This is a genomic window from Paenibacillus solani, assembly GCF_050475945.1.
GTDB lineage: Bacteria > Bacillota > Bacilli > Paenibacillales > Paenibacillaceae > Paenibacillus_AQ > Paenibacillus_AQ solani_A.
In genome coordinates this window covers 1-57,671 of sequence record NZ_JBCMXJ010000006.1, presented here as the reverse complement: position 1 = coordinate 57,671, position 57,671 = coordinate 1, and the positions used below count along the sequence as shown (strand labels likewise).

Sequence of the window (57,671 nt, the reverse complement as noted above, 5' to 3'; positions counted from 1 at the left end):
ACGTAGTAGCACACCGTAACGGCCACCAACGGCATCCAGGCGAACACGGTCGCGATGCTTGAAGAGATCGGTGCCATAGCGGACCACGACAGTCCTTCCATGAGCCGTTCAAAAGCCATCGTCAGCAGCACCGAAGCCATCAGCGTAGTGATGAAGAAGACGACAATGCTTGGCTTCCAGCCCCGCTTGAGCCGCTTCAGCTTCTCGCCGTAACGGCGGTAAGCCGCATAACCGATGGCGAGCAGAATCAGTGCAACCGTGATCTCCTGCATAAGGATAAAGCCGGCGTGCCCCGGAATCGGCAGGCTGTGGCCCGACAGACCCTTCCAGATGATATCCAGCGCACCGAACTGCAAAATGATAAATCCATAAAAAACAATAAAGTGCATGATGCCGCTCTTGCGGTCCTTAAACAGCTTGCTCTGCCCGAACACCTGGATGGCAAATTGGCTCAGTCGTTCTTTGAGATCCTTCTTCAGATTGGCCGGCTTACCCAAACGGACATATAGATACCGGCGATACACCACGGTGGCGAACATATATACCGCCCATCCGGTGATCAAAACAAAGAGCAGCGCATTCATTAACGATAGAACCATCCCTCTCAGCCCCTTGCGTTTATAATCCTTCGTCCGCCCTTCCATTTATCTGATGCAGCAATTAATTCTTAAGCACGGTCACTCCTTCCAGATCCGTTTCGTCATTGTATTGGCAGTAAGAACTAAATATGAAGCGCTTTCATGGCGGATGCAAAAATAGACCTCCACATCATGCTCTTCCGACTACTATAAACCGATACTTCATCGTTCCTGGCTGCATTTCGATCTGTACAACGTACAACATAATGTACTTGCCTGCTAAGCCTTGCGATATCGTTACTTCCGGTTAACTGCGGTCGATTGCTCTGATACGAACGTCTTATTCTGCTGCTATACTTATGTCTGCTTCATACAATCCACGCCTCTTCAACCTTAGCGTTGACAATGACTTGAACGTATTTTATGATGGATACAACAAAACTGAATGAGTATTCATTCATAATTTTAACTGTATTCTAACACCGGGGTGATCATATGACAAGTAAAAAAAATGATAAATACCATCTCATTCTCCAGGGCGCCCTAAAAGTGTTCGCCGAGAACGGCTATCACCGGTCGCAGGTGTCCAAGATCGCCAAGGCCGCAGGCGTAGCCGATGGCACCATCTATTTGTATTTCAAGAGAAAGGAGGATATCCTGATTCGTTTGTTCCAGGAGAAGCTGGGCGAGCTCGTCGGCAAATTCCACGAAAGCGTCAAGGGCACCACGGACGCGGTGGAAGCGCTGCGGACCGTGTGCAGCATCCACTTCTCGGAGCTGGAGAGCAATCCTGAGCTTGCATATGTCACGCAGATTGAACTGCGACAGAGCGATTTGGAGCTGCGCAAGGAAATCGGCAATGCTTTGAAGCCATATATTGTGCTGATCGAGAATATTCTGGAACAGGGCATCCAGGAACAGAAATTCCGTTCCGATCTGAACGTCAAGCTGGTGCGCAGCCTCATCTTTGGCGCTATGGACGAAGCGGTCACCTCCTGGCTTATATCCGGACGCAAATACTCGCTGTCCGATCAGACAGACGATACGCTAAGCTTTTTCCTGAATGGTGTTTCCGGCGGAAACTAAGCTTTCGCTGATATTCATATTTGAAGGGAGCGTTTAATCGATGAAGATTGTTGTATTGCTTAAACAGACCTTTGACACAGAGGAAAAAATTACGATTGAGAACGGATCGATTGCTGAAGATGGAGTGAAATTTGTGATCAATCCGTACGACGAATATGCCGTGGAGGAAGCCGTGAAGCTTCGAGATGAACACGATGGCAGCGTGACGCTCCTGTCGGTCGGTCCGGATCGTACCGCGGAAGCCTTGCGGACTGCGCTCGCCATGGGTGCAGATGATGCCGTACTGATCTCCGACGAGCGGATTTCTGATGATGAATTTGCGGTATCGAAGGTGCTGCATGCGTATTTGTCCAAGGAAAATCCGGACTTGATCCTCGGCGGCAACTTCTCCGTGGATCGCGGTTCAGGCCAAGTAGCGGTTCGCCTGGCAAGTCTTCTCGGCATTTCACATGCCGGTTCCATTACCAAGCTCACGCTGAATGGAACCACAGCAGAAGTGCATCGCGATGCCGAAGGCGATCTTGAAGTACTAGAGGTTCAACTGCCAGCTATCTTTACAGCTCAGCAGGGATTGAACGAACCCCGCTATCCGTCGCTGCCAGGCATCATGAAGGCTAAGAAGAAGCCATTCCAGACCCTATCCCTGGACGATCTCGGATTATCCGAAGCCGACATTCAGCCGGCAACGAAGCAACTCGAGCTGTCCTTGCCCCCGGCTCGAGCTGCTGGTCGCATCCTGAAGGGCGAACCTGCAGAAGTCGCGCATGAGCTGGTCAACTTGCTGCGCACCCAATCGAAAGTGATCTAATGAAATTGAACCTTAATGAGGATCTGCTCGAAAGTGGATCTAATGAAATGAGGTTTTAATAAGGGATCTGTTCGATTGCCATTATTGTATACGGTTACATGAAGGAAACATAGTGATAGCACTTTGCCCTATCCTTATCTATTACGATTGTATGGTTCAGGGGATGTCCCTCATGCACGCTATTCACAGGATCGCTTTAGTAACTAGGCATAAGTCATTTTAGAAGAGGCAACCGCCTATCGCTTGGAAGGTTGCCACAACGGTTCACACATGGTCGCCCATCGGAAAGCAAAGGTTTAAATCGTTATTGGGTTCGCATGGTTCACATGGTCCGCGTGTGTCTTATGCTGTCATATGGGTTGCATAGGTCATATATTTCACATGGTTCACTTGTTCATATTGTTCGAATTAAACACATGAGTTGTATGGTTGTATGGTTGCATAGTCGCATGTTTCGCGTAGGTTCATGTTTTGCATGGTTCACATGGATCGCACACAGTTCTTACAAGTTTCGTACTGGTCTATATCGTCAAACTCTTTACCCATCAAATCTCAAATGGATCTTAGGAGGTTATGATATGAGCAAAACGATCTTAGTGTATGCCGAGAACCGGGATGGAAAGCTGCGTCAGATCGCTCTCGAGACGCTCGGCGCAGCTCGTTTGATTGCAGGTGACGGCGACAGCATCCGCGTTCTGGTTGCGGGGTCGAATATTACGGAAGCTGTATCAGCTTTGAACGACTATGGAGTTGATACGATTTATACTATCGAGCATGATGATCTGGAGAACTATAATCCTGAGGCTTATATGGCAGCCATTGGTGCCGTTATCGACCGGGCGCAGCCGGATGCCGTCATCTTCGGGCATACCGCCATTGGCCGCGATTTAGCCCCGCTCGTCGCGGCTTCCCTGAATGCGGGACAGATTTCCGATGTGACTGCGATTGAAACTGAAGACGGAGAGGCAGTGTTCACCCGTCCGCTTTACGCAGGTAAAGCTTTCGAGAAGCGCACCTTTCAGAGTGGTCCTTGGGTGGTCACGGTGCGACCGAACAATATTCCCGCTGCGGAAACCATTGAAGGCGTGAACGTCAGTATAGAGGATATTGCTTACCCGGCTCCTTCTCTTCGTTCCGTGGTAAAGGACGTTGTCCGCAAAACCACGGGAAAAATCGACCTTTCGGAAGCCAAAATCGTGGTCTCCGGCGGACGCGGTGTGAAGAGCGCGGAAGGCTTCCAGCCGCTGGAGGAGCTTGCGGACCTGCTCGGCGGCGCTGTGGGTGCATCGCGCGGTGCCTGTGATGCCGGCTACTGCGATTACGCGCTCCAGATCGGACAGACCGGTAAAGTGGTCACGCCAGAGATCTATATTGCCTGCGGCATTAGCGGCGCCATTCAGCATCTGGCCGGCATGAGCCAATCCCGGGTCATTATCGCCATCAACAAGGATCCGGAGGCACCGATCTTTAAAGTCGCCGATTACGGCATCGTTGGTGATCTGTTTGACATCGTCCCGCTGCTGACACAGGAATTCCGCAAGGTGTTGGTATCCTAGCACTTATTAACGATCCTACGATAACAAACTCAGATAAAAAGGCTGTTCCAGAGGTCCGAGGGACCTGGAGCAGCCTTTTACTTCGTAAATTTTGTACCTGCACACCCTTTCGACTTATGGATCATTCCTCTGGCCGACCAGCCATCCAAGCATGCCCCGAACCACGCATCGTGCGCACGATATATGGACAGCCACAACTACTGGATGCGACACAGGCACTCGTCTACCACCTTTAAGATTCAAATCGTTTCAACAGCTTCTGTTGATGGGCCACAAAGGCTTCTTCCAATGAGATATCGTACAGATCCGCCAGCAGCGAAATATTGCCGAGCACGTCGCCGATCTCTTCCACGAGATCCTGCTTCAGCCGTTCCCTGGACTGAACCTCTTCATCAGGGCGATCCCTGCCAATCTCATAAGCTCGGACGGCACGGGCCGTCTCCCCTGTCTCCTCCATTAAAAACCCCATTCGGATAAAGGGACCATATTCGGTCCAGCCCCTTTCACCGTAAAACTGTTTGATCCATTGCTGTGCTTCATTCATGTCCATTACCGTACTACCTCCGTGATTCCTTGGTATGGGGCCAAAACCCTTTTTTACACAATTCGAGATCAAATCCATGATAAAAAGAACATTCATGCCATAGAATAAGTAGATGCTATGAAAACGTTGGAATGAAAGATAGCCCAACGATGCCATGACATAAATCACTATATATAGTATAATTACTCAAATAAAATATCAACATCTGGTTAAGGAGTGTGTATTTTTGAAATCTATATGTGTATTTGCAGGGTCGAACCTGGGTGAGCATCCAGACTATAAGGCAAAGGCGGCTGAGCTTGGCAGGCATATTGCCCACAATCAATACAAGCTCGTGTACGGCGGCTCCAATATCGGATTGATGGGTGAAGTAGCGAATGCCGTCCTGCAGCATGGCGGCGAGGTGATCGGCGTGATGCCCAAAGGGCTGTTCAAAGGAGAGATCGTACATACCGAGCTGACCCAGCTTATTGAAGTAGTCGATATGCACGAACGCAAAGCCACGATGGGCAAGCTGGCTGACGGGTTTATTGCTCTGCCGGGCGGTTTTGGAACCTATGAGGAGTTATTCGAGGTATTGTGCTGGTCCCAAATCGGTATTCATCAGAAGCCAATCGGGCTGCTGAGTATCCAGGATTATTATGAACCGTTCATGAAGCTGATTCAGCACAGCATTACCGAGGGCTTCTCTAATTCATCCCACTTGAACCTGATCAACATATCAGAGGACCCGCTTAAGCTGCTTGAGCTCATGGACAGCTACACGCCTCCGACACTGGAGATGAAGTGGAAGGACCTGGATTAGAGAGAATCGCAGCGGTCGATAAATGCTGGCAACCGTCCAGCCAGAGCAACCTAAACCAGTAGATTGCATCACTCCTCTGAGAAAAAGAAAGAGAGCCAGCTAAAATGCCGGCTCTCTTCATAACTTGTAAGTTCTATATTTTGCTGATCTTTAACAGCGAATTGCCGTTCTTCATAAACTCATATGGCACGTTGACTTCCGTCACCCGTAAGCCTTCTGCCTCCAGCTCGTGGATCAAGCGATCCAGGTGGGCATAACGGCTCCCTGTTAAATCAGTCAATGGGAATATGCGCACCTCCTCCGAGGCAACTCGCAGCAGTTCCCGAACCGTTTGAATATGAAAGTCATAATCCAATCGGTCACTGTACATAAACAGAAAATGAGCCGACAACACCAGGTGAAACTGCTCATCGTCAAAAGGCAGCTCCGGGAGGACCGCAGCGACATATCGATCCGGAAATTCTCTCATATCCCGAACGCAGTCACGGAGTGCTTGCTGGCGAAACTCGCACAGTCCCGGCACATCTCCATAATAATCCCACACATAATTGCTCTTCGCCCGCTCCATCGTTTCCATCGCATGCTCGATATCCTGTTGTCCCTTGGCCTCCAGGTCATCCAGCCTGTGATCATAGGCAATATCGCTGGCCGTAACATCAAGCCCCAGCTTCCGTCCATGAGCGGTAAACGAACACGCACCGGAAGGGCAATCCAATATCCTTTTGCCGGCTAGCTCTGGTAATTGCAAATCAAACATATGCGTGTATTCTTCGAACGTGCGTCCGATGAACACCACCCGATCCAATTCCTGCTTGGTCTTGCCTTGACTCTGCTCAACTCTACTCATCTCTACTCACCTCAGCTATGATTTGGTGCGGATGCGGCAGCTCCTGCACACTCCGCAAGTATATATTACCATAATATGGAGTTAGAGATAAGAATATTATGATTCCTGGTTGTACTTTTTAAGAAGATTAATTACCTCATTCAGATCATCTGTTTTCAAGACGATTTCTTTATCATTCATCAATACAACCATCGGAAATCTCGTAAGTCCTAAGGCATCAGCCTTCTGCCTGTCGGTCTCATCGTCCCTTACATTATGTAATATGGTAGCCTGTAAAGCCTTTCTATCAGCATCGGACATATGGACCTCTTCACTCCACCATACAACATGAGTCTTCTCATTCGGTCCATCTGCGGCATTCGCATCTTCATAGAAATAATGAATTCGTAATTCATCTTGCCCTTCAGCGAGCAGTTCCTCAGGTATTTCTATCTTGTTCAAACCGGAACATCCAATCACCATCGCCAAGACGAGCCCGGTTAAAAGACTCTTGAACTTCAAAATCTTCAAAATCCCGTCACCCCATTACACATGTTCTATTTATACTATAATATAGCTAACTAACTTTCTTCGGAGGAGATTTTCATATGCTGTCTTATCCTGCGGCTACGACCAGGGAAGAGAAAATGAACATCATTCATCACATCAAAGACCGGCTGCTTCAATTGCACGGTGATGACATTCTTGCCATTGGTCTGTACGGTTCGATTGCCCAAGGAATTGATGGCCCCTACTCGGATATTGAGCTTCGGGTTGTTACGCAGGACGGAGTCTCCCTGCCAGGGCATGAATTCATATATCCCCCTTTCAAAATCGAGATCGGCATGAAACAAAAACGAGACATCCTCAAGGCAGCCGCGTCTGTGGATGACTCTTGGGCTATTAAAGCCGGCGCCTATGTACATCTGCAGGAAATCTACGATCCGGGGAATCTGCTGGCTGAGATTCGGAAATTGCCCCTAGAGATTTCAGATGAGGCTATTAAAGAAACGATGCGGGAATTCATGATTTGGGAGCCCTACGAAACAATGGGCAAAATCCGAAACAACTTCCAGTCCGAGAACCATAGCTATCTACCGCTTGGCGCCAAGGACCTGACCTGGCAGACAGCCAAGCTGATTGGACTTGCCAACCGAACCTTCTACCATACAAGAGCCCGAACGTTGGAGGAATCCCTGTCCCTCCCATCCCGGCCCTCCGGTTATGATGAGCTAACGCAGTTGGTCATGCGCGGACAGCTTTCCGAAACCGATCATGTCTACGAGCTGTGCGAACAGCTCTGGACCGGACTAAACGCATGGTATGAACAAATGAATATCGAATATAAATTAAAAGAGCTTCCATTCTGATGGAGGCTCTTTTGTTAGGGTGGATACCCATCGATCTCAATCTTATATTGACGCATGTCATATTTTGGAACTACGCTGGTAAGGGGCTAATTATTACATACGATGAAAGATCATACCGCGAGAGACCCTGAATGATCATATAAGGAAGTGAATATGTACCATGCAAATTCAATTAAGCAGACCGCCGGACCACAGACCTCCCTATTGGCTGCCGCTCACCATCATCCTCAGCGTCATCCTCTTCATATCCATCTTGCTGTGGTTCGAGAAACCGCCAGAACCCAGAGGCATCGATGCACCCGCAACTGAATTCTCGGCTGAGCGTGCGATGGCCCATGTAGAACAGATCGCACAGCAGCCTCATCCGATGGGTACGCCTGCCAATGCCGAAGTCAGGGCTTACCTAGTAGAGCAGATGGAACAGCTCGGCTTGAATCCGGATGTTCAAGAGTTTAATGACCGACTGAAAACCAAGTACGTCGACGCCGATATCCAGCTTACGAATATTTTGGGTGTCATCAAGGGAACGAAGCCAGGCAAGCCGCTCCTGCTCATGTCCCACTATGACACGGTCCCGATGGCCCCTGGAGCAAACGATGCTTCCGTAAGCGTAGCTTCACTGCTCGAGACAGCGAGAGCCATTCAAGCCGGCCCGCCGCCGCAAAATGACATCTGGATTCTGCTCACAGACGGGGAGGAAAGAGGGCTGCTAGGGGCTGAAGTATTCTTCCGTGACCCCAAGCATCAAGACATAGGTATGATTGCGAACTTTGAAGCTCGGGGATCGAAAGGTTCGTCCTTTATGTTCCAGACCAGCGAGGGTAATGATCGAATCATCGAAGAATTTGCCCGTGCCGTACCTAACCCGGTGAGCAACTCGCTGCTGGTAGACCTCTACAAGCAGCTGCCGAATGATACCGATTTAACAGTTGCGATTGAGCATGGTCTCCCAGGACTGAACTTTGCCTATGGTGATGGATGGGTAGCCTATCATACGCCTATGGACAATGTGGAGAATGTTTCTTTGGAGACCATGCAGCACCAGGGCGAGAATGCGCTCGCCGTTGCCAAGCATTTCGGCAATCTCGACCTGGATGGCTTGTCTTCCACAAGCGACCGAATTTACTTCAATATGTTTGGCCTGCTGGTTCATTACCCTGCGCAGTGGGCCTTGCCGATTACCATCTTGTTTGCTTTAATCTGGCTGGCGTTTGCGGTATTGTACACCCGTATTTCGAGATTTACCCTTAAGGGAAGCCTGATCGGTGTGCTGGTTCCGCTCCTGAGCGCAGTACTCTCTACGGCAGTGAGCTATGGTTTATGGATACTGATTTACAAGTTATGGGCAGGAAAAATGACACAGTACTCAGGCGCAGGCGCAACCTATGACTCGTTCCTGTATAGTGTCAGCTTCATACTCATCACGCTTATCATTCACGTAGCGTCTATCCGCTGGATTCTTCGAAAAGTTAATGAATTGGAGATGCTGCTGAGCGGGGCTTTCTTGTTCCTGCTGCTGCTCATTGGCTCAACCTGGTTCCTGCCGGGCGCAAGCTATCTGTTTGCGATTCCGCTGCTGGCCCATTTCATAGTTTTAACATGGGCGATATTCACCCGGGATCCACTGGAATCTTTAAATCATCCGGTTGTCGTGCTGGGTACAGCGCTGGTTCCTGTACTCATGTTCGCTTCTGTGTTCCATATTTTATTTATTTTGCTGCAACCTGGGATACATCTGTTCAGCGTTGTACTCGTCGCGTTGATCCTTGCCTTGATGTCCCCGGCTGTTCGAATACTGGCGCATTCCTGGAAATGGGTACTTCCGGCTGCCTTCTTAGCCATCATCGTGCTGCTCGGCATCGGATGGAGTCAGGCTGAACCAGGACCGGATCGTCCGGTTTACGAGAGAAGATAGCAGTCTATGAAACCGGATCGGGGCGTGTGATACGAGATATAGATTAATCAGGTTCCATACGATATGATAGGTGGAAAGAACCGGTAACAAAACGGCTATTCCTCCCTCATTACATTCATTTATGACTTGCTGAATCAACAGAGAGGAAATAGAACAACCATGAAAAAAAGGATTATGATCATGTCTGCAACAATCATCGGAGTGCTAGCTGTCATTATTGTCGCAGCCAGCTTCTATTTCTATAACGTCGCTATTGCCCGTGCCGACAAGGACTTTCTGAACGGGAACCCGGACCTGGAAGCCAATGCGAACATCGACAATCCCTTTGCGGACAGCAAGGATTGGTGGGCCAGGCAGAGCTTCGAGGAATGGAGTCTGGCTTCAGACGACGGTTTGAAGCTGCATGCTTACTATTTACCTGCTGAAACGGCTACGGATAAAACGGCCATTATCGCGCATGGATATTCTGGCCATTCGGAGCAGATGAGCGCCTTCGCCCAAATGTACCATGAGAACATGGGTTATAACGTCCTTATCCCTGATGCGCGCGGTCATGGAAAGAGCGAAGGTGATTACATCGGCTTCGGCTGGCCGGAACGTAAGGATTATGTAAAATGGATCGACCTTGTCATCCAACATACGGAGAAGGAAGAAGACGCTCAAATCGTTCTTCATGGCGTGTCCATGGGTGCCGCAACCGTCATGATGACCAGTGGCGAGGCGCTTCCTACGCAGGTCAAGGCCATTATCGAGGACTGCGGGTATACCTCGGTCACGGATGAGCTGAGGTATCAGCTGAAGCGCATGTATAAACTTCCGTCCTTCCCGTTGCTTCAATCCACGAGCCTGTTGACCAAGATCCGCGCCGGATACTCCTTTGGCGAAGCCTCCGCGCTGGAGCAGGTGAAGAAATCCACAACACCGATGCTGTTCATTCACGGAAGCGGTGACTTGTTCGTACCTGCCGAAATGGTGTATGAACTGTACGACAACGGTCCGGAGCATAAGAAGCTGTTCATCGTTCCCGGTGCAGGCCATGGCATGGCGCGCCAGTTTGATCCCGAAGGGTACGACCGCGAAGTGACGGAGTTTATCGGCACGTATGTACAGTAAGAGAATGAAACGAGCAATACGTTCATTGGTGAACAACACGACCAATTAGAGGAAATAGAAAGAGCAGTCCTAATGGGCTGCTCTTTCCTTAGATTAACTCAAGCATCTGCTGGAGGAAGACCACTATCAGATTTACTATGCTCGCTATAGTAGAGTATAAGAGATCTGCGATACGGCTCTTTTATGCGACCATACATACAATTACATTTTGAAAATCTGCACATTATTCATTTTACCCATTATCGAGTAAGGCGGTTTTATCATGAATGCATCCAGAAATCTATATATCTCCATGCTCATCGCTATCGTTGGTATCGTCCTGTATGTCTTATATGCTAACTTCATTTATGATCCTCAGGCAGAGCAATTCCTAAGCCGGAAGGAGGGGCTAAAGCGCGAAGTAGCGGTTACTGCCTGGCTGAACGCCATGTATGTGCATGTTATTTTTGCCTGTGCAGCCATGGTTAGCGGTGCCTCCAACTTCTCAAATAAAATGCTGCGTCGATATCCAACCTTTCACCGGACGAATGGCTACATCTATGCTGCTTCGGTTTTGGTTGTGGTGTTGACCTCCGGCTATATGGCTCCTTATGCTACTGGCGGCAAGCTAACGAGCATCCCGTTTAATCTGCTTAATATCATCTGGCCTGGCTTAACTCTTCTTGCGATTATTCAAATCAAAAAAAAGCAGATACATAAACATCGCCAATGGATGGTTCGGAGCTATGCCTTCTGCTTCACCAATCTATTCATTCATTTCTTTGAGGCTATTTTCGATAACGGATTCGGCTTCGATTACAAAACGAGTTACGCCCTCGGCGTGTACTGCTCAATTGGCGTACTCTTCCTGCTGGGCGAGTTAGTGATACGGACCGTGTATCGTACTCCTCCGACAATCACGATGCAGCCTCGGGCAACAAATCCATGATACCGGACTAGGTCACGAAATTTGATGTATACATACGACGATCAATCATGGAGCAGTCACGTACTATAAGCCAGTAGCGGTGGACGTTCTGAACATGATCCGCGAGCTGAGCTGCCTATACAGTGAAGAAGCCGCATAACAGCATGCGGCTTCTTCCTTCAACTCTCCTACTTATACTTCGTAGCCTCGTATTCCCGGTCTCTTCCCCTCAGTCAGCATGCCGTTAATGCGCTCAATTAACTGCGGCAGCTCCCGCATGGTCCGAATAGTAAAATCGGCCCCATGCCAGATGAATGTCTGTTCAACTTTTGTAATGGCGGCTTCGCGCTCTGATTCCGACATGTCTTGGAACTCATCCATGCTCAGCCCCATTTCCGAGCTGCCAATCACTACGCCAACCGACCATACACCTGCATTCACGCCCTCCTTGACGTCGGAGACGGTATCTCCTACCTTCACAACTTTCCATGAAGCGGACAATTGGAGGGCCTCCATATTCCGATAGATCATATATGGATAAGGTCTTCCCTTAGAGTGGGTGTTATCCGGCGTAAAATAGATGTCGGGGCTGTAGCCTTTTTGCCGTGCATTCGCAACCACAACTTCCATCATGCTGCTCGTATAACCCGTTGTGGAGCCAATCTTCAGTCCCTGAGCCTTCAAGGCCGCAACTGTCTCGATGACACCCGGAATCGGGTCCGTATACTCGGATAACGAAGTCATCAAGGCTGGCTCAAATTCCGCATACAACCGCTCTACATCCTGTTCATCAAAAGCTCTGCCATACTTCGCTTCCCATAGTGCGGACACTCTCGGCATGGACAGCATGGCACGAATATGATCGATCTTCAGCATGCCCATCGGCGCTCTCGCTTCCTCCATCGTCACTTCAATGCCAGCGTTCTTGAAAATATCAACAAACACGTTCACAGGCGCAAAGCAACCATAATCTACAGCCGTTCCGGCCCAGTCCAAAATGACGCCTTCGATTCGGTTCATTGTGCCGTCACCCCCATATATTCTTCGATGATATGACATAATTGCTCGATATCCTGTTCGTAAATCTCCCCGATATTCCCGATGCGGAAGGTGTCCACGTCGGTCAGCTTGCCCGGGTATATCACATAGCCTCTTTCTTTAATATAAGCGTAAAAGTGCTCAAAGCTAAACCCTTCGCTCGGGAATAGGAACGTGGTGATGATCGGGGATTGCTTGTCATCGGTAATATAAGCCTGGATACCGATCTGTGCCAATCTCTCCCGCAGCAGACGGTTGTTTTTCTGGTATCTGCTGAACCGGGCAGGGACGCCGCCTTCTTCATACAGCTCATCCAGCGCTCTGGAGAAAGCCGCCACGACATGGGTCGGCGAGGTGTAACGCCATTTGCCGTCCTGGTCCATCCCCTTCCATTGATCGTACAGGTCGAGCGCCAAGCTGCGCGCAATTCCTTCGCAGGCCGCAAGCTTCTCGAGCTTGGCGATGACAAAGCCGAATCCCGGAACACCTTGAATACATTTATTCGCACTGCTGATCAGGTAATCGATCCCGAGACCTTGAACATCAATTTCCATGCCGCCAAAGCTGCTCATTGCATCGATGATGAGGGTTTTTCCATATTCTCTGGACAGACTTGAGATCAATTCCAATGGGTTCAGAATGCCGGTCGTCGTCTCACAGTGAACCATCGCGATATGCGTAATCCGCGAATCCTGTTGAAGTCTGGCCCGCAGCTCCTCCTCGCCTGGATGCTCATCGTAATTCAACTTGTATTCCGTGTAGTTCAGTCCGATATACTCCGCCATCTTCACGATCCGCTCGCCGTAAGCGCCATTCGTTACGATCAGCACCTTATCGTCATTTGAAATGGTGGACGTCATGACGGCTTCGACAGCAAACGTGCCGCTTCCCTGCATTAGTACGGCAGTATATTGTGCTGGATCAGCCCCGGCCAGTGCCAGGAGCTGTGATCTGATTTTTTGCGTAATCATTTTATATTCATTGTCCCAGGTGCAGCGGTCCACGAGCATTTCTTCTTTTACCGCCTTGGTTGTCGTCAAAGGTCCCGGTGTCAACAGCTTGTAGATATTCATGATCGTATCACTCCTAAGTTGGCTTATTGTTTGGATCCATTGAAGAATTGCTGATGCTCTTCCAGCAGCTCTACGGTCAGCGGCTTCTCGAAGGTCATCGAGTATGCAGGTTTATTGACTTCATCGACGCTCTCCCCTTTGTACAGAGCCACCGGATAGTTCATGATCAGGTCTTTTCTGGCATCCTTCACGATGATCTCGGCCATTCTCATGGCTGTGTCTGTTGTTGCATTCTTCTTGTCCACTACCGCAACCGACTCCGTCAGCGAGAAGTTTCCTTCGATTGGATCCACATAATCAATCGGTGCACCGTCAGCTTTGGCTGCTACCGCCTGATGCCGAAGTCCGAATCCGGCCGCCACTTCACCCGCCTTCACCTTCTTGATTGGACCGGAGCCGGAGCTCTCCAGATGCGGCCCAACATTGGCAATCAGATCTTGAAGCACCTGGCGTCCGGTTTCCTGGCCGAATTGACTGATGATCGCCTGAACCAGCAGCCAGCCAGTGGAGGAATCCATAATATTCGGAATCGATACGAGCCCGCTGAATTCCGGTTTGGTCAGGTCGATGATGGAGGTTGGCATCGGCAATCCTTTGTCCTTCAGTACTTCTGTGTTCACGAAAATGGAGCCGGTATTCGCCAGAATTGGCGTGTAATATGCCGGATAGGCATCAACGGCGCCTGTATCAAAATCCAAATCCTTAAACATCGCATGCTTATTCTGCGAGCTTTCGATAAAATAGGAGCTCATCGTGATGAGATCGGCCTCGATTTTGTCCCCCTCCGCCATCAGCTTGCCGCCGAGTTCAGACGTGCCCAGGGACTGCACCAGATACTTTCCTTCATACCCGGCATTTTTCAATGAGGTTTCCATGGCAGCGACAGCCTCTTCATCTCCGTTGGTATAGATGACTACTTTCTTCGCTTCCCCCGAACTTCCACTGCTGCAGCCCGCCAGGGCAAACACCATACTGATTGCGATTAATGACAGCAGCATTCCTTTAAGCGTCTTCATCATGATTAACTCCACTCCTTATATTTTTTATATTTGAAAATGAGGTGAAAAGATGAGTTAGCCAGTTTATCCAATTGTCAGAATGGCAGATGATGATTCCGACACAGCGCTTTCTGTTCCATCTGTGCTAATACCCAGCGGAGAGGACGGAATCGTATTGGAGAAGCGTATGCGTTCGCCTTTGTCGGCCGATTTCTACTTTGAAGTCAACTTAATCCGAGAAATCTGCAGACAACAGCGATCGGAAATACGATCCGGCATCGCAGCGGACTTGGACGCAATGGCCACTCACCGCTGCATCGTTCTCCTCTGCCATGCGTCACATACCAGCTTGATAATCAGATTCGTGAAGAAGATCAGCATCGACAGCACGAAGATCTCGTTAAACTTGGCGAAATGCTGCAGCTCTTTGATCTTGCTGGCGACGAGCGACGTCTGGGCGGATACGAGAAAAATGATGCCGCTGATCGTGACCATGGCGTTGATGAAATAGTAGCTGAACATCTCAATGACGGTAGATGCCGAGTTCGGCATGATCACCCGATGTACGGTCTTGAACCAGCTGTCACCGAGTAGCTCCCCCGTTGTTTCCCAAGAGGGATTCATCTTGGACAGGGAGTTTTTGGCCATCAGATATGGCGTTGTAAAAAAGTGAACGATATTACACAGGACGATTATGATGAAGGTGCCCTTCAGGCTGCTCCCATTAAAGAAGAGCAGATAGGATATTCCCAGCACCATGCCAGGCACCGTATTAGTGATCATAGACACCATGTCTACCGCAGAGCGGGCTTTTAAGGACGTACGCACATTCAAAAGTGCTGATCCATACGCCACCAAGGTACCGAGCACCGCCGTCAAGAAGGCGACCCAGAGGGAGTTGCGGTATACCCCTGTCAAATCACTTGATTGGAACACGTCCCGTACATGTTTGAATGTAAAGGTCATGTCATACGGGTAACTGCTCAGCCATGGCGCAATGAACATCACAACAAATACGGATAGCATGCCAAACACAATAACCGATGATAGTATACCGAAGGCGATATCCCGAACTCGCTGCCGCGGCAGCTCGATATCCGACAGCTTGTCATAGTGGAAGTTCCATTTTTCCAAATAGTTCAGCAGCCAGATGCCGAACACGGCCGGGAGCAGCATGATCACCGCAATGGCAGCACCTTGGTCGAAGTCCGGAATGGAGCCCAGCATCACCTGATACAGCTGCGTTGCCACAACCGGATAGGTACCGCCAACCGAAGCCGGAATCCCAAAATCCGTAAAACTCAAAATAAAGGACAGGACGAAGGCTCCGCCAAGCGCTCCCGCGAGGGGGCGCATAATCGTATTCAGGAAACTTCTCATCGTTCTGTCACCCATTAACTTGGAGACAATGATGAATTTTTTATCGATATACTTGAACGCATTATGGATCAGCAAGAATACTGGGGGCAGGGTGTAGATGATATAGCCTATCAGCAGACCGTTCCATCCGTAGATCTCAAACCAATTGCGCCCGGTAAGCCGGGTAATCAAGCCCTGGTTGCCGAACGAGTACATGATGGCAAACCCATATGTAATCGTTGGGAGCAGCATCGGGACCATGATGACGGTTCTAAGCAGGCCTTTGACAGGCCGGTATATTTTGGTGCAATGAATGGAATACGCCAGGATGAACCCCAGAACAGTTGTGATCGCTGCTGTTACTCCCGAAATCTTCACACTGTTACCGATCGCCGTCAGGAATTCCCGATTCGACCCCATAGAGACATAATGCTCAAACGTAAATCCTTGATCGGAACCAAAGGAGCGGACCAGCAATACAAGCAGCGGCAGGAACAGAAACACGGCGAACAATAACAGGATGACGGTATAGATGATCCGCATTTCCGGCTTCACGTTACACATACTGCTCACCGAGCAGATTGTAGATGTTCTGCCTTTTGATGTGCAGCTGCTGGATAATGAACTGCTTCACAAAATCGTTGCTCGGATGATGGACGATCTCCTGAGGTGTGCCGAATTGGGCAATCTGCCCCTGATCGATAATGAGGATTTTGTCCGAGAGCGTCAGTGCCTCCTCCGGGTCATGCGTCACAATGATCGTGGTCAGCTTGAACTCCCTGGCGATCGACTGAATCCGCTGCTTGATCGATTCTTTGATTACCCCGTCCAGCGCGCTGAGCGGCTCATCGAGCAGCAGAATTCTCGGTTTCGTGACCAGCGTTCTGGCCAGGGCTACCCGCTGTTTCTGCCCTCCTGACAGTTCACCGATCCGCTTGTTCAAGTGCGGCTGAAGCTCCAGGAAATCGATATATTCCTGCACCTCCTGCTGACTTACGCTCCCCTTCTTGTTACGCAGACCGTATACAATATTGTCGTAGGCATTCAGATTGGGGAATAAGGCATAATCCTGAAAAACGATATTGAATCCCCGTTTCTTCATCGGCATATTGCTCAGATCTTGACCCTGGAATATGATCCTTCCCTGATCCATCCGGGTGAGTCCCAAGATAATATTCAGTAATGTGGTCTTTCCGCTGCCGCTTGGCCCCAGCAGAGATACAATCTCGCCAGCGCCGATTTCTACATTGATGTCATCCAAAACCACTTTATCGTCGAATTGTTTGCGAATATGCTCCAGTTTCAGCAAACGGCTCACCTCCCTTAAACACATCCTCAGTATAGAAGCCATATGTAAATAAAAATCAGGAAGACTGTAAAAGTTAAGTAAATTATGCATATATCATTCATAATTCAATACTAACTGTTGACTATGTTCATCCATGCCTAATACATAACTTACGAACAATATAGGTAAATCTATTGATCTTGAGGGGGCGAATCGGTAAACTAGACATGAAATGCAGGCACCAACTACTACTGCGGATTGAATGGGTGAGCGAATGTTTCCACTGGAGAGGCAAAAGAAAATACTTGAGCTGTTGACGATTCGTAAAGTACTGAAGATCGCGGAACTTACAGAAGAGCTAAACATTTCGGTGGATACGCTGCGCCGGGATCTGAATACCCTGACCAAGCAAGGACGGGTCGAAAAAATCTATGGCGGCGTTAAAATTGTGGAGTCCCGATTCGGCGAATCTTCCATGGATGAACGCATGGTCAGCCAGTTGGAGTCGAAGGAGCGGATCGCCCGCAGATGCAGCGAGCTCGTCCATGACGGCGATTGCATCTATATTGACAGCGGCTCAACCACGTACCAGATCGCCAAATACGTGAAGCATAAGAAGAAGCTGACCGTCGTAACGAACTCCCTGCCAGTAGCAATCGAGCTGATGGACAGTGATGTGGAACTGATCATGATCGGCGGAAAAATTCGGCGGGAAGAGCAATCCGTTGTCGCGTATGAATACATTTTCAACTTTCATGAACTGAATGTACTGAAGGCGTTTATCTGCTGCAGCGGCATTACCATCGAAAAAGGCATTTCCGACTATAACCTGGAAGAAGCCATTACGCGCAAAAAAATGATCGAGCTGTCCAAACAGGTCATCGTCATGGCGGACAGCACCAAATTTGGCAAGGACGTCACGATTTCCATCGCTCCGCTCGACAAAATCGATACCATCGTAACGGATAAGAACGTCCATACAAGCTTCATCCCAGCATTCAAAAAAACGAGCACAAGCCTCGTGATTGCGGATGAATAGCCTATAGACTACTCATAGAAAAAAACGGACATCTCCTCATCATCGAATCTAGAGCGATGAGGGAATGTCCGTTTTGATTTAGGCAAAAATAATTCGAGTTATGCTAATATGGCCAGGCCTTTACGGATCTCTTGCACCAGTAACATTTTTTCTTCTTCTATAATTCCGTCTGCATTTAGCTTCCTGGCAGCCACGGGGAGAATCCATGGTTGAACATCTTCATAAGTAAGACCCCCGTGCTGCTCATATTCATCCATAAACGCCTCGATCATGTGTTCTCGCAGCCTATCAAATTGTTTACAGATGGTATCCGGTATGCCCGATGGCAAAATAGCATATCGCATCATAAGGATGAATTCGGCCAAGTCTGCCTCCGGGTTCCCCATCGAAGCACACATCCAATCGATGACAACCACACTTCCATCGGTTTGGACCAGCAGATTGTAGGGATCGGCTCTCCGTGACAAGGTACACGTTTAGCAGGAAGATCATTTAATATGGCAATGACCGCGTCTTTCTCTTCAGCTGTTAAAAAAGATGGGTTGTTGATAGAATAGACCAACATGTCCTTTTGAAGGGTTGGCAGCTGGACCCCTGAAGACTGGTGAATTCGGGCCATCTCTCTGGCTATCATCCGAATTTCTTCTCCTTCCCCGGACATTCCTTCGGACTGGGCCAACGACAAACCATTTCGAATGAGCCTCACCATCACAGTTTCCCCATAGACACGTTCAAACACAATGCCGATCCGACCATCGAGCTCCACCAGTTCCAAAGGTTGCGCAACCGGAAGTCCGCCATCCCACACGATACAGTTGATCTCATATTCGCGCCTCATAGCATCACCATTCGTGTTGTCCTTAGCCCATTTCAGGACCTTGGAACCGGAACCGTCTTCCCATTCGAATACTTCTGCACAGGCACCTTCTGCAATCTTTTCCCCAAGCTTGTTACTCATAGAATCTCCCCCATCAAGATCATACGAATTCTCATGTCATAACCTTTATGTCGAAGTTCGGCCTTTACTTGCACTATTCTATAGAATGATGAATGAATCAATTATTCCTTACTATATTTGGATATCAGAATCGAAGTCAATATAATGTAAGCAGAAATAGGATGTTTTTTCTAACTATATAGACACCATGCGGGTAGTCGATTTTCGCTGCTTTTACACCTGATCTTGCATGAGCCTCACCAAGCCGCAGCTCGATGACCCATCTTTTGTTTCCTCGCTATATAACGATATACGCACCTGGCATAGATTCTTCTTCATCTTGTTTACAAAAATCAACATTTTATATATAAAATGAATTTGATTACTAATTTGTTTTTTTATCAAACTTCTCCTTATTTAAGGTGTTTTATATATGAAACAATATAAATAATGTAACTAACATACAATAAAAGAAGGTGATTTCGTGAGAAAACAATATATCACAACAAGTCTTGTTGTGTTAGTCATAGGTATAGGTCTTACAGTTGCCGTTATCAACGGTATTATTTTTGCTGATGATAAAAAATCTAATACTCAAAACGAGGTGATAACGGACGCAGATTTTGAAAAGATAAAGGAAAATCTTAAAGGTCAGCCAGGGGTAGACATTAGAACAGAGTATGGGACCTTTGATTATGTTGAACATCCAAACGAATATCCTGATGAACAAATCGTTATTTTACCTGATGAGGATGATAAAGTGGGTCCTGAAACCAAACTAATTGAATTCAATGGACACTTTTACGAAAAAAAGTGAATACCTATCACAAATAAACCACGTCCTGTTGGGCGTGGTATTTTTGTTTCTATATATCGTGCGTACTGCTCCATAATCGAAGGGTGCATGCTCCGGATGGCTATCAGCTTGTATATCTGGATGCTATTGATCAATTAATGGCTCCCCTACCCAGGGGCAGATAGAAACGATGTTCCTCCTGGTCTTTGGCAAAGCCAACCGACTGATAGAGTGACAAGGCCGTTTCATTAGCTGCCTTTACTTGAAGCCTTACCGAAGCAGCTCCGTGATCCTGGAGATAAGACATGGCACGGTAGAGCAGGTATTTTGCAATTCCCCGTTGTCTCCATGCTTCTCTCACGAACACATCTTCAATTGCGCCCTTGTCCCCCTCTTCCAGCCAGGCCATGGTACTCCCGATCACCGTGTCCCCTTCCAGGACATTCATCGTAATCCAGTTGGGATTCGCTTTATATTCCCGTAATCGCTCAAGACCCAGCGGCGTTTCCGGCCAGATTTCAGCCTCGAGCTTCAAATACGCTGCTTCCTCTTCCGCGTGCTCCATCTTCCACAATCGATGCCGATATCGATCTTCTAACGGGAAGTCAGGAATGGGCTCCTCAAGCGACCGCTTCATAGAATATAGATTCTCGAGATGCCGAAATCCCGCTTTCTCTGTAAAAAAATCATTATTGCCAATCTCGTGGGCATAATTGCCCACACACAAATACGTTCCGTACGTTTCCGGCAGGGTCTTCATTAAGACAACCGCCCGTTCATAGAGAGCCTTGTACAGTTCATCTAACAGATCATAATCCCGCTCCCGTTCCGGCAAAGCCTTGAGGTTCACGTATATATGATGCTTACAGCCAGGCTCGCATCCGGGCGGGACTATATTAATAACCCCCACCTGTCCTTTGGCCACCATTTTTCCGTCTTCGAAGGCACAGAACACGTTATCCCAATTCTCTTGGTCGCCTACCCACCAGAACAGCGCATGCTCGGCGGATACCGCCTGATACAGCTCCCCGAGCAGAGGCATATCGTCCTGCTTAAAATTCCGTATAATTCTATTGCTCAATTGAATATCACCAGCCTTTACGCTCATTGTAGGACGTCCTGACATGATAAACCTAGAGTAAAAACAACTATAAACAAACTAACCGCTTTTCATATATGAATTTCTTAAGAAAGGTATACATTTATGTTATTACGTAATATAATAATTACGTAATAACATAAACCGTGAAAAAAGTGAGGTTGATGGTCCGACATGACACGTGATCTGACTCAAGAGATGGATGTTTTAAAGAATCAAATGGCCGAACTGCAGCAGCTTGTTTATCAAGCGATTATGGAACGTAAACCTGTTACCGCATCAAACCAACATCAACAAGAAATAGATACGGCACCCAATATATATGAAACAACCCCCGAAGCTGGCTCCGTCTTCTATGCCGGACAAGTACATCTGAACGGACATGGTATCCGCTGGGAGCCGCAGGAACGGCGCATGGATCAATTGCTGGACATGAACACCGAGAAGGCAGCCAAAATCCTGGCCGCACTGGGCAACAAGCAGCGCCTGGATATTCTTAAGGCCGTCATGGCAGAGTCCCTATCCGGTTCCGAACTGGTGGAACGACTCAACATGGGAACAACAGGTCAGCTGTATCATCATCTCAAGGCGCTGCTCGGCGCAGATCTACTCGTCCAGGAGCAGGGCGGCCGCTACACTCTACCTAAGCATCGAAGCCTGCCATTCCTGCTGCTGCTGTCAGCTGCAGGTGATCTGCTCGATGCAAGCGACTATCTTGAGATGTCGGAAACCCGCAGCAATGCGGGGATGTACTTCGGAACATCGCATGGCTTCGACATTCATCAGCTGCTGTGGGCAGTGGTGGAAAACTCTATACTGGAGCATACGAACGGGTATGGCGATCAAATTGGCATTTTCCTGCATGAGGATGGCAGCGTGACGGTTACCGATAACGGAAGAGGTATTCCCGTGCAGGCACTACCGAATTCCAACATTCCAGTTGTACAGTCGATTCTGACCGATGTTCACCGATTGAACGCAAGCGCGAACTTTCTGGTTCCCGGAGCGGAGAAAGGGATTAGCATTGCCGTGGTCAATGCCCTCTCCAAGTATCTGACCGTGGAGATTCGCCGTGACGGGAACATCTATCGGCAAGAATACCGGCACGGCATTCCGCAGACCGGACTGCAAACGGTCGGTTTAACCCAAGAGACGGGCACGAGCGTGACATTCAAGCCTGAACCGGAACTGTTCAGCTCTGCTTTTGAGTTTGATCGGATCCTCGAGCGCAGGGATGCGATTGCCGCTGACTATCCTGCACTTGCCCTGACAATCCGAAACTCCTCTGAAAAAGAGGCTTGAGGGGCGATCCCACTTGTAGTTACCTTGCTTTTTTGTAGCAGCGGCACTTACGATCGACAGCGCACATCGTGCGCCCGATGCATGGTTCGGGCATGCATGGATGGCTGTCGACCATAAATGCCCGGAACCACGCGCCATTTGCACAGTAAGGCCCCTAGTGGGAAGAAGAAGATAACTTGTGTGGTGGTTGCAGCTATTCATTCCGATAGGCATGAAGGAAATGAGACGGAAGCTATTTACGGAGGTTCCCACTTAATATCCAGGTACTCCGAGTGCCTGTGCTCCTGTGCTATACTAAGCTTGAACGACGCAGATTGAGGTGATATAGAATGCTGGAACGTTCTATGGAGAATGTAATGGAATCGGAACAAGAAAGGGGCTGGTGCGATTAAAATATAAAACGAAACGAGGACGATACGCATGAACACACAAGGTACGATAATGAGCGAAGGATTTGCATTAAATGTTTCTATTCATGGAAACGGCAAGCCCATATTGGTGGTGGGAAGCAGCGTTTACTACCCCCGCTTGTTTTCGGAGCAGCTTTATTCGTCATTTCAATTGATTTTCCTGGACCATCGAGGTTTTGTGCAGCCTCCTCGGACACTGGAACCGGAAGACTATACGCTGGATAAGGTTCTGGATGATATCGAAAAGGCAAGGCAAGCGCTGGGACTGGAGGATTTTATCATATTGGGGCATTCGGGACACGCCTTTATGGCGCTGGAATATACTAAAAAATATCCGGAACATGTCCGGAAGGTGGTTCTGCTGAACACAGCCCCGACCAATAGCCTGGAGCGGCAGCAGCAGAGCATCGCCTTTTTCAATGAGACAGCATGTTCTGAGCGGAAACGGCAGTTTGAAGCGGATATCCCCCTGCTGGAGGAAGACAACCGAAGGGAGCCTGAACGACGGTTTGCTCATATGTGCATTCGGATGGGAGCCCACAGCTTTTATGATTATGCCTATGATGCAGGATTCATGTGGGATGGGGTCTTCACCAGCATGCCCGTCTTGGATCATTTATGGGGAGAAGCCTTCGCAAGGCTGAATCTGATTGATTCCCTGAAAGAGGTCGATATCCCCGTCTTCATTGGTCTTGGGCGTTACGACTATTTGGTCAGTCCTGTATCGCTATGGGATGCTGTAGAAGGCACGCAAAAGAACGTGAAGAAGGTCATTTTTGAAAAGAGCGGCCATAATCCGATGTTCGAGGAGCCTGAGCTTTTTAACGCTGTCTTGACGGATTGGATTCACGAAACGGAGCACTGATCCGGTAAATACGATACGCATGACAACGCTATACACTAATAAAAGAGGAGCCCACAGCTTTCCCGCTGGGGCTCCTTTTACGTCTACTTACGTTTTTAACCGATAAACTCTCGCTTCATACGGATTCAGTTTCACTGAGCTTGACAAAATACCTGAATTTCAATGACTCACCGTCGTGAACATCTGCCGATCAACCGGACAAAGGATCTGTTATTGGCTGATATCGAGTATAACGATTCCATGCGAGGCAACGTTACTTCCGTTGCGCATGGGCATGCAATCGCCGGAAATAATGGCCTTAACCAAGCCGAACAGAGCGGTACTGCGACGGGGAGATACCTTCCCGTTTGCGGAAAGCACGTGAGAAGTTATTCTCATCAACGAATCCAACCTGCTCGACGATTTCTTTTATGGATAGTGGCGTCGTTTCAAGCAGCTGCTTTGCTTTCTCGATGCGAATTTTCGAGACATACTGCATTAAAGGCAGTCCGTTCTTGTTTTTGAAGTAACGTGTTATGTAAGAAGGAGTCAACGAGAACTCTTCAGCAATGGTCGAGAGACTAAGATTGCAGTCCATATATGATCGGGCAACGTACTCCAGCATGGACGTATACAATCGATCATGGTTTGAATCCTCCCCTAAGCTGTCTTGAATGCTGCACGCAGCCTCAAACAGATTGCTGCAAGCCTCTTCGATCGTCTTCGACTGATATTCGGTAAGCGCATCAAGCTTGTATTTAATGGCTTCGCGATGCGATAGCGGGATGTTGTTGACAAGCTGGTTCAAGGTGAAGATCATTTGCTGGTACGTCAAGCGGAAGGCGGATGCATCCTCCATAAACGTAAACCGTGCTTTTAGCTCGGTGATTTGCCGTTCCAGGTTCTCGGAGTCTTTAGAGCAGACGGCGGCATGAAGCGCATCTGCTAATAGCGAAATTTGCCGTACGTCGCTCGTGCCCGCAGCTACCTCGCTCGCGATTTTTGGCGCGGCTGCCGAAGGCGTAATAATCGATTGTTTGCCGGCAAAGATCCGATATTCCGAAAGCGAAGTCGCCGAGTTGAACGATTGGTGCAGTTCATTGGTTGGCTGCGGCTCTCCGACGGCACAAGACAAGGAGAGCGCGAAATGCCTTTCCATAAACGCCAAAATCTGCTCCGCAAACGCTCGGCTATGCTCCTCCCAGCGGCCTTCTTCTTCGGTATTCCACGAGACGATGCCAACAATACCATTGTCGATAGCCAAATCAAGCGCATAATTCGCACCATGCTCGCCCGATAAATTCTCAAAAACGTTACAGATGGCATACTTCATGAGCCATTGCTCGCTTAGTGGCTCTTTGCTTATTTTGGCGTTGTAGTCATCAAACATAAACATTAGCACGCTGCTCGTATTTCGTTTGCCAAGCAGCTTGTCCAATGCATCCCGATTGGTCTCGGAGGTATTATCCACATTCAACTTCCCCATCAGTACAGCTAACAATAGCTGGTTTCTCGTCAAAATCTCCTGATTATGCATCATATGGGACAAATGCAGGCTTTCATCTCTCATCTGCTCGATATATAGCGTTAACCGGGTCAGCTCATCCTGCTCCGCGCCCTCGGCTTTATCCCGTACAAATCCCGAAAAACGGTTCGATAGCTCCTGAATCGGCTGATAGCTCTTTAGAGCCGACCGGAAGCAAAGCACCACGCCAAGAATAAGCGAGAACAGGAATATTCCCAGGGAAATAGTCAAGGCGACATAATACTCTTGATTGTAAGCGCTGCGCCGAATCGCGTTAATTACATGGAACTGTTGTTTGTCGGACGTTTCCTGCAATAGAAGATAGCCCGGAATGCGCATCTTTGCATCATCAACAGCCAGAGCAAGCTGCCTCCAGTCCAAATCGCTATGGCCTTTCAGGTAGAAAATCGGCGTGCCACTGCGGTCAAAAGCGATCAAGCTGCGTTCGTTATCGACTACCTGCCGAAAATTGTTCAATAAAGCGGAATAGTCCAGCTTATAGATCATAATGCCACTGGAATATGGCGTACCGTCCAGCGGAATCAACAATAATAGAACCTGTTCCTTGCCCGGTTCTTCGTCTGATTGGGTCAGCGAGGAAATAAATACAGGCTCCTTCAGTTTATCCATTACATTATGTAATTGCTCTGGCGCTATTCGGTTATGGCCGATTAAGTGAACATAGCTTTCCGGGGTATACATGCCCGTATCCGTAAAAATGGTGTTTTCCAGTGATGGATAAGAGGAATGGCGATAGTAAAGACCTATCGAGTCAAGATTAGCTGAAGGCGCTTTCAAATTTGCCAGCTCTTTCGCTATATCATACGGATAAGCCACCTGCTCTTGTAATTGATAAGGGAGCAGCCTTGTATTTCGCGATACGGACAAAGTCAGCATCTGCAAATCGAATATCCGGGTATCGAGCAGCTCGGTCATATGCGCCATCGATTTCTGCGTGTTGTCCATAAGCCGATTGTATGTGTTCGATAAAAAAATGATATTGGTCAATAAGAACAGCAGGCCGGAGACAGCTAATATGAGAAGATACCGAAACAGAAATTTACGATACAGCTTGGACTGAATCGCTTTGCGCACACTCGTCACATCCTTGATGATTTAGGTCTAAAGCGTATTTCGAGTATACGAATTTGATATAAGCTTATCAATTCTTCTTCGTAAAAAAGCAAAAATTGACTGGTTGCTGAAAAATTTGCAGGGTACATACTCGGCTTGAAACGCAATTTTTGCGTGCATAAGCCGATATCCGCTTGTTGTTGCCGACCCCAGATTCACTTATCATCGAGCCATACGAAAGCGTTTCAGGCGCCGAACCGCTTTTGGCAACGAAGAAGGGGGCCCGTTAAATGGCTGCTAAAGACAAGACTGCCACCTCGCCCGAATCACGGAGAAGAAGGTTTGCGCTGCGTAAAAACTGGGACTATCTGATCTTCGTAATTCCGGTCGTCCTTTATTTCATTATCTTTTGTTACGGCCCCATGTACGGGGTTCAGCTATCCTTTAAACGATTTAATCCGGCCATGGGGATTACAGCCAGCCCTTGGATTGGCATGGACAACTTTACGAGGCTCTTTGGTTCGTACCAGTTCTCCCGAATTCTCACCAATACGCTGGTCATTAATCTGTTTAAGACGCTGATCAGCTTTCCGATTCCAATCATCCTGGCTCTCATGTTTAACGAGATTAAGCGGGAACGCTTGAAGCGAACGTTTCAAACGATCACCTATGCACCGTATTTTATTTCCACGGTCGTATTTGTCGGGATTATTAATTTATTTCTTGCCGGAGAGAACGGGTACATCAATCATATTCTGGATATATTCGGTTTCGGTCCGATTCCGTTTCTGACGGATCCGCATTATTTCCCCGGTGTTTACATCGGCACGGATGTGTGGCGAAATGCAGGCTGGAACTCCATTATTTTCATCGCGGCATTGTCCAGTGTAGATCCGCAGCTGCATGAATCTGCGCAAATCGACGGGGCCGGCCGATGGAAAAGGATCCTTCATGTGAACTTGCCATGTCTTCTGCCGACCATTGTCATTCAATTTATTTTGCAGATGGGAAAAATGATGACTCTCAGCTACGAGCGCATCTTGCTGATGCAAAACAGCTTGAATATCGAATCGTCCGAGGTTATCTCCACTTACGCTTACAAAATGGGTCTAATCAACATGGATTACGGATTTTCCACTGCCGTGGGGCTCTTTAACAATGTCATCAACATCATCCTATTGCTCGCGGCCAACAAGCTCGCCAAAAAATACAGCAGTGGCAGCTTGTTCTAAAGGGAGGAATGACCATGCAGGCAGTTTCCAACAAAATTAAAGAGTCTAACGGGGATCGTCTATTTCTGATTGTTACATATTCATTAATCGGTATGTTGGTATTAATCATTCTGTACCCGCTTATTCATGTCGTCAGCGCTTCTTTTAGTGATCCCAAGCTGGTCGTAACCGGCAAAATTGGCCTGTTTCCGAAAGGGTTTAACTTGGAGGCCTACCGGCGGGTATTCATGAACGAAGAAATATGGATCGGCTATCGGAATACGATCCTGTACACGGTCATCGGTACGGTAGTCAATATTGCGCTGACGATGATGGGTGCTTACCCGTTGGCCCGCAAAAATTTCCCTTGGCGAAGAGGGTTCATGGTATTCTTCACGATTACCATGTTCTTCAGCGGCGGCATCATTCCGATGTATTTACTCGTTAAAAATTTGGGCCTGTACAATTCGATGTGGGCTTTGATTCTGCCAACCGCCATCAACGTGTACAATATGATCGTTGCACGCACGTTTATTGAATCAACCATCGACGAGCAGATCTATGAATCGGCCTATATGGACGGCTGCAGCAATATACGAGCATTTTTCTCCATCGTGCTGCCTTTGAGTGCACCGATCATAGCTGTCCTTGTCCTGTTCTATGCCGTCTACCATTGGAACTCCTATTTCGAGGCGATGATCTATTTGAAAGACCGATCATTCTATCCCTTGCAGCTGTTCCTGCGGGAAATTCTAGTTATGAATCAGTCGGATAATGTGATGATGGATTCCATTGAGACCGATTCGAGTAAGTTTCTCGTCGCTGAAGGGGTCAAATACGCGGTTATCATCGTGTCCAGCGTACCTATTTTAATGCTGTATCCGTTTCTTCAGAAGTTTTTTGTTAAAGGCATGATGATTGGCGCACTTAAAGGTTGAATAATAAAGGAGATGACGACGATGAAAAAGAAGTATGTACTACTCTTGTCTACCTTGCTGAGTGTATCGCTGCTCCTGATGAGCGCTTGCAGCAATACCGGAAATAACGCAGATCATAAGGCGCCTTTGGCGAATGAAAGCACGGATAATATTAATAAAACGGGCATGCCGATTGCCAATGAGCCCGTCCATCTGAAAGGGCTGGTCGCAAAGTACGAGCTTGTTAAGGATTGGAACGAGCATAAGGGGTTGAAGGACTACGAGGCGAAGTCCAATGTCATCATCGATTGGGATTCCGTCCCGCAAAACACCTTCGAAGAGCGGAGAAATTTGCTATTTGCGTCCAATGACCTGCCGGATTTTGTCATGCGGGCGATGCTGTCGCCGCAATTGATCACATCTTACGCGACTGCTGGTCAAATCATCCCGCTTGATGATTTGATCGATGCCGGCTATGCGCCGAACCTTTCGGCGCTAATGGAAGCCAATGATGGTATTCGCAAATCCATTACGTCCGCGGATGGTCATATTTACTCGCTGCCAAATATTAGTGAAGCAGACGGCCGGATTGCCTCCTCTTGGATCAATAAAGAGTGGCTGGACAAGCTGGGACTTGAAATGCCCACAACGATGGACGAGTTCTATGAAGTATTGAAAGCATTCAAGGAGCAGGATCCGAACGGCAACGGCATTGCGGATGAACTGCCGATTTCCGGTTACAAAGAGAACAATAGCAGCGGCAATGAGTTCTTCAGATCGTTCTACGGCAGCTGGGGCTTCGGCGGCAATTCCGGTATTATCGCACCTTATATGGATGTTGATGATGAGGGCAAGGTTCGTTATATTGCGACAGACGACACATTTAAGGATATGCTGACCTTCTTCAACAAATTGTGGGCTGAAGGACTGATCGATAAGGAGATTTTCTCACAGGATATGAACCAGGAAGTCGCTAAGATCGACGAAGAACGAGTCGGTTACGTAGCGAAAGGCAACAACAATCTATGGATGGGAGACAATCGCAGCCATTACGTGCAAAATCCTGTTTTTAAAGCGATTGACGGGGATGTGTATTGGACGGGCGTCAGCCCTAAAGTTAGGGATCTCGGCTCCTTTGTCATTACGAGCAAGAATCCGAATCCTGCAGCTACACTCCGCTGGGCCGATTATTTCCTTAGCGAGGAAGGGACTGCACTGGCTCGGCTTGGCATCCAGGACGTTACTTACACGATTGACGGAGACGGCTTTTATAAACTGAAGGACGAATTTGCCAACAATCCTAACGGACTTACAGTAGATGAAGCACTCGCAGAGTACACCATTTTCCAAGGCGGCAATATTCCGCAGCGCGTCACGCAAAATGTAGACCAAAGCGCGGCTGTCCTTCCCGAAATGATTGCCAACAAGGATGTCATTCGCCCATTCCTGGTACCAGATGAAAAGCTGATGATTCCGAACTTTACGGAAGAAGAAAACATTCAATTAAGCACTTACGCGACTGATATTGAAGCATTCACGGATGAGCAAATCGTTAAATTCATTACGGGCGCAAGGCCGATCGGCGAATGGGAGGCATTTGTGGAGACGCTCGGCAAGATGAAGCTGGATAAATACCTTGCCATCTATCAATCTGCTTACGACCGATGGAATCAGCAATAATAGACGAGATATTGAGGAAAGGGGAATACCGCCATGATCTTTTATGGTACGAGCGCAGCCGAAGGAATTCCGAATCCGTTCTGTTCTTGTCCGGTTTGCAACAACGCGCGAAGAACTGGAGGGCGCGAAATTCGCCGCCGTTCCATGCTGCGGCTCGATGAGCAAATCTGCATCGACCTGGGGGCGGATGCTTTTCAGGAAGCGATCGAATTCGGCGACTTTACCAAGCTGCAGCATGTGCTGGTGAGCCATACGCACGAGGACCATTTCAATTACATGATGATGAATGTAAGAAATATGTCGATCGAACGCAACGCGGAGCCTTTGCACTATTATTTTACCGATCAAGCGTATGACATCGTTGATTTCTATCGGCAGAGCCGGCCGATTATGAAAGGGATGACTTCCGATCTGGAGGCACGCGGCGTTGTCGCTTTTCATAAGCTGGCGTTTAACGAGAAGGTCGTGATCTCCGGCATGGAAGTGACGCCGCTCCGCGGCAATCATTTGGGCAATATGGGTGAGAGCTGCGCGAATTATTTGATTAAGCGGCCGGATGGTCAAAAAGTTTACTATGGCGTGGACACAGGCTGGTATTTGCCTGAGACTTTCAAGGCTCTAGAAAATGCGTCTCTGGATGTGCTGATAAGCGAATGTACCTTTGGCCTCACGCCTGGGCGCGGGCTAAATCCGAATGGGCATCTGGACGCATTCAGCTGCATGGAATTGTTCCGTGTACTGCTTGACCAAGGCACACTGCATGCCGGTTCCCGCATCTACCTGACTCATATCAACCACTTTACCTCCAACCACGCTGAGCTCGTGGACTGGTTTGCAGCCCAGTCGTTCCCATGTCCGATTACCGTGGCCTGGGACGGGCTAAGCATATAACAGATTGCTGAAATGGAACATACCAACTTTTTTAAATAGGAAGAGCAACCAGATCAACAGGTTGGATTCATGAAACAGAACACGAATCCTTGCGAAGATCACACGGATGCCCACATTCTTAATGAAGAGGAGCCCGCAGCTATCCCGCTGGGGTTCCTCTTCTTTCTGCCGGGCTTGATCTTCAACCGCTAGCTCTTCTTCATACGGTATCAGCGTCATCGTCCGGATAAGGCCTACCCTGTATGAAAAATACATGGTGCCTCGTCTATTGTGCGAGCTATCGACGTATCTGCAATATCCCGGCATGGTTGAGGCGGTGAAGAATCCGGTTTTGAATGTTCCTTAACAAAGTCTTGGTAATGATATGTCCTCCCTGCTCAGAGAGATGACTCCCCCAATCTCCGGGTCTCCTCCTCGATTCGGCTTGGTTCGATTCGCTCAAACAATAGCTTCACGCCGTGGAGCGGCCTGCCAGCCGGAATGTGGCACCATTTCCACGCGGGCTGCTCCAATGAGAGAAAACCTCTTATTTTATCACAGGAGAACGGAATGAACGGCTGCAGCAGATTCGCCAGATTGGCTATGATCTGAACACAGGTATAGAGTGTATTTCCGCAAGCTTCACGATCCTCCTTCACCTGAATCCATGGCTTCTGTTCATCAAAGTATTTGTTTGCAAGGCGCACCACGCTGAATATCAGCTCCAACGCTTCTTTCAGTCGTCCTTCCTCAATGAGCGTGCCAGCCTGACGGTACAATGCCTCAATCCGGCTCTGCCACTCTTCCGATATGCTACCTTCGGGCACCCTTCCCTCAAACGATTTGTTCGCAAACACCAAGGTACGATTGACCAAGTTCCCGAATGCGCCAAGCAGCTCCCCATTATGGCTGTGAATGAACTCCCTCCAAGAGAAATCGGCGTCCCGTTTCTCGGGACCGTTCGCGATAAGGAAATAACGAATCGAATCAGGTTCATAACGGCTTAACAAATCCGGCACCCATATGGCCCAATTGCGACTGGTTGAGAATTTTCTTCCCTCAAGGGTCATGTATTCGCATGAAATGATCCGATCCGGCAAATGCAAGTCCCCGACCCCCTTAAGCAGCGCGGGCCAGATCAATGTATGAAACGGAATATTGTCCTTTCCATGAACATAATAAGCCGTGACCTCACCCTGCCCCTTGCGCCAAAAAGACTCCCAGTCTCCGCCCGTTTCCGCCGCCCACTGCTTACTGGCGGACAAGTAGCCGCTGACCGCTTCGATCCAGACATAGATTTTCTTATCCTCGAAGCCCGGAACGGGCACATCCACGCCCCAGGTCAGATCACGCGTAGCCGCCCGGTCCTGAAGGCCTTCCTCCAAGTATCTCCTGGTCATTTGCACTGCATTGTCCCGCCACCCTTGGGCGTTATCGAGTTCATTCTCTAACTCGCCCTGAAAATGCGACAGCGATACGTAAAAATGCTCGGTAGGCCGCTCCACCGGCGGGTTTCCGCAGATTTTACAGGTTCTGTTCCCCAGATCAGACGGATCGAGCATCGTGGAACAAGCATCACACTGATCTCCGCGAGCCCTGCTGCCGCAAACGGGACAATCCCCTTCCACATAGCGGTCCGGCAGAAAGCGCCGATCGGTCTCGCAGTACGTCTGCAACACGGTTTTGCGATACAGATGCCCATTGTCCAGCAACTTTAGAAACAACTCCTGTACCACCCCATGATGAAATGCCTGATCGGTTCGGGTGTATAAATCGTAGGTGAAGCCCAGCTGTTCGAAACATTTCACAAACTCCCCATGATACCGGTCCGCGATATCCCCGGGAGACACTCCCTCTTGTATCGCTTGAACAGCCACCGGCGTACCGTGGCAATCACTGCCGGATACATACAGCACCTGCTCTCCCTTCGCGCGGAAATAACGTGCCAACACATCTCCGGGCAAGAGGCTTGCAAGCCTCCCAAGATGCAATGACCCATTGGCATAGGGCCAAGCGCCACCGATAAAAATGTTCGTCATCTCATTCATCCTCCTTTTTGTAGACAACAAAAAAAGCCCTCATCCCAAAAGGGACGAGAGCTTGTCGCTCACGTGGTACCACCCAATTTCATTCATGCCTTGCGGCATTCACCTCTTCGGGTACGACGCGAATGAACGCGGGTATACCCTAGCACGTTAACGGGTGCGGGTTCCGGCACAGCCTACAACCCTACGGCAGGGTTTCGGTGCACAGCTCAGAGACCATATTCCCCAGGTTCTTTCTTTACCCCTTTTCACCAGCCGGGGCTCTCTGTTCAAAGACGTCGCCAAGGTACTCTTTCTCTTCATTGCTTTTGTTTAGCATTATTCAATTTATTGGTAATCATAGCCGAACACCAAAGTTGAAGTCAAGAGGATGATTTCAGTGTCGCTCTTGATCTCTCGCGGCCATCCCGTATTGCCCCCAGCTTCTTGCCGAGCATCATCTTTAGTTTCTTGCGGGCTCTGCTCATGCGGTTCCGTACATTTTCAGGCTCAATCTGCAGCACTTCTGCGATCTCTAATGTGTTGAAATTCTCGTAATAGTACAAATACATCGGCTGTCTCAAGGTTTCCGGCAGTGTAAGCACAGCCGACAGCAGCGCGTCCTCTTGATCCTCGCTTTTCATCACGGATTCTGGAGAAGCCTGCACAGCATCTTCGCTTAAACGATCCACAGAAAGAAAGTCCACTCATTCCACTCCATTTCTTCTTAGGTTTATGATGGTCCCTATACTCCTTAATTTGAGGTGCGGGTCTTATTCTTGGCCGCTTGATAACGCCGTTTCTTCCCCAGGAAGAGACGCACCCGCAAGCTTACCCGATCATGCTTGAATTTCCACGCTTCTCTGGCCTTTCGATTTAGCTCCATCTGCTGTTGTCTTATGAGATATTCCGTATCAAACCAATTGCTCATCTCCAATCTCTCCTTTTGCCGTTCATTAGTTCATATTTTTTTGAACCATTTATTTAAGTTCAATTATATATGAACTTATAGAAAGTTCAATATTTATTTTTCAAGTGTTGTGGTATCATAAAAATGGAAAGATGAGTACTTAGAGGAGTGAACGATCATGACTCATATCAGAATTGACTATTCGCCTGTTCACGAGCTGATAACCAGCTTGTATGCGTATACAGATAATAAAAACCAAATGCATGATCTGGGAAATAAGTGGAGGAAGGAAATTGAGAAGAAGCTGCCCGCTTCTTTTACGGACAAGCTGGAGAAGCTGGACCTGTGCGAGATTATTTCCTATCTGCATCTGGTTATCGTAGACAGCCCGGAAAAAGACAATATCGAGCGTTTTCTCGGCTGGTTTGCCGATTTGGGAGAAGGTCAACTGTATGAAATCCTGGCTCCTTATCTTGGAGACGGATTTCCGATGGGACTTAAAGCCTTTCGAGAGTTGAGCGTTGAATTTATGACGGAGTGGCACCGCGCTTATACTATCCCGCCTGAGATTCACGAGTTGCTTGGACGTTCCGCTGCCCGTATGGAGCAGCTGAGCCGGGAGCTTCCCTACATTGATTTGATCGATGAGGCCACGAGCGGGATTGTGCTTGACTCTGAAGACGACTACCACGCCATTCTTCTCATTCCGACCTATCACATTAAGCCGTTAAACCGGATGGACTTTATAAGCAACCAGCAGCTTATTATCAGTTATGCGGTAGATGATGAGCAGCTGGACGAGGATACGCCGACCAATCAGCTGCTGCGCATGACCAAAGGATTGGCTGACGAGAAGCGGCTTGTACTGCTGCACATTCTGGCTGACGGTCCCGTCACATTTACGGAATTACAGCAAAAGACCGGTCTGTCCAAGAGCAACCTGCACTATCACTTGTCCCTGCTCAAAACTGCTGGCCTTCTGCGCATGCACTTCAAAATGCCGAATGAGCGATATAAATACAGCGCCAGACCCGAATCCTTTAACCAATTGAAGGCTTTCCTGGAGTCTTATGTGTTCGGGCTCAACAAGGAATCAAAGTGATAGGAACCTGCCCAATCCTCTAGCATTCAGCCATTGCGGCCGAAAGGGCCACTCTCTATCAAACAAAGCCTCCTATAGGTATCTTGACGATAAGAAAAGAATAGGAGAGGAGGAATGAGCCTATGTTTATCATTTTTGTGTTTCTGGTCCTTGGCATCCTGCAATTATTAATGAGATGGCTTCTTTTGGATAAAGAAGACCGCAAAGCTAGGATCACGGATACCAAGGGAGATTCCTATTACTATCGTGGCGGCGCGCTCTTCGTCATCGTAATTATAGGAATTACCATTGTCAGCTTCTTTGGGATTTTCGAAAAAATCACCATTCAAGGAATGTATCTCGTCTCGCTTATTCTTGTTCTTATATTCCGTGGTTTCCTGGAATGGAAGTATCTGAGGGAAACCAAACAGCATCAAATGACGATGATTCTACTCGGTATTCTTCTTCTCTTTTCTTTGTTTTTCTTCTCGTTAAAATAGCATTCCGTATCTATGAAAAAATCGATCAACTTTTCCCCAGAAGGCAATCCGCGTATAGCGCCATGCTGTTTTTGCGAGATCAGGCAGATAAGCCTCGGAAATTTAAGCCTTCTGATCTCTAAATGAAAAAAGCCTGGAACAACCGTTCCAGGCTTCTTATCATTCAGCTATTTAGCTGCAATCTTCAATTAGTTGCTCTCCAGCTTGATCGTCAGCGCACTCTTCGCCGGCATCTCTAAATGCAATGCCTCTTCCCCGTGCAGCTGGATCGCCACACTCTCCGAAGCCTCGCTGTCGTTAAACAATACGGCGGCAATGGAGCCATCCGTGTTCTTAAATGCAACGGAACGAATCCGATCACCGCTGGTAGAAGCAATGCGAACCGCTTTCGGGCGGATTACCTTGCTAAAATGCGCCAACGCATAGTAATCCAGCGTACAGGTTAGTTCCTTCGTCTGTTGATTCACTGTCACAATGCCGCGGCAGGTGCTTGTTCCAAAGCCCGGCACCGTAGGGCCGTTCTTCTCATCCAGCGCCATATTCCACAGCACATAGGACTTACTGTGATTGCGGAGTATCTCGATTCCGGTTCGAATTACGTTGGAGAAAGCCTGCTCAAACGGCGGAATCCATTCCCCGCCTGATCCTTCCGTGAAATGAACCTCTTTTCCCGGGAATGCTTCGAACACTTCCGACTGCGCAGATGGCTTGCCGCCATACCAATGCCAAGCGACCCCATCCACGGCGTCGCCCGCCTGCTCAAGCACCGTTAACGGATAATCCGGCTTGTCCCAGTTATGATCATAACAGAGGATTTTTGTATCAATGCCGTTCTTCACGAATTGCGGCTTCAGATGGTTCTTGATGAAATCACTTTGCACCTCGGGCAGCATGATCATGCCGGGATAATGACCTGGCGAGTACAATGCTTCATTCTGCGGTGTGATGGCATAAATCGGCAGCCCGTTGGCTTCATACCCTTGAATATAACGCACAAAATAATTAGCATACACCGAATAATATTCCGGCTTCAACTCCCCGCCAATCATCGAGCCGCTCGTCTTCATCCAGCCCGGCGGGCTCCATGGGGAACCCATCAGCTTCACATCCGGATTCAATCGCAGCGCTTCCTTCAGAAGAGGAATAATATCTTCCTCGTCATGAGCAATGGAGAACCGCTCAAGCTCTACGTCCGTCTGACCTTCAGACAGGTCATTATAGCTGTAGAAGTCTCGTGCATAATCCGATGCCCCCATCGGTTGGCGCAGAACGGACAAACCGATCCCTTCGTTTGCATCAAACAGCTGTGTCATGAGCTCTGAACGCTGCTTCGTGTCCAATACTTGATGGATCAGATAAGCTGCAGAATCCGTGAAGGACGCGCCGAAGCCGTCCATTTCCTGAAACGTCTGCTCCTCATCGATGACAATCGTATGCTTCTCCGCACCCGTCGTTACAGGCGCCAGCTGCGCCATGTCTTTTTTAACGAATAGTTCCTCTTCACCGTTTGACTGGTAGATGATGATGTTCAGCATGTTGTTTCCCTCCAGGTTTCTTGTGGTCTTCCTACCCATGTCTCCAGAAAAAAGCTTGGACAGGGCCCCTACCCTGTCAAGATAGGGGCCCTCCATCCATTAACGTAAACTTATTTAAGCCCCAGCTTCTCTTTATTCGCCTTCATCTTCTCATTGCGGACTTCAATGATTTTATCCCAGTTGTTATCGTCCAGAAACTTTTTGTATTCGTTCAAAAGACTGTCGTAAGTGGCGTCATCCTTGGAACGAATCATACTGATGAGCGTGGTGTTCCATTTTGTATTGATGGCCGTCAGAGAACGTGCTTCAGGCGTTCCCTGATCCGGGTTGATATTTTCGAGAATAAAATGCGGCGTCAATTTCCCTTTGCCCCATTCCTGCATTTGCTTAATCGCATCCGGGAAGGCATCTCCGCTCAAGGCTTTGTGACGATCATGGCCAAAGAACATGAATTCGCCCATGCGGTAGTCTTTTTTGAAGGTATCCGGGTTGTTTATTTGCAGATCTTTTACCTCAGGCAGGAATTCAACCGTTCCGTCTGCATTCACTTGGTAGGTCTCACCCTCGATGCCGTAGTTCATCAGCATTTGTCCTTCTTCGCTCAACAGGTACGTGAACAGCTGAATGGACTTGGCAGGATCGGCATTATCTTTTGTAATAAAACTGATCATCCAGCCAGTAATACCCGATTGGTTCAATGTCGGCGCATGTCCCACTGTGCTTTGTGGTCCGTCAATTGCAATGTATTCTTTGCCTTTATTGTTGCTGTAGAAGCTCTGCAGGTTTCCGCCTTGCTGTGGCGTGCCGTCCAGCATGATCGCTGCGTATTTGCCCGCTTTCACCTTCTCCTCAAAAGCCGTTCCGTCATCGGCAAAGCTGTCATCGCTGATCGATCCGTCCCGGTACACGGTGTTGAACGCTTTGACCCAAGTCAGATAATCTTCATCCAGATTTCGGTTGTAGAAGCTGCCGTTCTCGTCTTCCAGCGGTACGCCGATGAAGTCCTGCAGCACATCGCCAAGCGATCCCGTACCTTCGCCGATCGAGTTGAAGCCCAGTGGAATCAGTGCAGGGAATTGCTTCTTGATCTCAGCGAGAGCAGCCCGGAATTCTTCCGGTGTGCCCATGGCAGGCTTGCCGATAGCCTCGTAAACATCCTTGCGGATGACAAATGCTGTCTTGGCAGGAATATTGCCGCTGTCGTAGTCTTCCTGCGTATTGGAGTAGTTCGGGTACCCGTAAGTTTTACCGTCCTTCAATTGGAACCAGTTGATCGTATCTTGTGCCGCTACCTTATTAAAGTAGGGATCATACTTCTCGGCCAGATCGTTCAGCGGCAGCGCCCAGGTGGCGGCCTTTTGCACGACCGGGGAGTTGGAATCGAATGTGGTGATCAAGTCCGGCATATCTCCGCCCGCAAAGAACGTGTTCAGTTTCGTATCATCGCCGGTAATAAATTTAATATTGATGTTTAAATCTTCCTTGATCTTCTTAGTAACGACATCCTTGCCGAAATCCGTGTTCCACCAGTCCGCATTCACATACCATGTGAGATCCGTTGTTTCTTCTTTTTTATCCAGCTGCCAAGCCGGTGTGTTCGCATCCGGTGTGTACCGATCCTCGATCGAAACCCAGTTTTCTTTCTTGGACCCCGATTTCCCGCCCGAGCCGCCGCAGCCGCTCACGACCAGCACAACGGCCATCAGTGCCGTAAACAGTGTAAGTCCTTTTTTGCCAAAAGCTTTGTTCATCAACATTCCTGTAAACCTCCCTTTTAATTAAAGCGCTTTCTTATTTGACCCTAGTCTTTACAGGCTTGCTTCTGTTCCACTCCCTTAAAGAGCTGCGGACTTCGCTACTCTTTAACCGCTCCGAGCATCATGCCGGAGATAAAATATCTCTGTAATATTGGATACATCACAACAATGGGCAGCGTCGTTACGACGATTGTTGCTAGTTGGACCCCTTTGGTTGTTGTCTGAATCGCAACCGAGCCGATATTTTGCATCGATTGTGTCTGAGACTGCACAATAATCTCGTACAACATCATCTGCAGCGGATAGAGCGACTGATCCGTGATATACAGTTTAGTGGTCATAAAATCATTCCACTGCCCAACCCCGTTAAACAAGGCAATGGTCGCCATCGCCGGCATGGAAAGAGGAATGAAGATGCTCAAGAATATTCTCCAGTCGCCCCCGCCGTCGATCTTCGCCGACTCTTCCAGCGAATCCGGCACGTTGCGGAAAAAGTTCATCAGAATAATGACATCGTAAAAGCTCAATAGAGCTGGAATAATGTACACCCAGAAGCTGTTTAGCAGCCCCAAGTCCTTGATTAACAAGTATGTCGGGATCATACCGCCGGAGAAAAACATGGTGACAACTCCCATGGCAACATAGAATTTGCGGCCGCGGACGTATTTTTTACTCAAGCCGTATCCCACCATGGCACAGAAGAACACATGCGTGATAACCCCAATGAGCGTTTTGGCTACCGAGATGAAGAAGGCCTGCCAGATGCCTGCATCCCGGAATACGGCTTGGTAGTTCTCAATCGAGAATTCCGTAGGCCAGAAGATAAACCCGCCCTCGGCAAGAGACCTGCCCGAGCTGAAGGACGAAACGACAACGTTCCATAACGGAACGACAATAATGATCGTGAACGCAACCAGTAAGATGATGTTGATCGTATCAAAAATCCGGCTGTCGAGATCCCCTTTTGCTGCTTTCAAATTCACCGTAATACCTCCCTCTACATGACCTACAGAACGGATTGATTATCATTCAATTTACTGGTCACCTTGTTCGCCGTTACGAGCAGGATGACAGAGATGATGGATACACCCAAACCAACAGCGGTCGCATACGAGAAATCACCCTGCGTCATCCCCATCCGGTACACGTACGAGTTAATGACTTCCGCCTTCTCCCGGTTCTGCGAATTCATAAGCACCAGCGTTTGATCCAGATTCGAGCCCAATAAACCGCTTACAGTAAGAATCAGATTTAAGCTGATAATCATCTTCATGTTCGGGAGGGTGATGTTCCAGATTTGTCTCAACCGACTGGCTCCATCGATTCTCGCGGCCTCATAGTAGGTCGGATCGATCTTTGCCATGATCGCTAAATACAGAATGGTTCCCCAGCCCGCTTCCTTCCAAATATCCGATAATGTCGCGATCCACCAATACTTGCTTGGATCGAGCAAAATGTTTTGCGGCTGAGAGATCAGGCCGAGACTAAGCAAAACCTCATTAAACAAGCCGGATGTCGAGAACCAGGTAATGAGCATCCCGCCGAGTACGATCCAGGACAAGAAGTGAGGCAGATACGAAATCGTCTGCACGAACTTTTTGAAACGCCCCATCCCAACTTCGTAAATCATAATGGCCAGAATAATCGGAATGACAAAACCGATCGCCAATTTCAAGAAACTGATGCCCAGCGTATTGACAACGGAATCCCAGAAGTATCGGTCTGACATAATAATTTTGAAATTATCCAGGCCCACCCACGGTGCAGAATCCAGCGTATCGATTACGGTGTAGTTCTTAAAGGCAATCGTCAAACCGTAAATCGGTATGTAGCAGAAAATAAACATAAAGATAATGCCCGGAAGGATCATCGATTGGAGCTCCCACTGCCGCTTGTAATCGATGATGAATTCCTTGATTCTCTGTCCCATCGGCTTCTTGCCGGTTGGCGACACCGTACTGGTACCGCTTGACTGAGCTGTAGCTGCTTTGCTCACCTGCTTAGCCCCCTTTGATCATGAAATGTCAATAAAAACGTTTTTATTTTTCAACGAAAAACACGTCGGCTTTCCATATAGTTCAAAAAAAACTTGACAATCCTTGCTAATTTCCTTGAATTTAAACCCTCTCGTCCCGGTTCAGCTTGACGTGACTGGAACCGCGAACGACCAGTTCCCCTTGCAATTTCTGAATCTTGCCCTTCTCTTTCTTCTGGATCATGCGCACCAAATGATTCACGACCAGGATTCCTTGTCTGGCAATCTGGTTACGTACGGTCGACAGGGGCGGCGTAAAATACTGCGCGATATCGATATCATCAAAGCCCACCACGCTGATGTCCTGCGGAACCTCGTAACCCAGCGACTTCAGGGCCTTAATACAGCCAATGGCGCTCACATCATTACCAGCCAGAAAAGCATCCGGTACTTTGCCGGGATGTTGATGCAGCAGCGATTTTACAGCCGAATAGGAGCCTTCTTCCTCAAAATATCCTTGTAGGATGTAGTCTCCATCTATCGGATACTGGCAGTCCCGAAGTGCAGCCAAATAGCCTTCCCGCCGCTGCACGCTGTCAAACATCGTATCCACACCGGATATATAAGCAATCTTCTTGTGTCCCAAGCTGATCAAGTACTTGGTTGATTCATAACCAGCTTCATAAGAGTCGAATATGATACTGCCCATCGTCTCTTTCTGAATCTCGCGATCCAGGAATACCGCCTTAATCTTATCCTTCTCCATGGCGGCAATGTCTTTATCGTCGATCTTCAGTTCTTCGAAGATGATGACGCCATCCACCCGGCCGCCCATAATATTGCTCATAATGACCTGCTTATCCTTCGTAACAAACACATTTAAGCCGTAACCCAGACGATCACATTCCCGTGACATTGAATCCACCAGTGTGTAGAAGTAGGGACCTGACACGCTTGTCGTAAAGAAGCCCAGCATCTTGGTCTTCCCCGACTTCAACAGCTTTCCATTCAGGTTCGGCACATAATTGAGCCGTTCCGCCACCTTTAGCACATGCGATTTGGTCTCCGGGTTCAATACATCTACATCATTTAATGCATTAGAAACTGTAGAAATGGAGACTCCAGCTTCTCTCGCCACATCCTTGATCGTTACTTTACCCATTTAACCATTCCATTCTTCCTTTGCGATAAAAACGTTTTTATATACATAAGTTACCATGGACGCGAGGGGATTACAATGCTTTTTTTGGAAGGGGTTTCAAAATAATATGAAGAGCCCCTCTCCTATTGGGAAAGGGGCTTCTTCTATTGCGTTTCTTATGAGCTAATAATTGTGTGCTTCTCATGCCTGCGGCTCTCTATGAGCTCTGGGTTTTTATGGATTAATGAGGCACTTGGGAGTTAAAGTCTTTCTTGCTGGATTGGTCTCCATGGTAGAATACTACATCGCCATCCAGCAGGTTAAACCGGTTGCCATATGGATCCTGATACGCTTGATTATATCCTTCAAGCCTCCACTGATTCATCAAGGGGGCGTGAATATACTGCAAGTGGGGTCTGGCCGTGTTGCCGTCGCGGATCGTCTCGATGTTGAAGTTTACGATGATGTATCCTTTTTTCAGAAAAATATCGGAACGCTCATCCAATCGGTTCGTTCGCCCATATTCCGCGATATTCGTTCCCTTCTTCACCACATACACATCTGAGGGAATGCTGTATTCGCCATACCAGCGCTGAATCGCCGCATTCGCGCGCTCCGCGTCAACCGATGCTGGCAGACCCGATTTGGGTCCCATCAATGTTCGCACATCAGCCGGAAGCAGCAGCCAGTCCAATCGGCCAACCCAGGTTTTGCTCTTGCTGAGCTTCTCTATATACTGCTTGGCGAATGCTGCAGCCGACATGCCCGCTGGTGCGCTGCCATGATTGTACAGATACGAAGCCGTATCCTGCAGCTCCTCTTGCGGAACATTGCGCAGCCGATCATTCAGAATGACATAACGCTTCTCCGTGTCCTGCGGGGAACCGATGCGAATGAACTTCTGGTTCCCGCTGTGGTAATACAGATCCACCGCTTGCCGTCCGGTGCCGTCTTTATTAACGAAATAAAAGCTCGGCGTTATCGAGATTCCGTCCTGAGAACGGAACATATTCCCCTTCGTCTTCAGATCGAATTTAAAGTGATACCCCGTCTTCACCGCGGAATTCTTGTACCCTTGTGCCGGATGCTTTCCTGGTGCAATGGGTAATGTGTATGGCAACACATTGCCCCGTGTCGCTCCGTCAATATTACGCAGACCGGTCCAATACGATGCTCCGCTTGGAGCCGCGTTCCCCTTTTGCTTGCGGAAAACAGTCTCCCAGTTATAATCAGCGATATCGGTAATATGAAAATCGTACACCCGGCCGATCACCTCAACAGGTTCAATATCGGTGGCCACATGGTTCGCAAGATCAAGATTGGCACTGGGCTGTGTGGTGAAATCAGGCGGCGCGTTCTCTGCAATGGTACGGAAATAGACCTCATAATCTCCCTCATCTACCCACACTGGCAGGAAAAACTCCGTATCAAGCTGAGAAGTCGGGATCGTAATCCAGGTATGCTTTGGGTAGAATGTGCTCTTATCGCCACTGTACACATCGAACGGGAAATACACCTGCTTCACTCTTATATACTTTGCATAGTCCCGGTTCCCATAACCCGGAATATTGCGATGCTGCCCCGAGGTAGGTATCCGGACTGTGAACGGGCGATCCAATATGAAGGCGGACCGACTCCGGTTCGGGGTCGTCTTCTGGTTGTGGGCCTGATCATCCGTCACTGAGGAGTAATTGACCACTGGCGTATGGACCGTGACAGTATTGATGGGGCTGATCGGGAATTGCTTATTGCTGCCGCCATTAATATTTCCAGGTAACAAACCGTAGTGGATTGTCCCACTGCTCGGCGTATTAGCTCTGTTGACCTTATCACTACTGATCATATTGTTGGGCTTGTAAAGCACTTGGTCATTAATGCGTGTCGGAGCAGGTACGCTGCCCGGGGCCGGTCCGCTTTCCTGAACGCGAACTGGATTCATGATGGTTGTTCCGTTAAAAATCAGAGAGTCATTGGTAACCTCCACTTTATCAACGGCGGCCTCGGCCACGCTCTGCAAATTCTCATTTGGTGGAGACGGCTTCGATTTAAAGGAACTGCCTCCATGAGACCCCGAAGGCGCTACGATCGGATCGGGCGGTGACGGAGGATAGAAGGCTCCGGACGCATTCGTTGAATACTGCGGCGGCTGGTATCCTTGCGGTTGGATCGTAATCTGCCCGCCAGGCAGCGCGTAATTACTAAGTGTGCCCTGATCGATTTTATAGACTTCCAGGTTATCAATCACCCAGTATGAGTAGGGACGTTCCACAGAATATCGCTGTGTAACCGTCTCTTCTTCCGACTGCGGATCCGGTACCGTCGTCGGTTTGCCATCCGGGCCCTTAGGTCCCGGCTTACCCGGATCCCAGCTCAACGTCCATGTCTTCTCCACGTTAACCTCAAACGTGCAACTTCCGGTCATATTGACAAATGAATGCTGAAACAAATAATTAAGCGAAATGATATTTCCGTACAGACTTTCGGACGTCGGTATCCCCTGGAGAACATCAAACCTCTCCCGACCACGCTGATCGGCTAATATTTTGGCTGATACTTCCGAGTCCATATACCGGCCATCCATCTTCGTACCTGGAGCCGGTGGGGTACACGAAGCGGTTGGCGGGTCAGGGTCTGGCTTAGTCGGATTGGTCGGTTTGTAGTAGAAATATAAGTAATAAATTGGGAACGATCCATCATAGGTGAATTCGTACGGATCACCCGGTGAAGGAGAGCCCCCGCTTGGAGCTGAGACCGTGCTTTTCTTATGTCCTTCGTATGTATAGTCAGCATTCCCCGGCGTATGTGTAAAAGCATACGGCTTATCTTTCTCCAGCTTTTCCTCCCAATCAGTAAATCCCGGTACACCGTTAAGTGGTCTCCCTGTAGTTGTATAGTGCTTAATGATAGCTTTTCCCTCTGTTGGCTCGAGCTCAATCCGGAATTTGATCGGGAAGTAATACCTGTAACCTTCAACGTTGGGATCGAAGGTTTGTCCGTTTTTTTCTTCTTCCTCTACACGATCGATAGCTTCTCCTTGGGCATGCAATAAAGCGTTTATGTTGATCGTAACAGATGCTGAGCTGGTTCCTTTACCAGTCCACCGGTCGGGTCTGATGCTGTATGAGGAGGAAGTCGCATTTTTATAATATTCTCGGTTATTCCCCATATCAGCTCCGCGAGAAGCGATGAAAATTTCCATTGAGTATTGACCATCGTAATCATATTTTTCAACCGAAAGATCTTTTACTTTTCTGGATGAACTAAAATCAAAATCATAAACGATTGGATCAAGATCATATCGTTGCCCTGGCCTCTTTCCTCCATTGGTCCAAACACCAGCAGCGTTTTTCCAAACATCAATCCAACCCATTCCAACGAAGTAATAGACATTTTCATTATTGGGATCTTGGTACAATCGGGAAAAACCTATTGCATCGGCCTTAGACGGAGTAAATTGCATGAATAAAAGAACCAGACTGAGAAAGGCAAAAAGCGATTTTTTTCTCACATTTGCTTTCCTCCTTATTTAAACGGATTAATCATCGCTACGATATAGTCCATATGAGATGAACCGAAAGCAATATAGTCTGCTGTATTTAGATTAAATGTAGTCCAGTCAAAATTCTCGATATATTCTCCGTTTTGAAATTTATCCCCTCTGACTTTAATACCGTGAAAGTTTGTACCTGTTCCATCACCATGATCTTCAAAGGCAGAAAGAATAGCCCCACGATGCTTCACAAAGTCGTTTTTTACCAGTAGATAGATCGGCAGTCCACTTTCTGTTCCACGCACAGCAAGATAATCCTTTCCATGCGATTTTTCCATACTTATACTGTATAGGGTCGGTCCTTCACCCAGTTTTATTGGTAAATCATTAGGAGTGATCAGCTTTACCCCTTTATATAATTCGCCCTTCATATTTGTATTCATGTTCGTACTTTTCTTGTAATAAGCATCGAACTTACTCATCGGCTGAAGCTTAAATTCCGGATCATCAGAGTTCGGAATACCCTTGGATCCGATCCAGACCCATCGGCCGACTTTGTCCCATTCTACTTTCTCGCCCAGGCCTTCGCTCACCAGACGCAGCGGCACAAAGGTCCGATTTTGCTTCAGGATAACTTTTGTGCCGTAGTCTTTGGACTTCCCATTCACGAGGGCAGTTGTTTGGCCGACGGTCATCGTAACGGTATCATCGCCTTTTACGACTTCCACAACCGTTTTACCGCCGCTTTTGCTGTGACTTACCTTTCCCCCAAGTGCTTCGGACACGAAGCGAATTGGAACCATCACACTGCCTTGGCCGTCCTGAAACGGCTTCGCATCTGGAAAATTCATTTTCTTCGCATTCAAGAGGACTTCAACCTGTGTTGGCGGGCTTGCTCCTTCAATCGTTCCCGATAAACCTAAGCACATACTTATCGTCAATACACTAGTCAGCATAGTTTTGATCCATTGCTTCATCTTTACATCCTCCTTCATAAGGGAAGCGGTTCTAACTGTGCAACTTCAGATTCCATTCTCATTGATTCTGGGTACCGCTGCCGTCATTCTACATAAATTTCATTACATTACACGCATATCTCTATGTACTGAGCCCCTAATCTCCTTTCTACGCCCTTGCTTAGGGACGTCCACCCGCCTCTCTCAATCCGGCCAAAAACTTACATTTGTACATATATTGAGAGAAATTATAGTTATTTTATCATAAAAACATATATTTTGGTATAATATGCCTATTATTATACTAGTCTGATAGTCACCCTCAACTGTTATTCGCCTTCCAAAACAGAAAGAACCCCGAAAGTTCATTCTAGAAGAATGGAATCTTTCGGGGTTCTAGTTATTCGCTCACATATCGGTTGATAGGGTTCTATTGTCTTCGTGATAAGTTAGAATTCATTTATAATCGGCCATCCATGTAAACTCCCAGCGCTTCAGCCAATCCACCCAGATCCAATCCATCGGCGGCAAAAGCGGTGCGAACGAGCTTCGGTGGGACGAATTCGTCATATTTGCCGAGATATGGCGCCTCGTCCGGGTCAAGGAGGTCGCCAGCGTTCTCGCATTCGGCCAGTTCCTTCTTGATTTCCTCCATCAGCGTCGCGTTATCGACCTTGCCTGCGACAACCATATAATACGGCTCCATCGGCACGATAGATCGCAGGGCCAGTCGCTCGGACAGATTATGCTTCAGCAGTCGCTCCAGCGTGCGGAACTGCTTGCTGCCTGCCCAAGGCAGGATGAACAAGGAGTCTCCGCCTGCTGGTAGGACTACCTGCTTCAGCAGTCCACTTTCCCTCGCAAGTCGGCGGGCCCGTTCTAGGCGATTGACCGCTCCCGGCGCCAGATACGGATAGATGGCGCTGTCGGCCAGCACCTCCCGCATCTTCTGCACCACGCGGGTATGCACATCGCCGCCTGCACCAAGCCACAACGTATCGACCTTGCCTTTGGCCGACTTTACGTACAGCGCCTTATGTTTCGTATCAACTTCCTCTACCTTCCACAGCTTGCCCGCCAATGAGAAGCAGTAGCCCGGTGGTGGCACGGTCGTAATCGATCCGATTTCTTCGGAACCATTATATACGACATGCTCTTCATCGTCCTTAAATACCGCGTAGAAACGGTAGTTATTGACGATTTTCTCCCCGCCAAGGCCTATGATCAAGCTGCCTTCTTCCGTACGCTGGATGTGATCCGTCTGGAGCAAATACTGCAAGAACTCCTTGTATTCCTCCGGCTCGATTCCGCGGAAAGCCGGGAGCGACAGCACCGCTCTCGCCAGATCCGGCGGCTCGGCTTCGCCCATGCTTTTGAGCGTGCTCATCGTCTGATGATAAAGGACACCCACTGGTTTCTTCCGCAAGGCCAGCGGTTCAACCCACTTCTCGCGAATATACAGCTCGATGACCGCAATGGCCCGGAGCAGCATCCATGGCATGCGCGCAGGCAGCATAGCCTCCTCATCCTCGTCCTCCGGACAGAGGAACATCATCTCGGAGGCTTGATCCCCGCGGCGGCCGGAGCGGCCGAGCCGCTGAACGAAGCTGGAGCAGCTATACGGCGCACCCAGCTGGATCACTCGCTCGAGTTCACCGAGATCGATGCCGAGCTCGAGCGTCAGAGTGGCCGCCGCAACCGCTGGTCCCGAGCCTTCGCGGAGCGCGGCTTCGGCTTCCTCGCGCAGCATGGCGGAAATACTTCCATGATGTACATGGAAGACATCCCGCTGCTCGCGCTTGGCGGCAATCCGCCGCAGCTCGAGCGTGGTCAGCTCGGCATCTGAGCGGCTGTTGGTGAAGACGAGCGCTTTTTTCAGATGCGTGTGGTCGTATACAAAATCGTAGTAGGCCTTGCGCGCAAGCTCCAGCTGCTCCGCCTGCTTCTCATCCCGCGCATCGGGGAAAGAGAAATGCTCGACTGACAGCCGTAGCTTCCGTCCCCCTTGCGGTGAAACAACCTCGACCGCGTTCTTCGTACCCGCACCGAGCCAGGAGGCGGCGGTCTCGTAATCACTGAGCGTTGCCGACAAACCGATACGGCGAGGCGAACAGGAAGCCATCCGCTCGATCCGGGTCAGCTGGCTCAACACCTGAATACCGCGGTCGGCTCCCATGAAGGCATGCACCTCGTCAATGATGACATACCGCAAATCCTGGAACAGCGCCGGGATCGCATTCGGGCGATTCATCAGGAGCCCCTCAAGCGACTCCGGCGTAATCTGCAGGACGCCCGACGGCTTCTGCATCAGCTTGGTTTTCTCGGCCTGGGACACATCGCCGTGCCAATGCCATACCGGCACCTGGCCTTCCTTCAACAGGTCGGTGATACGCTCAAACTGATCGTTAATCAGCGCCTTAAGCGGCCCTATATACAGAATTCCTACCGAGCTGGAAGGCAGATTATACAGCTCCGTCAATGCCGGAAAAAAGGCGGCTTCGGTCTTGCCCGACGCCGTACCGGAGGCAATCAGCAGATGGTTTGGCGTATCGAACAGGACGCGACAAGCCTCTACCTGTGCTTCGCGAAGCGTGTCCCATCTTTTTTTATAAATAAACTCCTGAATGAACGGGGCCAGTCTGGAAAAAGGGTTCGCACTCATAGTTCAAACTCCGCCAGCAGATCGTCCAGATCATCCGAGTCCGCTTCATTCGACCCTTTACCTTGCGGCTGTACTGCGGCGCGTTCTCCCAACAGTTCTTCGAATGTGGCTTCGGGATGCTGATGCAGCGTATGCAGCAGATCCATGAAGTCGCGCACCACCTCGCGGGTGGTCAGCAGCTCCTCTGCACCCAGCCGGTTCACGGCCGTCTGCATGAACGCAATCAGCTGATCATCCGTCAACTGCGCTTCGTATTTGAAGTGCAGGGCGTGGATGTCACGCAGCTTCTGCAAGAGGATCAAAATCTCCTCGTACGACAGCATGTCCAGCTTTAAGATAGGCGATGTGTAGGTTCTTAGCGAGCTGCTGCCATAACGTCCATCGATCAGGCGGGAGCGCAGTGCATCATAACTGAACAGCCCCCGGCGCTCATCCTCGACAAACTGCGGCGTTCCGCCCATGTAGATGCCAAGGTGCTCCGCTTTGCCCTGCATCGTATCATTGAACATGGTCAGCAGCTTCTCGTAGTTACTCTGGCGGGACACGCTGTTGGTGATTTTGTAGAGATTAACCCCTTCGTCAATAAACAGCAGCAATCCCTTATACCCGATGGCCGCCGTAAATTCCGACCACAGCTTCATATAATCGTACCAGTTGTCGTCATCGATAATGACCCCGACGCCAAGGTCTTTGCGGGCCTCCGTCTTCGTCGGGACTTCTCCACGGAGCCAGCGCAGTGCCGCTCCCTTGCGATCATCGTCGCCAAGCTTGTAGCCATTCCAGTACGCAGCCAGCACCTTCGCAAAATCAAACCCGTGCACCAGATTCTGCATGTCGTTCGTCACCGCATAGATCTGCAGCTCCACCTTCTCGTTCAGAGCAGGATCGTCCGGCCGCAGGCCCGTCTCCTGCATGATGTCCTGCTGGATCGCGGCGATCCATTTCTGCAAAATGGCCTCCAGAGCGCCCCCGTCCGGTCGCGTTCGCGTAGACAGATGGGTCATCAGCTCGCGGTATGTGGCGAGTCCCTGCCCTTTCGTACCTACAAGCCGCCTCTCCGGCGACAGATCGGCATCGGCTACCACAAAATCGCGGTCCATCGCATAGTTACGGATGATCTGCAGCAGGAAGCTTTTGCCGCTTCCGTAGCGCCCCGTAATCAAGCGGAAAGCTGCACCACCCTCGGCGATATTATCCATATCGCGCAGGATAGACTCCACCTCCGGCTTCCGGCCAACAGAGATGAATTCTAGTCCCACCCGCGGCACGACCCCTGCCGTTAAGGAGTTTACGAGGGCGGTTGTTAGCCGTTTTGGTATTTTTAGTTCGGTCATGATCTCACCTCTTTCAAGCATCTATCAAACGTAAATGAATCTGGTCTATCTCAATCCGTCCGGTTACACGTTCTTCAGTGTATCCAGCATCTCTATATAATCATCTACAATGGACTCCCCATCGATCAAAAGATCACCAATAGTATCCATCGCAGCCTCATTGATTTCATCGAGCAGCAGCGCCGGCATGGAACCAGCCCGCTCCGCAATCCGCTGCATCTCTGAACGGTTTGTGCCCGCCTTCAGGGCGTGGAGAACTTCCAGATGGAGAGGACTGAGACGCTCTGCGAGCATCTGCCATTCCTCATCCTCCACTTCCCATTGCCACTCCTGCTCTCCCAAAAATGTTTCTTCTATAGGCGAGGACTCGGAAATTCCCTCATTCAAGTCATGCGACTTTGCATCATGGGCAACAACATGGTTAACATCGGCTTGAGCTGCAGATGCGTTCTCTTCTGGAGCGTCCGTTGATTGCAGCGGGTGCGTCCCGTTGCCGCCTAACATCTCCGACCTTCTCCTGCTCTCGGCCCTCGCTTCTTCCGAGTTACTTGAGTTCACAACGGCTTCTACTCTCATATCTTCCGAGTTCCCGGAGTTCATAAGGACTTCAGCTCTCGCTCCCTCAGAGTTACTGGAGTTTACAACTACTCCTGCACTCGTTTCTTCCAAGTTATCGGATTTCTCGATAACTTCAGCTTCGACGCCAAGCGCCTCACGCTCCTGCAAGACATCAACCTCATAGGGAGCCGCGTCAAAATCCATAACCGCCTGGAATACATCCGGTTTCTTCGCCGCAGACCTCCTGGATGATCGGCCCTTCCTCGTGGACACGACCATGTTCGTGTCCGAATCTGTATCTTCGGAGTGACCTGAGTAAGCTTCTGCTAACGGGGCTGGCTCCCGCTCTGGCTTGCTGCTGATTACTTCAGCCTGCTGCAAGGCTTCCTCCGTAAGCAGCATGTCGCGGACCTGGTCCGACTCTTGCTGTAATCTGCGCAGCTTCCCTGTATCGATCTGAACCTCAGGTATCGCTTGTACGCGTTGGGCCTCTATCTGCTCCTGAATCTCTTTTTTCAAATAACGGGTGATAATCTCTACGATTTCGGGATCCACCACATCGGGGCCGCGCAGCCGTCCCTTAAAACCTCTCAGCTCCCGCAGTTTATTCTCGGTCAAGCGAACCAGCGCTGTTATATAGGAACGCAGAGGTGCATACTCGCTTAAGGACACCACCGTCAGCACGACGCTTCGCCCGTATAATCCATGATCGTAGACCGCACTGCGAAATAAATGCCGTTTCACCTGCCGGGGCCGGGGCTGAAAGTGGTCGATGAAGCGCAACCCCTTGATTTTATCCCAATAGCTGTCCACGAGTGCAATGACTTTGGGGGCATATTGTTCCAGATCCTTGCGGCCTTCCTCCTGGTAAAAACGGCTCTTCTCCACGTCATAATCCAGCAGGTCCAGCAGCAGGTCCCATGTCAGCTCTATCGGCTGGAGGGAGAACCGGCGCTTCCATTCCCTCTCCTTCAGCTCACTGGATAAAACGCGCGGAAAGCGCGCGTACGTTTCCCGAATCGGCATATCCAGGCTATGCACGATCATAAAATCATATAGCCACTCCCGCAGGTACGTATCCAGCTTGGTATACCGCTTGCGGTAGGCCGTCCATGCCTGCTCCATCAACTCATAGCCCTGCACGGGATCGCTCCAGCCCACCCCATGGATCAGCTCGTAAAAATAAACAAACAAATAGGACAAGTCCGTATCCGGGTATCGCCCGGATCTTACTTCCTCACGCCAGTAAAAATACCATTTGAACTGGTCGCTGGCCATCTGGTCGTAGGTCGGCCAATAGCTTTTGAAAGGTACAAAAAGGGTCTCCCCCTCCACATGCCAGGCGAGCTCCCTTGCTTTCTGCACGAATTGCTGCTCCTTGGTCACGTAGCGGAAGTCCTCATCCCAATTGATACTCAGTGATTGCTGTGGTTCCACAATCAAAGATTTCTTCGTTGTTGCTGAAGCATCTCCTTGATCCTGCACCGGATTCTGCAGATCCACCCGCTTGTCCGGCAGCAGCACGTCCTGCTCATCCCCGGCCAGCTCGAATTCGGCAAAACGAATCCCTTGGTCATTCACGTGCGTAGTATGTTTTATCAAATCAATGTGATTGTCGTTGTTAGGCTTATCATTTGTCATTGAACATGAACCTCCGTCACAACTTCAATTATATCATTTAACCTGTAGGGACTTCTTTCGTTTTCACATGTTTCCTATCTGTATTATAATGGACGGAATGATAGTCGAGCGAACGACTTTACGCTGAAAGGACCTTCGAATGAATAAATGGTTGAAAGCTTTGTTGTTTCTGGTGGGTGCGGCTTTTCTGACGAGGCTGATCCCCTTCTCTTCCTGGTTCCGTATCCTGGATACGATGATCCATGAGCTGGGGCATGCCGTGATGACCCTTCTGATGTCGGGGCGGGTGCTCAGCATTGAGCTGAATCCCGATCACAGCGGCGTGACGTATTCCATGCTGGCTTCCGGCGGGTGGAGTCCGATCGTGGTCTCGCTGGCAGGTTATATGTCGGCATCGCTGTTCGCCATTCTGATGTTCTACGGCTATGCCAAGAAAAAACAGGACACCGGCCTGATCACCATTACCGTTCTTGCCCTCCTTATGATCATCTTCTTCGTTCGCGCTGGATACGGATTGTGGTGGCTCGTTATTTTTATGATCGTGAATCTGATCTTCTACTTCATTGGTGGAAAGATCCGCAATTTCTATTACCTGCTGCTTGCCTTTCTCGTACTGGAAGAGTCCGTGGTCAGTCCGCTAACCCTCCTTACCATGGCGCTGACCCGGCCCAAGCAAGCAGGCGACGCCACGAATCTGGCCAATATGACCTTTCTCCCGGCCTTCGTCTGGGCGCTGCTGTTCCTGCTGTTCTCCCTGTGGTGCGCGAAGACGGCACTGCAGCTGTTCTGGAAGAAGCGATGAATACGCGGTTTGCAAAACAACAAAGAAGCCAGCGTTATCCCATGATGCGGATGATGCTGGCTTTTTTATAACGGTTCGAATCTCATAAGGAGCAATCGACATCCTAACCTTAAATTAAGATATAACTATTCCGTTCTTAATACGTTTTATATAGAAGAGATGGGTGCAATCTTCAGGAGGGAATAGACATGAGAAGAAAAAAGCTTGTACTTTCACTTACAGTCCTATTTGTTGTTGCCTATGTCTTGTTCGGCGTATGGATTGCTCATGACACAAAGGTTATTTTAGAAAAGGCCATGAGTGGAGCCACCGATCATTCGGATTATATGAACCAAAACACATATCAAAAAATCAACCCAATCGAGCGTGGAGTTAATAAAGAAGAAAATTTCACGTACGACAAGAAATCACATCGCATAGGATTTGTTCTTCCGCTGCATTTCTTTTTCATCTCGAAAGTCTTTGTAACACAACAATATGAGAACGATAGTTTCGGATTTAGGGAACCTATCCAATTAACCCTAAAACTAAAGTCTGGGGGATGGTATGCTACCCAAGCACATATTAAGCCTTAAAAAGGTGACTCATACATGTGCTGCCTCGTGCCTATTTAGAGTTTAAGGGTACTTTTTGCGGGACACACTCACAGTGGTAAACCTTCCTCTAATTTAGCCAAGGCTTCATCCAGCATTTTAGCAAAATCCGCCTCAGGATTCTCTGCACAGTAAAACATCACCGAGATGTTTACACCTACGACTGCCCCAGCAAATGTACGCACAGCTAAGTCATCAGATTTATGGCCCGTACGTTTGGCTATCATCTCTGTGAGCAGCTGCATAGTCTGAGTCAGGTTGTTCAGTGTCGCTGCCCTAAGTTCAGGAACTGACATGATAAGCTGATTTCGCTCGCGCATCGTCTTTATCTCATCAGCAGACAACTCGGAAATTCCTGATAACATCGCATTTCTCACAGCCTGAAGTGTACTCAGTTCAGGAGGCTGATTCTCAAATGAAGCGATCAGAAGAGGATCATAGTTATCTGTGATCATCACATCCTCTTTCGTCGAAAAGTACCGAAAAAAAGTGCTAGGGGAAATCTCCGCAGCCTCCGCAATCTGCTCCACAGTTGTGGCATTGTAACCAATTTCGCGAAAAAGCCGCAGCGCATGCATTTGCACATTTGCCATGGTTTTTGCTTTTTTGCGCTCGCGCAATCCGCCATTCCCTTTATTATTCGTTGACACTTCAATCTCACTCCTTAATGCTAGTTTGTTCAGACTCCATGTCTCCATCCCCTCTTTACGCCAAGCATGAAGGTACTGAATACAACTCTAGCGCGGGAACGACCTTGATCGGTTGAATCCGCAAAAGGCGAGGATTTTAATCGAGTCTACATATATAGTGATAGTTTGTTCCATTTAAATGTGTATGTCAAATTTTGAAAGGTGTTAAACTCCAACATCCGTAACTTCATTACGGTGTACCCTCGTCTTCACGAATCCCATCGTTATGAGAGCACCCAAAACTGCAACCCCTGCGCATACCCACAACGTGATTCCCATTCCATGAACAAAAGCGGACTTCACCGAATCTATCAATGTGGTCGACTGAATCTGGCGAGCCACAGCTACACCAGCCGATACGTTTCGTCGTATCGATTCCACAGCTTCTGCAGGTAATCCTTGTAAATCCAGTTTACTTCGATACCCACTGCTAAGTACGGTGCCCAAGATAGCTACTCCCATCGTTCCGCCAACCTGGCGTAAGGCCATGAGGAGCGCTGAACCCACACCACTTGTTTCGGCAGTAAGCGCGGACATTGCCTCATCCATAGCAGCTGGCAGTGCAAATCCAATTCCGAGTCCGACAAAGGTTACCCATATCGCGGCAAATCCATAACCACTAGTAACACCCGTATTGGCTCCAATAACCAAAGCAATTCCGAGTACTAAAAAGCCGAATGAAAGAGTGACCTTGGTACCGAAACGGGACTGGAGCAGATCAGATACTTGTGATCCAATCAATAGCCCGCCTACGAGCGGCAATAATCGTAACCCTGCACTTAATGCATCCACCCCTTCTACCGCTTGGAAGTATTGCGGCATGACAAACAACACCCCAAACATGGCAAAAGAAACAACCGTCGCCAATACAGTCCCCCAGGTGAAGCTTCGCGAACGGAACAAAGCAGGATCTATAAGCGGATGACTCGTTCGGCGCTCCCATACGATAAAGACCACTAGAAGTAATAGTCCTGTGAGGATTGTAGTCATTGCTGTGATATCCCCCCAGCCTCTTTCCCCCACTTCGATTACGCCGTAGGTTACACCGACTAGACCGACACTTGAAGTCAGTATTCCGATGAGATCCAACCTTTGATTCTGTAAGCCTCGGGATTCTGGCAGAAGGAAAGAAACTGCAAACAGAGCGATAACTATGAGCGGAATATTAATAAGAAACACGGACCCCCACCAGTAATTATCGAGTAACCATCCACCTAGAACTGGACCGAGCGGAATACCAAAAGCGTTAGCCATCATCCAAACTCCTATTGCCTTAGGTCGTTCTTTTTCAGAAAACATCACGGGTATGATGGACATAGACAAGGGTACCAACAGTGCGGCGCCAAGTCCTAGTAAAGCACGTCCTGTTATGAGCTCCCAAGGGGAACTAGAATAAGCACACACTAACGATGCGGCTCCGAAAATAATCAGCCCGATGATGAGCATCTTTTTACGCCCTAACCGATCCCCCAGTAAACCTGCCGGAAGCAGCGCTGCCGCAAATACAAGATTGTACGCATCCGCAAACCATTGAAGCTCCCCATTCGTTGCCTGCATGTCTGTAGCTAAAATAGGCAAAGCAAGGTTGAGGATCGTCATGTCCAAACCCACTGCGAGTATGCCTATGGCAAGTGCCCCCAACACCCACCATCTTCGTTTGTATTGACTGTTCATGGAAGTTACCACCTTTCAATATTGGATTATATTGGCACTTACAATCAATTGAGAGTTTATGTCATTTGATTCTAACTGTCAATAAATTATTTGGGGAATTCATACACTTTGGCTTTAGGGTCAAAATATCGCACAAAAAAGCCATCCCTTCGCTCAATCGAAGGGATGGCTTTTTCGTGTGTGCTTCATTCACTTGCGCTGTATTTTGCTTTAGCTGTGCTATAGCCGAATAGTCTCTGAGAACCATGGTCACGAACACTATCCCACCCTTTTTGTGAAAAATACGACCTGCCTGGAGGCATATTCATGAACGATTCTGTGACTCCAGAACCATCTCATGTGAAGAATTCTGTCGAGAATAGAGGAGGATTGACCTCCTCTTCGTCTAATATATGTAAGTACGGAGTTAGACGAATTCGTCCATTTGTTTCTGCATGCGATATGGGTGAATTCGTGGAAAAGACGTTAGCAGAAATCAGGGGAATACTTAATTAAATTATAAAGATTAGATAAACTATTTAAGGACGGGGATTTCAATGAGTAGCTTGTTACTAACCTCTTGTGGTTTTTATACTGAAGATATTAAAAACCAATTTCTGGATTTTATTGATAGAGATATTTCTCAATTAAAGGTCTCTATTATTACAACAGCATCCCCTATGAAAGAAAATAATAAATATGCACAAATGGCAATGCAAGATTTCAAGGACATGGGGTTTCAGCATATTAATTTTGTAGATATAGAATTTGATGACCCGCAAATTCTCATCCATAGAGATGTTATATATATCAATGGTGGAAATCCATTTACATTATTGTATTACGCTAAGAAAAGTGGTGCTGATGAAATTATTAAAACACTGGCCGCACAGAATGTAATTATAATTGGAGTAAGTGCTGGAGCGTTATTACTGGGGCCGAATATTAACATTGTCGATTTCTTTACTCCACAGATGAACACAATGGATTTAACGGATTTTAAGGCATTAGGTGTAACCGACAAGCTTATTTTTCCTCACTATGATAGAGAGGACGTATTTAAAGATAGTACTAATAAAACAATTGAAGAGAGAATAGTAGAATTTGAATCCAATGAGAACTGTAAGGTGACAAGGCTTAAAGATGAAGAATATATCTCAATCTTAATGAACCAAGCACATTGAAAGTCGTGAATTCATTGAAAGTAGCTCGAAGAAGCCCCTGACATCTGCTAACACCATATTCACGCTGCGGGGCTACACCCCTTGGTCTGCCAGAGGGATTTCGAGGAAGTAGTATCCGGCAGACAACTCCTGCAAGGCTAAGTCTTCGACCCAGTCGCTGACGCTACTTTAAGCCTTTCGGGTTCGTGAATACAACAACGTTAGCTGAAATTGCCGAA

At 48.6% G+C, this 57,671-nt stretch carries 50 protein-coding genes and 1 other annotated feature (1 of these 51 running past the window's edge); of the genes, 21 read left to right on the top strand and 29 right to left on the bottom strand.

Features of this window, described 5'->3' with window-relative positions:
• Positions 1 to 599 carry the 5' portion of a heterodisulfide reductase-related iron-sulfur binding cluster gene (locus tag ABEQ74_RS07500; protein ID WP_430121064.1) on the bottom strand. Its footprint begins 1,582 nt before the window's first position, so the window shows 599 of its 2,181 coding nt (coding positions 1-599); it begins with the start codon at positions 597 to 599; its stop codon lies off the left edge, out of view.
• A 474-nt stretch (positions 600 to 1,073) separates the two neighbouring features.
• Here ABEQ74_RS07500 and ABEQ74_RS07495 point away from each other — a divergent pair, with 474 nt between their 5' ends.
• From ABEQ74_RS07495 to ABEQ74_RS07485, 3 genes are all read left to right on the top strand, one after another.
• Positions 1,074 to 1,664 carry a TetR/AcrR family transcriptional regulator gene (locus ABEQ74_RS07495; protein ID WP_430121062.1) on the top strand — a complete coding sequence of 197 codons (591 nt, stop codon included), beginning with the start codon at positions 1,074 to 1,076 and terminating at the stop codon, positions 1,662 to 1,664.
• Between the two features lie 40 nt (positions 1,665 to 1,704).
• Complete coding sequence (locus ABEQ74_RS07490) at positions 1,705 to 2,472, top strand: electron transfer flavoprotein subunit beta/FixA family protein (protein WP_430121060.1); 768 nt, start codon at positions 1,705 to 1,707, stop codon at positions 2,470 to 2,472.
• Positions 2,473 to 3,050: 578 nt separating this feature from the next.
• Positions 3,051 to 4,028: an electron transfer flavoprotein subunit alpha/FixB family protein gene (locus ABEQ74_RS07485; RefSeq protein ID WP_430121058.1), complete on the top strand. Its 978-nt coding sequence runs from the start codon at positions 3,051 to 3,053 to the stop codon at positions 4,026 to 4,028.
• A gap of 232 nt (positions 4,029 to 4,260) precedes the next feature.
• Here ABEQ74_RS07485 and ABEQ74_RS07480 read toward each other — a convergent pair whose 3' ends face one another.
• A complete protein-coding gene (locus tag ABEQ74_RS07480) occupies positions 4,261 to 4,578 on the bottom strand; it encodes a MazG nucleotide pyrophosphohydrolase domain-containing protein (RefSeq protein ID WP_430121056.1) in 318 nt (105 codons plus the stop codon).
• A 220-nt stretch (positions 4,579 to 4,798) separates the two neighbouring features.
• Between ABEQ74_RS07480 and ABEQ74_RS07475 the strand changes: the two genes are divergently transcribed.
• Positions 4,799 to 5,377 carry a TIGR00730 family Rossman fold protein gene (locus ABEQ74_RS07475; RefSeq protein ID WP_430121054.1) on the top strand — a complete coding sequence of 193 codons (579 nt, stop codon included), beginning with the start codon at positions 4,799 to 4,801 and terminating at the stop codon, positions 5,375 to 5,377.
• Between the two features lie 133 nt (positions 5,378 to 5,510).
• Here the strand turns inward: ABEQ74_RS07475 and ABEQ74_RS07470 are convergent, their stop codons facing one another.
• Positions 5,511 to 6,224: an SAM-dependent methyltransferase gene (locus ABEQ74_RS07470; protein WP_430121052.1), complete on the bottom strand. Its 714-nt coding sequence runs from the start codon at positions 6,222 to 6,224 to the stop codon at positions 5,511 to 5,513.
• Between the two features lie 96 nt (positions 6,225 to 6,320).
• The gene (locus ABEQ74_RS07465) at positions 6,321 to 6,734 is read right to left on the bottom strand and encodes a hypothetical protein (protein WP_430121050.1); all 414 of its coding nucleotides are present in this window, start codon (positions 6,732 to 6,734) and stop codon (positions 6,321 to 6,323) included.
• A gap of 77 nt (positions 6,735 to 6,811) precedes the next feature.
• Here ABEQ74_RS07465 and ABEQ74_RS07460 point away from each other — a divergent pair, with 77 nt between their 5' ends.
• The 4 genes from ABEQ74_RS07460 (at position 6,812) to ABEQ74_RS07445 (ending at position 11,529) form a co-directional block, all read left to right on the top strand.
• Positions 6,812 to 7,573 (top strand): kanamycin nucleotidyltransferase C-terminal domain-containing protein, encoded by a 762-nt coding sequence (locus tag ABEQ74_RS07460; protein WP_430121048.1) that lies wholly within the window; start codon positions 6,812 to 6,814, stop codon positions 7,571 to 7,573.
• Between the two features lie 160 nt (positions 7,574 to 7,733).
• Positions 7,734 to 9,488 (top strand): M28 family peptidase, encoded by a 1,755-nt coding sequence (locus ABEQ74_RS07455; RefSeq protein ID WP_430121046.1) that lies wholly within the window; start codon positions 7,734 to 7,736, stop codon positions 9,486 to 9,488.
• Between the two features lie 159 nt (positions 9,489 to 9,647).
• On the top strand, positions 9,648 to 10,601 hold the full coding sequence (locus tag ABEQ74_RS07450; RefSeq protein ID WP_430121044.1) for an alpha/beta hydrolase: 954 nt from the start codon (positions 9,648 to 9,650) through the stop codon (positions 10,599 to 10,601).
• Between the two features lie 262 nt (positions 10,602 to 10,863).
• Positions 10,864 to 11,529, top strand: a complete 666-nt coding sequence (locus ABEQ74_RS07445) for a DUF2306 domain-containing protein (RefSeq protein ID WP_430121042.1) — start codon at positions 10,864 to 10,866, stop codon at positions 11,527 to 11,529.
• Positions 11,530 to 11,700: 171 nt separating this feature from the next.
• Here ABEQ74_RS07445 and phnX read toward each other — a convergent pair whose 3' ends face one another.
• The 5 genes from phnX to ABEQ74_RS07420 all read right to left on the bottom strand — a co-directional run bounded on the left by phnX (position 11,701) and on the right by ABEQ74_RS07420 (position 17,285).
• A complete protein-coding gene (phnX, locus tag ABEQ74_RS07440) occupies positions 11,701 to 12,528 on the bottom strand; it encodes a phosphonoacetaldehyde hydrolase (RefSeq protein ID WP_430121040.1) in 828 nt (275 codons plus the stop codon).
• Entirely contained in the window at positions 12,525 to 13,619 is a 1,095-nt protein-coding gene (gene phnW, locus ABEQ74_RS07435; RefSeq protein WP_430121038.1) for a 2-aminoethylphosphonate--pyruvate transaminase, read from the bottom strand. The genes phnX and phnW overlap by 4 nt, the downstream gene beginning before the upstream one ends.
• A gap of 23 nt (positions 13,620 to 13,642) precedes the next feature.
• The gene (locus ABEQ74_RS07430) at positions 13,643 to 14,638 is read right to left on the bottom strand and encodes an extracellular solute-binding protein (RefSeq protein WP_430121036.1); all 996 of its coding nucleotides are present in this window, start codon (positions 14,636 to 14,638) and stop codon (positions 13,643 to 13,645) included.
• A 285-nt stretch (positions 14,639 to 14,923) separates the two neighbouring features.
• Positions 14,924 to 16,540, bottom strand: coding sequence for an ABC transporter permease subunit (locus tag ABEQ74_RS07425; protein WP_430121034.1), 1,617 nt, complete (start codon positions 16,538 to 16,540; stop codon positions 14,924 to 14,926).
• Positions 16,533 to 17,285, bottom strand: coding sequence for an ABC transporter ATP-binding protein (locus ABEQ74_RS07420; protein WP_430121032.1), 753 nt, complete (start codon positions 17,283 to 17,285; stop codon positions 16,533 to 16,535). Before ABEQ74_RS07420 ends, ABEQ74_RS07425 begins: the two co-directional genes overlap by 8 nt.
• 253 nt (positions 17,286 to 17,538) lie before the next feature.
• Between ABEQ74_RS07420 and ABEQ74_RS07415 the strand changes: the two genes are divergently transcribed.
• Positions 17,539 to 18,303 (top strand): DeoR/GlpR family DNA-binding transcription regulator, encoded by a 765-nt coding sequence (locus ABEQ74_RS07415; RefSeq protein ID WP_430121030.1) that lies wholly within the window; start codon positions 17,539 to 17,541, stop codon positions 18,301 to 18,303.
• A gap of 98 nt (positions 18,304 to 18,401) precedes the next feature.
• Here ABEQ74_RS07415 and ABEQ74_RS07410 read toward each other — a convergent pair whose 3' ends face one another.
• Both ABEQ74_RS07410 and ABEQ74_RS07405 read right to left on the bottom strand, forming a co-directional pair.
• Positions 18,402 to 18,668 carry a hypothetical protein gene (locus tag ABEQ74_RS07410; RefSeq protein ID WP_430121028.1) on the bottom strand — a complete coding sequence of 89 codons (267 nt, stop codon included), beginning with the start codon at positions 18,666 to 18,668 and terminating at the stop codon, positions 18,402 to 18,404.
• Positions 18,647 to 19,261, bottom strand: a complete 615-nt coding sequence (locus tag ABEQ74_RS07405) for a hypothetical protein (RefSeq protein WP_430121026.1) — start codon at positions 19,259 to 19,261, stop codon at positions 18,647 to 18,649. Before ABEQ74_RS07405 ends, ABEQ74_RS07410 begins: the two co-directional genes overlap by 22 nt.
• A gap of 463 nt (positions 19,262 to 19,724) precedes the next feature.
• On the opposite strand from ABEQ74_RS07405, the gene ABEQ74_RS07400 reads away from it, so the two are divergent.
• Positions 19,725 to 20,057 (top strand): hypothetical protein, encoded by a 333-nt coding sequence (locus tag ABEQ74_RS07400; RefSeq protein WP_430121024.1) that lies wholly within the window; start codon positions 19,725 to 19,727, stop codon positions 20,055 to 20,057.
• 130 nt (positions 20,058 to 20,187) lie between these two features.
• On the opposite strand, the gene ABEQ74_RS07395 is transcribed toward ABEQ74_RS07400, so the two are convergent.
• On the bottom strand, positions 20,188 to 21,144 hold the full coding sequence (locus ABEQ74_RS07395) for a GNAT family N-acetyltransferase (protein ID WP_430121022.1): 957 nt from the start codon (positions 21,142 to 21,144) through the stop codon (positions 20,188 to 20,190).
• Between the two features lie 165 nt (positions 21,145 to 21,309).
• Here ABEQ74_RS07395 and ABEQ74_RS07390 point away from each other — a divergent pair, with 165 nt between their 5' ends.
• Together ABEQ74_RS07390 and ABEQ74_RS07385 are read left to right on the top strand one after the other, a co-directional pair.
• A complete protein-coding gene (locus tag ABEQ74_RS07390; RefSeq protein ID WP_430121020.1) occupies positions 21,310 to 22,437 on the top strand; it encodes an ATP-binding protein in 1,128 nt (375 codons plus the stop codon).
• 420 nt (positions 22,438 to 22,857) lie between these two features.
• Positions 22,858 to 23,712 (top strand): alpha/beta fold hydrolase, encoded by an 855-nt coding sequence (locus tag ABEQ74_RS07385; RefSeq protein WP_430121018.1) that lies wholly within the window; start codon positions 22,858 to 22,860, stop codon positions 23,710 to 23,712.
• 298 nt (positions 23,713 to 24,010) lie between these two features.
• Here ABEQ74_RS07385 and ABEQ74_RS07380 read toward each other — a convergent pair whose 3' ends face one another.
• Positions 24,011 to 26,311, bottom strand: a complete 2,301-nt coding sequence (locus tag ABEQ74_RS07380; RefSeq protein WP_430121016.1) for a helix-turn-helix transcriptional regulator — start codon at positions 26,309 to 26,311, stop codon at positions 24,011 to 24,013.
• 269 nt (positions 26,312 to 26,580) lie between these two features.
• On the opposite strand from ABEQ74_RS07380, the gene ABEQ74_RS07375 reads away from it, so the two are divergent.
• The 4 genes from ABEQ74_RS07375 to ABEQ74_RS07360 are packed head-to-tail and all read left to right on the top strand — an operon-like array spanning position 26,581 to position 30,989.
• Positions 26,581 to 27,522 (top strand): ABC transporter permease, encoded by a 942-nt coding sequence (locus tag ABEQ74_RS07375; RefSeq protein ID WP_430121014.1) that lies wholly within the window; start codon positions 26,581 to 26,583, stop codon positions 27,520 to 27,522.
• Between the two features lie 8 nt (positions 27,523 to 27,530).
• The gene (locus ABEQ74_RS07370; RefSeq protein ID WP_430121012.1) at positions 27,531 to 28,439 is read left to right on the top strand and encodes a carbohydrate ABC transporter permease; all 909 of its coding nucleotides are present in this window, start codon (positions 27,531 to 27,533) and stop codon (positions 28,437 to 28,439) included.
• A 21-nt stretch (positions 28,440 to 28,460) separates the two neighbouring features.
• Positions 28,461 to 30,098: an extracellular solute-binding protein gene (locus tag ABEQ74_RS07365; protein ID WP_430121010.1), complete on the top strand. Its 1,638-nt coding sequence runs from the start codon at positions 28,461 to 28,463 to the stop codon at positions 30,096 to 30,098.
• Between the two features lie 33 nt (positions 30,099 to 30,131).
• On the top strand, positions 30,132 to 30,989 hold the full coding sequence (locus tag ABEQ74_RS07360) for an MBL fold metallo-hydrolase (protein WP_430121008.1): 858 nt from the start codon (positions 30,132 to 30,134) through the stop codon (positions 30,987 to 30,989).
• Here the strand turns inward: ABEQ74_RS07360 and ABEQ74_RS07355 are convergent.
• From ABEQ74_RS07355 to ABEQ74_RS07340, 4 genes are all read right to left on the bottom strand, one after another.
• Entirely contained in the window at positions 30,978 to 31,244 is a 267-nt protein-coding gene (locus ABEQ74_RS07355) for a hypothetical protein (protein WP_430121006.1), read from the bottom strand. The genes ABEQ74_RS07360 and ABEQ74_RS07355 overlap by 12 nt on opposite strands.
• 122 nt (positions 31,245 to 31,366) lie before the next feature.
• Entirely contained in the window at positions 31,367 to 33,007 is a 1,641-nt protein-coding gene (gene metG / locus ABEQ74_RS07350) for a methionine--tRNA ligase (RefSeq protein ID WP_430121004.1), read from the bottom strand.
• A 46-nt stretch (positions 33,008 to 33,053) separates the two neighbouring features.
• Positions 33,054 to 33,325: a binding site (T-box leader), on the bottom strand.
• A gap of 50 nt (positions 33,326 to 33,375) precedes the next feature.
• A complete protein-coding gene (locus tag ABEQ74_RS07345; RefSeq protein ID WP_430121002.1) occupies positions 33,376 to 33,699 on the bottom strand; it encodes an RNA polymerase sigma factor in 324 nt (107 codons plus the stop codon).
• Positions 33,700 to 33,746: 47 nt separating this feature from the next.
• Positions 33,747 to 33,923: a hypothetical protein gene (locus ABEQ74_RS07340; RefSeq protein ID WP_430121000.1), complete on the bottom strand. Its 177-nt coding sequence runs from the start codon at positions 33,921 to 33,923 to the stop codon at positions 33,747 to 33,749.
• Between the two features lie 157 nt (positions 33,924 to 34,080).
• Here ABEQ74_RS07340 and ABEQ74_RS07335 point away from each other — a divergent pair, with 157 nt between their 5' ends.
• Together ABEQ74_RS07335 and ABEQ74_RS07330 are read left to right on the top strand one after the other, a co-directional pair.
• Positions 34,081 to 35,004, top strand: coding sequence for an ArsR/SmtB family transcription factor (locus tag ABEQ74_RS07335; protein WP_430120998.1), 924 nt, complete (start codon positions 34,081 to 34,083; stop codon positions 35,002 to 35,004).
• 122 nt (positions 35,005 to 35,126) lie between these two features.
• Positions 35,127 to 35,483: a DUF4181 domain-containing protein gene (locus tag ABEQ74_RS07330; RefSeq protein ID WP_430120996.1), complete on the top strand. Its 357-nt coding sequence runs from the start codon at positions 35,127 to 35,129 to the stop codon at positions 35,481 to 35,483.
• 188 nt (positions 35,484 to 35,671) lie between these two features.
• Here ABEQ74_RS07330 and ABEQ74_RS07325 read toward each other — a convergent pair whose 3' ends face one another.
• The 10 genes from ABEQ74_RS07325 to ABEQ74_RS07280 all read right to left on the bottom strand — a co-directional run bounded on the left by ABEQ74_RS07325 (position 35,672) and on the right by ABEQ74_RS07280 (position 52,532).
• On the bottom strand, positions 35,672 to 37,018 hold the full coding sequence (locus tag ABEQ74_RS07325; protein WP_430120994.1) for a glycoside hydrolase family 30 protein: 1,347 nt from the start codon (positions 37,016 to 37,018) through the stop codon (positions 35,672 to 35,674).
• A 110-nt stretch (positions 37,019 to 37,128) separates the two neighbouring features.
• On the bottom strand, positions 37,129 to 38,775 hold the full coding sequence (locus tag ABEQ74_RS07320; protein WP_430120992.1) for a sugar ABC transporter substrate-binding protein: 1,647 nt from the start codon (positions 38,773 to 38,775) through the stop codon (positions 37,129 to 37,131).
• Positions 38,776 to 38,873: 98 nt separating this feature from the next.
• On the bottom strand, positions 38,874 to 39,758 hold the full coding sequence (locus ABEQ74_RS07315) for a carbohydrate ABC transporter permease (RefSeq protein ID WP_430120990.1): 885 nt from the start codon (positions 39,756 to 39,758) through the stop codon (positions 38,874 to 38,876).
• 23 nt (positions 39,759 to 39,781) lie between these two features.
• Positions 39,782 to 40,771, bottom strand: coding sequence for an ABC transporter permease (locus ABEQ74_RS07310; protein WP_430120987.1), 990 nt, complete (start codon positions 40,769 to 40,771; stop codon positions 39,782 to 39,784).
• A gap of 121 nt (positions 40,772 to 40,892) precedes the next feature.
• Positions 40,893 to 41,912, bottom strand: a complete 1,020-nt coding sequence (locus ABEQ74_RS07305) for a LacI family DNA-binding transcriptional regulator (protein WP_430120985.1) — start codon at positions 41,910 to 41,912, stop codon at positions 40,893 to 40,895.
• A 220-nt stretch (positions 41,913 to 42,132) separates the two neighbouring features.
• Entirely contained in the window at positions 42,133 to 45,351 is a 3,219-nt protein-coding gene (locus ABEQ74_RS07300) for a DUF5704 domain-containing protein (protein WP_430121310.1), read from the bottom strand.
• A 62-nt stretch (positions 45,352 to 45,413) separates the two neighbouring features.
• Entirely contained in the window at positions 45,414 to 46,358 is a 945-nt protein-coding gene (locus ABEQ74_RS07295; RefSeq protein WP_430120983.1) for a copper amine oxidase N-terminal domain-containing protein, read from the bottom strand.
• 439 nt (positions 46,359 to 46,797) lie between these two features.
• On the bottom strand, positions 46,798 to 48,999 hold the full coding sequence (locus ABEQ74_RS07290) for a DEAD/DEAH box helicase (RefSeq protein ID WP_430120981.1): 2,202 nt from the start codon (positions 48,997 to 48,999) through the stop codon (positions 46,798 to 46,800).
• Entirely contained in the window at positions 48,996 to 50,333 is a 1,338-nt protein-coding gene (locus tag ABEQ74_RS07285) for an ATP-binding protein (protein ID WP_430120979.1), read from the bottom strand. The genes ABEQ74_RS07290 and ABEQ74_RS07285 overlap by 4 nt, the downstream gene beginning before the upstream one ends.
• 63 nt (positions 50,334 to 50,396) lie before the next feature.
• Complete coding sequence (locus ABEQ74_RS07280) at positions 50,397 to 52,532, bottom strand: TerB N-terminal domain-containing protein (RefSeq protein WP_430120977.1); 2,136 nt, start codon at positions 52,530 to 52,532, stop codon at positions 50,397 to 50,399.
• Between the two features lie 139 nt (positions 52,533 to 52,671).
• Between ABEQ74_RS07280 and ABEQ74_RS07275 the strand changes: the two genes are divergently transcribed.
• Positions 52,672 to 53,334, top strand: a complete 663-nt coding sequence (locus ABEQ74_RS07275) for a M50 family metallopeptidase (RefSeq protein WP_053490531.1) — start codon at positions 52,672 to 52,674, stop codon at positions 53,332 to 53,334.
• Between the two features lie 188 nt (positions 53,335 to 53,522).
• On the top strand, positions 53,523 to 53,909 hold the full coding sequence (locus ABEQ74_RS07270; RefSeq protein WP_430120975.1) for a hypothetical protein: 387 nt from the start codon (positions 53,523 to 53,525) through the stop codon (positions 53,907 to 53,909).
• Positions 53,910 to 53,977: 68 nt separating this feature from the next.
• Here the strand turns inward: ABEQ74_RS07270 and ABEQ74_RS07265 are convergent, their stop codons facing one another.
• The gene (locus ABEQ74_RS07265; RefSeq protein WP_430121308.1) at positions 53,978 to 54,520 is read right to left on the bottom strand and encodes a TetR family transcriptional regulator; all 543 of its coding nucleotides are present in this window, start codon (positions 54,518 to 54,520) and stop codon (positions 53,978 to 53,980) included.
• A 261-nt stretch (positions 54,521 to 54,781) separates the two neighbouring features.
• Positions 54,782 to 56,290 carry an MFS transporter gene (locus tag ABEQ74_RS07260; protein ID WP_430120973.1) on the bottom strand — a complete coding sequence of 503 codons (1,509 nt, stop codon included), beginning with the start codon at positions 56,288 to 56,290 and terminating at the stop codon, positions 54,782 to 54,784.
• Between the two features lie 536 nt (positions 56,291 to 56,826).
• Here ABEQ74_RS07260 and ABEQ74_RS07255 point away from each other — a divergent pair.
• Positions 56,827 to 57,453, top strand: a complete 627-nt coding sequence (locus ABEQ74_RS07255) for a Type 1 glutamine amidotransferase-like domain-containing protein (RefSeq protein ID WP_430120971.1) — start codon at positions 56,827 to 56,829, stop codon at positions 57,451 to 57,453.
• Positions 57,454 to 57,671 lie beyond the last annotated feature (218 nt).

Bases quoted from the DNA above. Each gene is read 5' to 3' on its own strand.
- ABEQ74_RS07495 (WP_430121062.1), top strand. From the start codon at position 1,074: ATGACAAGTAAAAAAAATGATAAATACCATCTCATTCTCCAGGGCGCC.
- ABEQ74_RS07490 (WP_430121060.1), top strand. From the start codon at position 1,705: ATGAAGATTGTTGTATTGCTTAAACAGACCTTTGACACAGAGGAAAAA.
- ABEQ74_RS07485 (WP_430121058.1), top strand. From the start codon at position 3,051: ATGAGCAAAACGATCTTAGTGTATGCCGAGAACCGGGATGGAAAGCTG.
- ABEQ74_RS07480 (WP_430121056.1), bottom strand. From the start codon at position 4,578: ATGGACATGAATGAAGCACAGCAATGGATCAAACAGTTTTACGGTGAA.
- ABEQ74_RS07470 (WP_430121052.1), bottom strand. From the start codon at position 6,224: ATGAGTAGAGTTGAGCAGAGTCAAGGCAAGACCAAGCAGGAATTGGAT.
- ABEQ74_RS07460 (WP_430121048.1), top strand. From the start codon at position 6,812: ATGCTGTCTTATCCTGCGGCTACGACCAGGGAAGAGAAAATGAACATC.
- ABEQ74_RS07455 (WP_430121046.1), top strand. From the start codon at position 7,734: ATGCAAATTCAATTAAGCAGACCGCCGGACCACAGACCTCCCTATTGG.
- ABEQ74_RS07450 (WP_430121044.1), top strand. From the start codon at position 9,648: ATGAAAAAAAGGATTATGATCATGTCTGCAACAATCATCGGAGTGCTA.
- ABEQ74_RS07445 (WP_430121042.1), top strand. From the start codon at position 10,864: ATGAATGCATCCAGAAATCTATATATCTCCATGCTCATCGCTATCGTT.
- phnX (WP_430121040.1), bottom strand. From the start codon at position 12,528: ATGAACCGAATCGAAGGCGTCATTTTGGACTGGGCCGGAACGGCTGTA.
- phnW (WP_430121038.1), bottom strand. From the start codon at position 13,619: ATGAATATCTACAAGCTGTTGACACCGGGACCTTTGACGACAACCAAG.
- ABEQ74_RS07430 (WP_430121036.1), bottom strand. From the start codon at position 14,638: ATGATGAAGACGCTTAAAGGAATGCTGCTGTCATTAATCGCAATCAGT.
- ABEQ74_RS07425 (WP_430121034.1), bottom strand. From the start codon at position 16,540: ATGTGTAACGTGAAGCCGGAAATGCGGATCATCTATACCGTCATCCTG.
- ABEQ74_RS07415 (WP_430121030.1), top strand. From the start codon at position 17,539: ATGTTTCCACTGGAGAGGCAAAAGAAAATACTTGAGCTGTTGACGATT.
- ABEQ74_RS07405 (WP_430121026.1), bottom strand. From the start codon at position 19,261: ATGAGTAACAAGCTTGGGGAAAAGATTGCAGAAGGTGCCTGTGCAGAA.
- ABEQ74_RS07395 (WP_430121022.1), bottom strand. From the start codon at position 21,144: ATGAGCGTAAAGGCTGGTGATATTCAATTGAGCAATAGAATTATACGG.
- ABEQ74_RS07390 (WP_430121020.1), top strand. From the start codon at position 21,310: ATGACACGTGATCTGACTCAAGAGATGGATGTTTTAAAGAATCAAATG.
- ABEQ74_RS07385 (WP_430121018.1), top strand. From the start codon at position 22,858: ATGAACACACAAGGTACGATAATGAGCGAAGGATTTGCATTAAATGTT.
- ABEQ74_RS07375 (WP_430121014.1), top strand. From the start codon at position 26,581: ATGGCTGCTAAAGACAAGACTGCCACCTCGCCCGAATCACGGAGAAGA.
- ABEQ74_RS07370 (WP_430121012.1), top strand. From the start codon at position 27,531: ATGACCATGCAGGCAGTTTCCAACAAAATTAAAGAGTCTAACGGGGAT.
- ABEQ74_RS07365 (WP_430121010.1), top strand. From the start codon at position 28,461: ATGAAAAAGAAGTATGTACTACTCTTGTCTACCTTGCTGAGTGTATCG.
- ABEQ74_RS07360 (WP_430121008.1), top strand. From the start codon at position 30,132: ATGATCTTTTATGGTACGAGCGCAGCCGAAGGAATTCCGAATCCGTTC.
- ABEQ74_RS07355 (WP_430121006.1), bottom strand. From the start codon at position 31,244: ATGTATTTTTCATACAGGGTAGGCCTTATCCGGACGATGACGCTGATA.
- metG (WP_430121004.1), bottom strand. From the start codon at position 33,007: ATGACGAACATTTTTATCGGTGGCGCTTGGCCCTATGCCAATGGGTCA.
- ABEQ74_RS07340 (WP_430121000.1), bottom strand. From the start codon at position 33,923: ATGAGCAATTGGTTTGATACGGAATATCTCATAAGACAACAGCAGATG.
- ABEQ74_RS07335 (WP_430120998.1), top strand. From the start codon at position 34,081: ATGACTCATATCAGAATTGACTATTCGCCTGTTCACGAGCTGATAACC.
- ABEQ74_RS07330 (WP_430120996.1), top strand. From the start codon at position 35,127: ATGTTTATCATTTTTGTGTTTCTGGTCCTTGGCATCCTGCAATTATTA.
- ABEQ74_RS07325 (WP_430120994.1), bottom strand. From the start codon at position 37,018: ATGCTGAACATCATCATCTACCAGTCAAACGGTGAAGAGGAACTATTC.
- ABEQ74_RS07320 (WP_430120992.1), bottom strand. From the start codon at position 38,775: ATGTTGATGAACAAAGCTTTTGGCAAAAAAGGACTTACACTGTTTACG.
- ABEQ74_RS07305 (WP_430120985.1), bottom strand. From the start codon at position 41,912: ATGGGTAAAGTAACGATCAAGGATGTGGCGAGAGAAGCTGGAGTCTCC.
- ABEQ74_RS07300 (WP_430121310.1), bottom strand. From the start codon at position 45,351: ATGCAATTTACTCCGTCTAAGGCCGATGCAATAGGTTTTTCCCGATTG.
- ABEQ74_RS07295 (WP_430120983.1), bottom strand. From the start codon at position 46,358: ATGAAGCAATGGATCAAAACTATGCTGACTAGTGTATTGACGATAAGT.
- ABEQ74_RS07290 (WP_430120981.1), bottom strand. From the start codon at position 48,999: ATGAGTGCGAACCCTTTTTCCAGACTGGCCCCGTTCATTCAGGAGTTT.
- ABEQ74_RS07285 (WP_430120979.1), bottom strand. From the start codon at position 50,333: ATGACCGAACTAAAAATACCAAAACGGCTAACAACCGCCCTCGTAAAC.
- ABEQ74_RS07280 (WP_430120977.1), bottom strand. From the start codon at position 52,532: ATGACAAATGATAAGCCTAACAACGACAATCACATTGATTTGATAAAA.
- ABEQ74_RS07275 (WP_053490531.1), top strand. From the start codon at position 52,672: ATGAATAAATGGTTGAAAGCTTTGTTGTTTCTGGTGGGTGCGGCTTTT.
- ABEQ74_RS07270 (WP_430120975.1), top strand. From the start codon at position 53,523: ATGAGAAGAAAAAAGCTTGTACTTTCACTTACAGTCCTATTTGTTGTT.
- ABEQ74_RS07265 (WP_430121308.1), bottom strand. From the start codon at position 54,520: ATGGCAAATGTGCAAATGCATGCGCTGCGGCTTTTTCGCGAAATTGGT.
- ABEQ74_RS07260 (WP_430120973.1), bottom strand. From the start codon at position 56,290: ATGAACAGTCAATACAAACGAAGATGGTGGGTGTTGGGGGCACTTGCC.
- ABEQ74_RS07255 (WP_430120971.1), top strand. From the start codon at position 56,827: ATGAGTAGCTTGTTACTAACCTCTTGTGGTTTTTATACTGAAGATATT.